The organism is Polyangium mundeleinium (assembly GCF_028369105.1).
Taxonomy (GTDB): Bacteria; Myxococcota_A; Polyangia; order Polyangiales; family Polyangiaceae; genus Polyangium; species Polyangium mundeleinium.
The window spans coordinates 6,405,515-6,463,185 of the sequence record NZ_JAQNDO010000001.1 but is presented as its reverse complement, the minus strand read 5'-3'; the positions used below and the strand labels follow the sequence as shown (position 1 = coordinate 6,463,185).

Genomic DNA, 57,671 nt, shown 5'->3' with positions numbered 1-57,671 from the left:
GGACGTCGTGCGCGCGACGGACGGCATCCCGCTCGCGATCGAGCTCTGCGCAGCACGTGTGCGGCTGCTCGGCCTGGGGCAGATCCGGAGCCGCCTGGCCGAGCCGCTCGATTTCCTGGTCCGGCGCGAGGACCACGGGCGGCATTCGTCGATGCGGCGCACGATCCTGGACTCGCTCGTGCAGCTCGACGAGGCCGAGCGCGCGTGTTTCGCGGCGTCGTCGGTGTTTCGCGGGGGTTTTACCCTGGAGGCGGCGGAGAGCGTGCTCGCTCGGCCGGGCGCCGACGTGCTCGGGGTGCTGGAGGGGCTCGTCGCGCGCTCGCTCGTACGAATGCGCGCGGAGGGCGACGAGGCGCGTTTCTCGCTCTTCGAGGCGATCCGCGAGCTCGCCGCGGAGGAGCTGCAAAAGCGGCCGGGAGAGCTCGAACGCACGGCCGACCAGCACACGCGCTGGTTCGCGCAATTCGGCCGCGCGCTCGCCGAGGAGGCGGCCTTCGGCGGCGCCGCGCGGGAGAAGCTCGGTCGCGAGATGGACAACATGGTGGCGGCGCACGCGCGCGCGCTCGAAGATGCGGAGCACGCGCCCGAGGGAGACGGCGTCGCGCTCGCGCTCGGGCTCGCGCTCGCGCTCGAGCCAGTCGTCGTGCCACGAGGGTTGTTCGAGCTGCGGCTCGTCCTGCTCGACCGAGCGATCACGGCGGCGCAGGCGACCACGGCCGGGGCGCAGTCCCCGGATTTCGCGGCCGCCCTCGTCGCGCGAGGCGTCGCGCGGCGCGAGCTCGGCGATCCGAAGACCTCCGTCGACGATCTGGAAGCCGGCCTCGCGCTCGCCCGCGCGCGGGGAGATGCAGCGCTCGAGGCGCTCGCCTGCACGCACCTCGGGGAGAGCGTCGAGACGCTCGGCCGCACAGTCGAGGCGCGCGCGCATTTCGTGCGAGGTCTCGCATGCCTCGGGGGCGCAGCGGGGGGCCGGTCGCGGCGCGTGCGGGAGGCCGAGATCCGGGCATGTCTCGGGCACGCGCACCGCCGCGAGGGGGATCTCGCCGCAGCCGAGCGCGAGGCAAAACGAGCGCTCGCGCTCTACCGTGATGCCGATTGCGAGGATCGGCTGCCGAGGGTGCTGTACGAGACGGCGGTCATCGCCCTCTTTCGCGAGAGCTACGCGGAGGCGGGCGCGCATCTCGACGAGGGGCTCGTGATCGTGCGGCAGAGCGGCGACAAACACGCCGAAGGCGCGCTCCTGAGCGCGCAGGGCATCCTGTTTCAGGAGCGCGGGAAGCTCGACGCGGCGCTCGCATGCCACGCGCACGCCGTGCGTTTGTTCCACGAGATCGGGAGCCGTCACCGCGAGGGGAGCGCGCTCTATTATCTCGGGACGACGTTTCTCGAACGAGGCTCGCCAGGCGAAGCGACGAAGATGCTGATGCGTTCGTTCGACCTGATGGGCGCAGCGGGGTTTCACCGGTACGAGGCGCTGATCGCCGGGTGTCTCGCGTCGGTGTGGTCCGAAGAAGGGGATCCCGAGGCCTCCGCGCAGTGGCTCGCGAAAGCACAACGCGCAGCCGCCGCATGCAAGAGCGAACCAGCCTTGCAAGCGACCGTCGCAATTCACGAAGCCCACGTCGCGCTGGCAAAGGCGAGCGAGCCCGATCGAGCGCGGCTGCTGGAGGAGGCGCGCGCACTCGCGCGCGGGCGTTCGAACGACGACGTGCGGTTCGCACTCCGGATCCTGCTCGCAGCCGGCCAGCACGGGCTCGCGGCGCCCACGGAGGCGCTGGTCGTCTCCGACGAGGGGGCACGGCTGCGGCTGCCAGGGGCACGCGCATCCGTAGACCTGTCGAGCCGCGCGCCGCTGCGCCGCATCCTGCTCGCCCTCGCAAAGCTACGAGCCTCCGCGCCTGGACAAACGCTACCGCTCGACGAGATCATCCGCGCCGGCTGGCCCGGGGAGCGCATCGGCGCAGATGCCGCAGCAAACCGCGTGCGCGTGGCACTCGCGACGCTCCGCAAGCTCGGGCTCCGCGATGTCCTGATGACAGGCCAGGGCGGATATCTCCTCGATCCGGCGACGGCCGTTTACATTGCGCCGCAGGGGCTTTGAGGGGGGCAGCCGACGAAGGGCTGCGATTCGCATGCGGGATCAGCCGGGCGCCACGGGCGCGTCGTGCTCGGCGACGTGCCGTTCGCGCAGGCGCCCCAGGTAGCCAAGAATGAGGTCGGTGATGTCCGTGGTGAGGCGGAGATCACGCAGCTCGTCCGGCCGCTGGGTCAGCCACGGCTGCGCCAACGCAAATGGAGCGCAGACGCCTGCGCGCTCGTCCTTGCACCGACGCGAAGGCGCCCGTGACACGTGCACAGTGTGGGATGCACGGGAGCCACCGCGGCTGTGACGGCAGGTCGTTTGGGGCGCCTTGCACGCGTGCAACACCCACCGAGCGACGGCGATCGGGCGATTTGCGCGCGTGCAAGGCACGTCGCGCCCTCGGCGGATGCGTTGCCGCCTCCGCCTCCGCTTCGGATTCCGGCACCCCTGACCCGGCGTAACCCGCTGGATCCGCGTCCTGCTGATGACGGATCGACCCCGTTGGCGCGCGTTGGTGCCACTCCGCTTTCGGATACCGACGAAAGCACGACCGCTGCGCGGGCTGCGCACCATGCCGTCGGCAAGTTGCTTCGCGCCATGAAGCGGCGGTGATCCTGGCGGGCCCTCCGAAGCGGGGGGCCCCGTGCGAGGAGGCTCCGGAAATTCCGTTCAAGGCGCGGCCGGCATCCCTTACGCCCGATACCATCGGCAGCGCCGACCGTGTCACCGCCCCAGAGCGGTCTCGCAAGGTCAGGATCGCGTGGGGATCGTCCTCATCGGGCACCACGTCGAGGTCGACCTGCATCCGCGCCCCATTGTCCACGGGCCCACCAGAGCGGGCTCGCTTTCGCCGTCGCGGGTCATCTCCACGACCCAGCCGACAACAGATATACGTCTCAGGCCCTCTCACGGCTTCCTGGCTGGCCACTTCCTTGCCGCTCTATTCTCGGCGAGAACCAGCAGATGCCTGCTCATCGCTATGTGTACGTGGTTGACGTGGTGGGCGTCGAACCCGCCCGACTTCTTCTGATTCTTGACAAAGAATCCCTTGTCGGTAGAGAACGGCGTCGAATGCAGCATCTCGACGGTGAGGTCCCCGAAGTTATCGAACCACCACTTCGCGAAGTCCCGCATCTTCGTGCTCGCTGCGGGGCCGGGGAAGGACCCCGTCCGCTGGGCGAAGTCCACGGCCGCTGTCGGGCTGTTCTTGTACACCTGACCGTTGTGGTGTGACCACGTCCCGCCCTTGTCTTCCCGGTCCCGCTGGGCCGAGGTGATTCTCAGCTCCGCAGCCTTCGGGTAGTATCGCTCGACGAACCGTTGCAGAATCGCTGCCACGGCCTGGGTCTTCTGTGCCCGAGTGGTGGGCTTCGGCCACGCCTTCGCGTTGCCCCCGGGGATCGGGACCGGCTTGAACTTCGCCTTCGCCGCCGCACGCTTGGCCGGGGGGACGCGCTTCGCCGCAAGCCTCGCGTCGCTCTCGGGAATCGGGGCCGGCGCGAGCTTCGCCTCCGCCGTCGCACGCTTGGGCGGGGCGACGCGTTTCCCCGGAGGCTTCCCGCGAGCCTGGAGCGCCTTCTCCTTCGCACGCCAGCTCGCCACGCTCTCGCCTCGGAGGATGCTCATGACCGCACGGAACGCCTTGGGGTCGTTGAGGTACTTCCGGAGGAAGGAGAGGTGTATGTGCCAGAGATGAGTGGTGTCAGAGGTTGACGCGGTGACGGACTGGAAGTCCCAGCCCACGACGCTTCGGCCGTTGATGGTGCCGTAGAACTCCCGGAGGTAGTTGCCTCGCTCGTCTTTCATGTCCTTGCCGGACTTCAGCAGCCGGCTGGAGTAGACCTTCATCTTCGCAGGTGGAAGGGAGAGGTCGATGGCAGCGGCATGGTTCGGGCCGGTCTTGTCGGCAGCCAACCGGACGGAGTAGTCACTTTTGGGGAGGTTGGAGCGCTTGTTGTGGTACCCGGGCTTGTTGGCGTAGATCCCGCCCATCCTTACGGAGGGCTCCAGGGCCTTGAACGCAAGCCAGAAGTTCCACATTGGATTGGTGATCGCGGAAGGGTTCGGGCTAGGCATCGGGGTTCTCCTTCATTCGCTTCCAAGCTGGCATCGCAGCTCTCCTTCGCCTTCTCCGTGCCAATGGACGAGTGAGCTGGTGGCGGCGCGTCGAACAGCCCGCCACCGGTTCCCGCTCGGGTCGACGTCCGCCTCGACCTCGGCTCCTCTGTCAATATGGCGTCTGGGTTTCACGTGGCAACGGATCGGTGCACGAACACGATCGCCACGCGTTAGGTTCTTGCGGCGTCGGGCAGGCTCTCCAATGAAATGAGAAGAGCATTTCGCGGCGGCGATACGAACGCCCGATGTGCATCACGTGGAGGTATGACCATGGGCCGTAAAACACGCGAGGACGTGGGCGGGACCGAGGCGCGCCCCGCCCTTTCCGCCGAGGCGCCGTTCATGCTCACGTTGCTCGACGTAGGGGAACAACCCTACGGCGATGCAGTGCTCTGCCGCTTCGGCGACATCTCCATCATGATCGACGGGGCCCACCCCGCCAATCACCGGCGGAAAGACGGACACCTCTCGATTCAGGAGCAGATCAAGCCGCTCCTGCCGCAGCGAGGTCGCGCATCCGTGGTGACCCTCCTCATCGTCTCTCATGCGCATCAGGATCACATCGGGTGCCTGCCGCGGCTCGTGCGCGACGGGCACCTCGTCGCCGAGTGGGCGCTCGTGGCGCATCCGGAGCTCGGCTGGGGCAAAGTGGGCAGGGAACGCGCGGCGCCGGAGGTATCGCCCTCCGCGCTCCGGATCGCGGCGGCCCTGCGCGAGGAGCCGCAAGAGTTCGACGACGCCGGCGAGGAGAGCGCGTTCCTCGAAGCGGCACAGCGCATGGATGACGAGTACCGCGAGATGCTGAATACGCTGGCCCGCAAAGGAACGCGGGTCATTCCGTTTTTGGGGAGCGACGACCCTGCGGTCCGGCCGCTCGTGGAGGCGCTCGCGCGCCGCGGGGTTTCCCTGAAGCTCCTCGGCCCGACCCGAAAACACGTCGCCGCCTGCGCGGAGGGCATCTCCGGGGGTCTGGAGACGATGAGCGTCGAAATCGAGAAAGTGCTCGCGGCCGAGAGCACCGAGAGCCCCGACGAGGAGGCTGACGAGGCCAAAGAGGCGCGTGAGCTCGAGGTTTACCGTAGGTTCGCCTCGCGTTTCGCCTCCGCGGACGAGGAGGCCGGGGGGGGCGAGGAGGCGGGAATTCCCCGCGTATCGAAGTTCGTGAACCTCCAGAGCTCGGTGCTGGTCTTCGCATATCAAGGCAAGAAGTTCCTGTTCACCGGGGATATGCAGCTCGCGGATCCGCAAACCACGGACCCCACGGTGCTCGCTGGGATGAAGAAGATCCTCGGGGCCATCCGGAAGGACGCGCCCTACGACTTCGTGAAGCTGTCGCATCACGGGAGCGACAACGGAATCAGCGCAGAGCTCCTCGAGCTCATGGGGAATCCCCGATTGCTCGGCATATGCGCCGGCGAAAAGAGCAGCCGGCACCCGAACGCGAGGACGATCGATCTCATGAAGAGGACACGCGCCAAGCGCGACCTGCGCTGGGCGCGGACCGACAAGAACGGGCTCACGACGATCCGCTTCGACAAGGGCGAGCCGGCCGTGAACGTGTCCTGCGGTCACATCAACGACGCGAGCCCGCCGAGAGGCTCGAGGCGATCGGAAACGGCGGACATGGACGAGGCGGACATGGACGAGGCGGACATGGACGAGGCGGATATGGACGAGGTGGATATGGACGAGGTGGACATGGAGGAGACAGAATCGCGCGCACGTGGAAAGCCGGTCGCTTCCGGGCCGTGCGTCGGGTCTGCCCCGGAGCACGGGGACGAGACCAACGTCGGGTTTGCCGGGGAGCGGGGGGAGGAGACCAACGTCGCTCCCTTGGAGGGAGTCCTGGAGTTCGTACCTGGGTATCGGCGCGCCGGCGGGGTCGCCGCCGAGCTCGAGCACGGGCTCGAAACGGGCGCTGCGCCCTCCGACCCTGTCCTGCGCCCCGCCCGCCCCGCCAAGCCCACGGGGGAGGAAGCCACGCTCGCGATCGAGGCCGCGGCCGAGCCGGAGACCCTGTTCGACCCAGCCTACCTGGCCCCCATCACGGCGACCGAGAGCATCGTCGGCGGCGTCGACGATCGGCGGCTCATCACCCCGACGACGGCGCTGCCCTGGCGCGCGATATGCTCGTTGCGCATGACCAGCGCCGATGGAAAGCGGTTCATTGGCACGGGCTGCCTCATCAATCCGCGCACCGTCCTCACGGCGGGGCATTGCGTCTATTCCCACGCCTTCGGAGGCTTCATGAAATCCGTGGAGGTCACCCCGGCGCTTGATTCCGACGCGAGGCCGTTCGGCTCGGTGGTGGGGAAGAAGTTCCACGCCGCGGAGGAGTGGATCAAGGACAAGTCGTCGGAGTACGATTACGGCGTCATCCTGCTCGACGAGCCCATCAGGCTCGAAAGTGGCTTCTTCGTGCCCATGCCGGCCTCGAACGCGGAGCTCGAGGGCGTCCTCGCGAACATCGCGGGGTACCCTTCGGATCGAGAGCTCGGCCGGCGCCTCTTCTTCCACGCGCGAAAGCTCCAGAACATCGGGACGCGGCGGGTCCAGTACGACATCGATACGTTCGGCGGTCAGAGCGGCAGCCCGGTGTGGGTCACGCTCCCGAATGGGAAGCGCATCGTGACGGCGATCCACACGAACGGCACCACGCCCAGCGTGAAGTTCAACTCGGGGACGCGGATCACCGCCGAGGTGCTCCGCAACCTGACGAAATGGGCGGCGGAGGCGGAGGCGCCGAATCCGCGGAGGCGACGCGCGCCGCGCAGAGAAGAGGCGCCCGCGACGGAGAGCGCAGGGGAACGGCCGCGGGAGCGTACGGCGACGATGCTCAGGGGCCGGGTCATCGACCGTGTACGACGCCCCATCGCCGGCGCCACCGTCGCGATCAGCGCAGGCGACGCGCCTTATCCCGAGGTCGCAGCGATCTCGGCGGAGGACGGCTCCTTCACGCTGCCGATCACGAGGTCGGGGCGTTACGGGGTGGAGGCATTTTCGGCGGGAGGCAGAGGCGCCACCACGACCACCGTCGCGGGGGACGAGACGAGCGACGCGACCATCATGCTCGATTCGGAGAGAGAGGACATGACGAACGAAACGGTGGCGGCGCCGTCGAAACCTCCGCTGCGTGGGATGCCACTCCCGGGGACAGGCATGAAACGCTGCGTCAAGAGTGAGGCCGTGACGCAGCTCCAGAATGCGCTGGTGAGGCTCGGTCACATGACGAAGGCCCAGGTGAACGCGGACCGGGGCACGTTCGGCGAGCAAACCGAGGCGGCGCTGAAGAAGTTCCAGGCCAAACACGGCGTGCCGGTCACGGGCACCTACGGCCCGAAGACGCGCGCGGCCTTCGCGAAGCTCGGCGCGAAGGTGGCCAAAGCGCCGAAGCCCCGCCGCACGACGCGCGGCGGCGTATAACTCGCGCAGCTCCAGGCCATCATGCCCCACCTTTGTCCATGCGTAGCGCCCTGAACGCGCCACCGCGCGACGTATCCGGGCCGGCTGTGCCGAGCGCAGCCGGCCCGGATACGTCCATTGCTGCCTGAACCGAGGAATTCACCGATGGACCTGGTCTGCCCTCCCTGGCGCGGAGAATGCGTTAGGTGCGACGGCGGTCGGTCAGCATTTCACGATCGCCTCGCGCACACGAAGGCGCGCCCTCCGCGGGTACGGGGGGCGCGCCTTCGTGTGCACGGAACGGCGCATTCTCGTCGATGCGCCAGCTACAGGCTCAGCGGATCTGCCTGGCGAAGGCCCAGCCGAGCGCCACAACCAAGGAGGTCCACCCCACGAACGGGAGGGCCTTCGAGGCGACCTTGGCCACCATCTTGGCGGCAGCCTTGGCGCCGACCCGCTTCGCGAGCGCGTTCCGGAACTTGCTCGAGCGCATCGCGTTCAGCACCTTCTTCAAGGGCTTCTTCGCTTTCGAGAAGCGCCTCCCCTTGAGGTGATCGATCAGCGCCTGCCAGCTCTTCTTGTCCGCCACCTGCACCGCAAAGATGATTGCGGTGACCATGCCCGGTTCAATGCCGATCGCGGAGACGAGCTTCGCGGCCACGGTTGTCACCAGGCTCTTGGGCGGGGCCCCAGCCTCGGACGTTGCGCCCTCCTGGGCAGCCTCGGTGGCGGCGGCCTCGTTCGCGAGGAAAGCCTCGAAGGTGGGGAAAGAAAAGTCAGGGGCCACCTCATCTTCGTCCTCGCCGGCCTCCGCGGCAGCCAAGTGGCTCCCGGCGCGGGCGGCGGCCTCCTTGGCCAGCTGGTTGATCTCCGCGCAATGCGCGAAGATCGCCTTGACCAACGTCTCGCTCGGCACCGCTTTGCCAGGCATGAGCTTCTCGAGGTCGGAGACCTGCGTTTTCAGCACGAGTTCGAGGCCCTCCACCTCGCTCCGCTCGAGCACCTCGGTCACGAACTCCTGCGCCGGTTCCGCCATGGATTCGTATTTTTTCGAATGCTTTGTTGCCATGACCTGCCCTCCTGCGTGGTTCGCGCGCAGTCGTGTCCCTTCCCGCGGACCCATCAGGGTTCGCAGTCTTCGGAGCCGACAGACTCGCGTCATGCATTTCATTGGGTTTCCGGTTTCCGCCGTCAATCAGTGCGTGGCCCCCCCGCAGGCAACGTCTCACGCCTGCACCTCCGCGACCGGAGATGTCTTCTCTCAGAGTTTGTCTCCCATCCCCGGCTGGATGATTGCCATGTGAACCATGGGCACAACATTGAACCCAGAGGAGGTGTCGTATGGCCCGGACCAAGCAAAATGGAAAATCTGCGGCTGGGGTCATTAAAAAAGCGGCTGGCGAGAACGTCGACGAAATCCTGGAGGTCGGCGAGGGGGTCGAGCCCGTCGCGCTCCAGGTGGTCGACGATTCCGAGGGGGTTTTGCCGCTCAAGGACTGGCACGAGCATGTCGAGGGCGACCGGGAGGACGTCCTCGAAGACGTGGAGGTCGGCGGACATGAAACCGAAGCCGTGGCGCGGGAGAAGAAGGAGACGCCGTCGATCAATGGCTTCACCGTGGGAACCCGGAAAGGCATCGGGATCAAGACGTATCGTGTCCCGGGCACGACCGTAGCCCTGCCGGTCCGCGCGATCATCGCGCCGCTGCTCATCGGCTTCGCAAGGGAGTTCCACCAGAAGGTGGAGCGGCTGCGCAAGGGGTGGTGCTGGGGGTACGCGGCCCGCAGCGTCCGCGGCTCCAAGCGGCCCTCGTTCCACTGGGCCGGCATCGCCATCGATCTGAACGCGCCGAAGCACCCGCTCGGGCGCGCCGGGACGTTCAACGCGGCCCAGCGCAAGACCATCAACGAGCTCATCAAGAAGTACGGCCTGCGCTGGGGAGGGAATTATCGCCGCCGCAAGGACGACATGCACTTCGAGGTGATCCTGCCCCGCGCGGAGGCGGTGGCGCTCGCGAAACGCATCCAGAAAGGCGGAGCCAAATAAACCGAGCGCGTCGGCGCCTCCGTGGTGACCCTCCTCATTTTTCACGCGGACCAGGATCACACGAGGCGGGGGGATGCCCGGGTATCGAATTCCAGGAAGGGGGATTCTCATGAACAGGAATCGTCGTCGAGTCGTGGCCACCGAGGGAAGCCACGTGACCGGCGGTGACGAGGTTTACCGGAGCGAGGACGGGCCCAGGCCGTGTGGCCCTGCGACCGAGGCGGGCACCATGAAGCCCACGAGCCTGATCGAGTACGTGCCAGGGTACCAGCGGCCAAGGCCGGAGGCCGCCGCGCCCATGTCAGGCCCGCCCGGGAGGCGCGTGGAGGAGACGCCTGACAGGTTCCTCGTGCCCAAGCGGTTCGCACGGGAGGGGGCCATGCTTTTGCAGAAGCCGACGGTCGCGCCGGCGCGGACGTTCACGATGGAGCCGGAGAATGGGGGCGCCGAGGCCGCCATCCGCGTAATGCCGGTCGCCCTATTCGGCGACGATGATCGGGTCCTGGTCTCCCCGACCGACGTGGAACCGTTTCGAGCCATCTGCGCGCTGCGGCTCATCGGCACCAATGGCGCCCCAAACGCCGGTACGGGGTGGCTCATCGATTCGCGCACCGTCATCACGGCGGGGCATTGCGTGTACGACTGCCAGAAGATGGGCGGATGGGCGGTCTCCGTGGAGGTGATCCCGGCGCTCGATGCGACGCGGCGGCCCTTCGGCTCCGTCAGAGCGACCCGGTTCCGAACGGTGTCGGCGTGGCTCATGCGCCGCTCCCGGGAGTACGATTACGGCGCGATCCTCCTCGACGAGCCCGTCCAGCTCGAAGAAGGTTTCTTCGTGCCCGAGGCGCTCTCGGATGCGGCGCTCGCGGGCATCCTCGCCAATATCGCGGGATATCCGGGGGATCGCGAGAATGCCAGCCGCCTTTTCTTCCACGCGCGGGAGCTGCGGGACACCGCCGCCCGTCTCGTCCAGTACGACATCGACACGTTTAAAGGGCAGAGCGGCGCCCCGATATGGGTTACGCGGCCGGACGGGAGGCGCATCGTGGTCGGGATCCACACGAGCGGACCCAAAGAGCCCATCCGCTGGAACTCCGGGCTGCGCATCACGGCCGACGTGCTCGAGAACCTGCGGCGGTGGTCGGAGGAGGCGGCGACGCACCGGCGGGGCAGGTTACCGGCCCCCACCCGGGGAGCCTCGGCTCCCGCGAGCTCGGCGGAGAGCGCGACGCTCGAGGCCGGGACGACGGCCAGGGAGATCACGGGCAAGGTGGTCGACGCGGCAATGCGCCCGCTCGCCGACGTCACGGTCACGATCTCCAGCCAGGGCGCTCCCACGATTGCCACGACCTCGACGGAAGACGGCTCGTTTTCGTTGCCGATGGCAAAGCCCGGGCGTCATGCGCTGAAAGCGTTCTCCAGCCGGGGGGCGACCACCAAGACGACCGTGACGAGCGAGCAGCAGGGCCCTGTCACGCTGGTGATCGAATCGCAGCCCGAGGCCCCGACGGGCGGCACCGAGGCGGGCGTGGTGAAGCCCGCCGCCGCGCCCACGAAAAAGCCCGCGAAAAAGCCCGCGAAGAAGCCTGCGAAGAAGCCTGCGGCGCGGGCCGGGGTCACGCTGGCCGAGCTCAGGGCCATCATGCCTCGACTCCCGGTCGGGCGGGCCCGCGCGTGCTTGCCACACCTCAACAAGGCCATGAAGGAGGCGGCCATCACCACGAAGAAGCGGATCGCCGCGTTCCTCGCGCAACTGGCGCACGAGAGTGGGGAGCTCCGCCATTTCGAGGAGCTCGGCACCGGCAAGTCTTACGAGGGGCGCAAGGATCTCGGAAACGTCCGCCCCGGCGACGGCCCCCGCTTCAAGGGCCGTGGCCCGATCCAGATCACGGGCCGCAGCAATTACCGCACCGCGGGCAAGGCGCTCGGCATCGACCTGGAGAAAAACCCGAAACGCGCAGCCCGCCTCGACGTGGGATTCCGCATTGCAGGGTGGTTCTGGAAGAGCCGCAAGCTGAACGCGCTCGCGGACCGGGGCGACTTCAAGAAGATCACGTACCGGATCAACGGCGGATACAGGGGGCTCGCGCGCCGAAGGGCATACTACCAGCGCGCCCTGCGCGTCCTCCGCTGATCGGGGTCGGACCGCAAGCGGGGGCAGACTGCCACACGCTGAATCGCCGGAGCGCGGCCTGTACTGCGGCGGGCTCGCGCGGCTTCGGACGCGTGGGCCTCATCGGACAGCGCCTTTGGCCATCGAGATCAAGATGCGGACCGCTGCCTCGATCACCGCGTGGACGAGCGCCTGCGAGCGTCGCTGTTGCGGGACCTTCCTCGGCGAAATGGTCGATCGACTCGGCATCGGACGGCGAAACGCTACCGCGCGCGGTGCAATGCGTGAAGTTCATGCATTGGGGCCTCACGGCGACTGCCCGATGGGCACCACCACCACGCCGTTCGGCGCCGGCAGCTCGAAGTTCACGGTCACCTCATACGAGGGGGCTCCCGTCTGCGCCGCGTCGTCGGAGGTATACACCGGCACCCGGATTTGATATCGCCCCGCCCGCGCCACGTGGGATTCGTGGCAGTTGCACCCCTCGGCGGTCATTCCGAACGTATATCGCATCCCCGCCCAGGTATCCGTGGTCTGCGCGCCGACATCGACCGGCACGCCGCCCACCGGCGGACAGGCTCCGCAGGTGAGGCAGCCGTCCACGGTGCTGTCGCACGCCTGGCTGCACGAGGCGCGGATGGCGAGCGACGCAGAATAGCCGTCCTCGCACGACGAGATCGTGTATTCGACGGCGCAATCCTCCCGCAGGAAGGCCGGGAATGCCCCGTTGTTCTCGAACTGGAACGTCACCCCGTACGGCCCGGTCTCCGAGGTCTCGACCACGCATTCCGGCGGGAGCACGCCCCCCTCGCCTCCGGTCCCGCCTGCGCCGCCGGTCCCACCGGCGCCGCCGGATCCATCCTGGTTCACCGTGCTCCCGCAGGCCGTCGCCAGCACGAGCGTCGCCGCCATTGCACCACGCATCCACCACGATATCACGCTACGCCTCCTTGGATGCACGGGCCGAGCACGGGCTCGCCCTCTCCGGCAGCCTGCATGGCAATGCCGGCGCCAGCGCGAAACTCCGAGGATCCCCACGCTCCGGCGCCGGCCTCCAGGTCAAAAGGAGCCGGGAATGTGCCAGCTTGCGCCTCGTCAACCAGGACGCGCCTGCTCTTCTTGCGGGCGACCTTCGAGCGGGAGCGCGACCGCGAACGTCGAGCCCCGCCCGACCTCGCTCTCCGTCCAGATGCGCCCGCCGTGCCGCTCGACGATGTCGCGGCAGATGTAGAGGCCGAGCCCGAGCCCGCCGTACGATGTAATGGGCGCGTTCCGCGCGCGGAAATAACGCTCGAAGAGCATCCCCTGTTGCTCTTTCGGGATCCCGATGCCGGGATCGGTGACGGACAGGACGGCTTCGCCGTCGTGTTTCGACAGCGCGACGTGAATCGTGCCGCCGGAGGGCGAGTATTTGACCGCGTTGTCGAGGAGGTTGGCGAGGACCTGCGCGAGACGGCTGCGATCGGCCACCACGACGAGGTCCTCGAAGGGCTCGACGATCTCGATCGTGTGCTTCTGCAAGCCCATGGCCGCATTCGCCACCGCCTCGCGGGCGAGGTCGGCGAGCGCGACTTGCTCCGCGCGGATCGTGAGCCGGCCGGCCGCGATGCGCGAGACGTCGAGCAGGTCGTTCGTCAGCGCCGTCAACCGGCCGACCTGCGCGAGCGCGCGGACGAGCGGCTCCTTGTCCACGGGCTGTCCATCGCGGAGGCGGCGGGATATCTGCTCGAGGCGCAACGTCAGCGTGGCGAGCGGCGTCTTGAGCTCGTGGGACGCGATGGAGAGGAAATCGTCCCGCACGCGGATCGCCTCCTGCGCCTCCTGGTAGAGCTTCGCGCGCACCTCCTCGGCGCACTTCTGATCGGTCAGATCCACGACGACGACGCCCACGCCGAGCAGATCGCCCCGCCCGGTCCGGACCGGATAATAACTCGCGAGCCAGTGCCGGTCGTGGTCGGGATCTGCCGGGATCCGGGCCGATATCTCCACGCCGACGAGCGGCTTTCCCGTCTCGAGGACGTGGCGAATGTAAGACTCGACGCGCGCGGCGAGCTCCGGAATCGCCTGGCGGGGCGTCATTCCGATTTCCTCGTCCGGCGAACGTCGATGAATGCCCACCGCGAGGGCCCGGTTGCTCCGGACATACCGCATGTCCCTGTCGAGGAAGGCGAGCCCCACGGGGGCGCTCGTGAACAACGTGTCGAGCAGCGCCAGCGACTCTTCCTTGCGGCGCAGGGCTTCCTGCACTTCGCCATAAAGTCGCATGTTCTCGAGCGCCGTGGAGCACCGCCGGCCGAGCTCCTCGACGAGGGCTTGATCCTCCGGCGAGAAGTTGGTGCCGAGGGTCTTCGCGCCCATCGCGAGCACGCCCATCGCGCGCCCCTGGATCATCAGAGGCACGAGCATTCGCGGCGTGGCGCCGAGGGCGCGCAAGAGCGCGAGGTGCGCCTCGTCACGCGCGACGGTCCGAAGCGCCTCGTCGGAGACGGTCGACACGAGGAGGGGCTCGCCCGAGCAAAGCACCTGCGTGAAGCCCATCGGATCGTCGGCGCCCGGCAGATAACGCCGGAGCAGCGGACACAGGCGATCGTCGATCGTCGGACTCTCGTGCGTCGCCGCCGTCGTGGGGCGGCCGCGCGCGCCGATGCCTTCGGGCAGGACAATCGCGCACCACCGGGCCAGCGCCGGGACCACGTGCTCGACGACCGCCGCGAGCGTCCGCTCCATGTCGAGCGGCGCGGCGGCGAGCTTGCGGCTCGCCTCGGCGAGGAAGGCCATTCGACCGTGCGCGCGCTCCGCGTCGGCCCGCAAGCGGCGCTCCTCGACCAGCAGCCGGTCGCGCTCCGCCTCGGCGCGAAAACGCCGCGAGACGTCGCGGAAGCTCCAAACCCTGCCGATGACGTCCCGCCCGAGCCGCTGCGGGCGCGAATAACGCTCGAAGAGGCGACCGTCCTTGAACGCTACGATATCGTAGCTCTCCTCCTCCGGGGACTGGTAGAGCCACCGCACCTTGGCGTGGAACGAGGCCGGATCGGCGATTTGATCGAGGACGGAGGCCAAGGCCTGCTCGTCGCTCCCTTGCTCGAGGATGGACAGCGGCAGCCGCCACATCTCCACGAACTGCTGGTTGTAGGCATTGATGGTCGATCCGTCCGACGCCGTGACGAGGATCCCATCCGCGGTCGAATCGAGGGTCGTGCGCAGGAGCGAGACCGTTTTTTCGAGCTCCCCCTGCACGCCCTTCCACTCGGTGATGTCGACCATCACCCCGCGCAGCCTGGCAGGCCGGCCCTGGTCGAGCACCACGCGGACATAGTCCCGCAGCCATACCACCCGGCCGTCCGCGGCGATCATCCTGTATTCGAATCGATGGGGCTCCCCTCGGGCCGTCGCCTCTTTGCAGAGCGCCACGCACCAATGGCGGTCGTCCGGGTGGATGTGGTCCACCCAGAACGTCGGCTCCTCGATCCACTGCGCGACGGGGTATCCGAGGATCTGTTCGGCGTGTGCACTCACGTAGGTGAAACAGAACGTGTCCGCCTCGACCTCCCACACGATGCCGTCGATGTTGTCGATGATGTCCTCGATGCGACTCAACCGAGCCGTGCGCCGGACGCTGAGAGGCCCGCCGGCCGTATGCACGGACCGCTTGCCGTCCTCGGCGTGGCTCCCGTGCTCGTGGGCCTCGTCCGCCACGCCGTACGGCCTTGGCGCCGGCGCTTGTCCGGGAGCGACGAGCCCCACGAAGGCGAGCGCCAGGAGCGCGTCGCCGCTCTCCGCTTGCACGGCGTGCACGTGGCCCGACAGGGGGACGAGCTGCCCGCCGTCGGCAACGATGCGGTAATCGACCGAGCGACTCGTGCCGGTCGTGGCGACCGCGTGGCAGACGTCGCGGAGGCGCGCCCGATCGTCGCGATGAACCCGGCAGAGGACGCACGAAGGGGACGGCACATCGCTCCCCGTGAGGCCGAGCAGCGCGCTGGCCTGGCGATTCAGGAAGGACAACGACAGCTCCGTCGCGTCGGCGAGCCAGACGATCGCCCCGAGGCTGTCCAGGAGCGAAAGGCCGCTCCCATTTTGCCCGAGCATCTCGCGCAACGTGCTCCCCGCCACCTGCGCGTTCAAGTCGCTCGTTCCATCGTGCACGTCGCCAACCTTTCCCGCAGAGCGGTCCCACGGATCTTCTACATACCTGACGGGTGAAGCTCTTGCAGCCCTGCGAAGGGCTCTCCCGCGCCGGTCCGTCTGCTGGGGTCGGGTCTTGGTTTGGCGCCTCTCCTTCGTCGCAACCGGATCCCCTTGCACATCGCGGGAGAGGCCGGTCGTCCGCAGGAATCAGGTTTCGAGGGCGTAGCTCGGGGTCCTCGATCTTTGCGGCGCGCGAGAGCAAGGAAGAACCCAGGCCCGCTTTGGGGGGCGAGCAGGGAGCGTCGCTTTTTTCAGTTCGCAGGGACCGACCGCACGCGCCCCTCGTACCGGAACCGCCCGCCCTCGATGCGGGCGATGAACACGTCCTTCTCGGGGTTACGGTCCTCTCGCATCGTGATCGTCCCCGTGACGCCGACGAAACCGCGGGTATGGGCGAGCGCGTCGCGCACCGCCTCGCGGGTATCGGCGGAGGCGCGCTTCATGGCGTCGAGGAGCAGCGCCGCCGCGTCGTAGCCCAGCGCCGAGATGCTCGAGGGGTCCCGGTGGTATCGAGCGCGGTAGGCGTCCACGAAGGCACGATTTTCCGCCGAGGGGATGTCGAGCATCCAGTGCGTCGTGAACGCGGCGCCCGTGGCGCCTGCGCCCTTCCGCAGTGTGTCGCTGTCCCAGCCGTCTCCGCCGAAGAAGTCACGCCCGGAGAACCCGAGGGCGCCCGCCTCCCGGAAGACGTCCTGCATGACATTGTAATACAGGGGCGCGTACACGACGTCGGGGCGTTGCGTTTGGAGGTCGCCGAGCGGGGCTGTGAAATTCGTCGCGGTCGTGAGGATCCTACGCTCGAAGACCGTGGCGCCGAGCCGCTCTGCCTGCTCGCGGAACGTGCGTGCGAGCAAGGCGCTATAAAGATCATCGGAAGCCAACAAAACGCCGATTTTCTTGTGACGGCGCTCTTGAATCAGGTACCGCGCGGCCGCCCTGCCCTGCGCCTCGTCGTCGAAACATGCACGAAACACGAACGGACCGACCCGGGTGACGTCGGGGTTCGTGGATGCAGGGGTCAGCATGGGGACGTGGTTCTTGTCCGCGACGATCCCGCCGACTTTGCTGCGCGACGAGGCGACCTCGCCGAGAACGGCGACGAGGGTGGGATCCTTGGAAAAGTCGAGAACGGCCTTGGAGGCATCCCGTGGCAGGCTGTGGTCGTCCGCGTACACGAGCTCGATCGAGCGGCCGCGAATGCCGCCGGAATCGATCACGCGTTCCACGGCGAGATCGATGCCTTCTCTCGTCTCCGTTCCGAAGGTCGCCTCCGCGCCGCTGAGAGGGAGATAGACGCCAATGCGCAAAGGCGCCAGGTCCGTCGGTGCGCTCGGCTCTTCCCCGCGAGGCGGCGCCATCGTGACGACGGGAGGAGGCGGGGCGGGCGTAGACGCGCAGGCCAGGACGAGGGCGCCCATGGCCCCGAGGGTGGCTCCTGCAAAGGTGCGGTGTTGCGCGACGAACGGCATCGCGGCACGATATCATGCTTCGGGCTACATCCCGAGCTTCTTCATCTTGCTTTGCAGCGTGCTCGGCTTGAGCCCGAGCAACCTGGCCGCGCCGCCGGGCCCATACAGCTTGCCGCCGCACGCCGCGAGCGCCGCCGCGATGCAGCGCCGGGAGGCCTCCTCGTACGTCTCCACGCGGCCCGGCTCGGGCGAGACCTCGGGGCCCCTTTTTCCAGCGCCGAGCGTCGCGGGGAGCGCCAGCGTGTCCCCAGGTGATAACAAAAGGGCTCGTTCCAGTACGTTTTCCAGCTCGCGCACATTGCCCGGCCAGGCATGGGCGCGGAGACGCGCGAGCGCCTCCGACGTGACCCGCGGCGGGATACGGCCGACGCGCAGCGCGAGGCGGCTCAGGATGACCGGCACCAAGGCCTCGATGTCCTCGGGACGCTCGCGGAGCGGCGGAACGACGAGGGGAAACACGTCGAGGCGATAATAAAGATCCGCCCGAAAGCGCCCGTCGGCGACCATGGCTTCCAGGTTGCGGTGCGTCGCCGCGAGGACGCGCACGTCGACGCGCAGGGGCGTTTGGCCGCCGACGCGCTCGATTTCACCTTCCTGCAGGACGCGCAGGAGTTTTACCTGGGCGGCGAGCGGGAGATCGCCGACCTCGTCGAGAAGCAGCGTGCCGCCGTGGGCTCGTTCGAAATACCCCTCGTGCCGCTGCGTCGCGCCGGTGAAGGCGCCGCGCTCGTGGCCGAAGAGCGTGCTCTCGACGAGCTGTTCTGGCAATGCGCCGCAATTGACCTTCAAAAAGGGGCGATGGGCGCGCAGGGAGAGGGCGTGGATCCTCCCCGCGACGACCTCCTTGCCAGTGCCGGATTCGCCGCGAATCAGGACGGTCGTGTCCTGGCGGGCGAGGAGCGGCACCACGTCGCGAAAAAGGGTCTGCATGGCGGGGCTCCGGGCGATGACGTCCGGCGGGAGCACAGCGCGCTGGAGCTCGTCCCGAAGCTTGCGGCTGTCGGCGTGGGCGCGGCGGGAGAGCGTGGCCACGCGGTGGAGGACGGACGCGTGGTGCAGCGCGACCGAGAGCAAGCGCCCGAGGGCGCCGAGCAGGGGCGGCGTGAGTGCGGGGAATGCTGGGGTCAATGGGCCGAGGGCGAGGAGGGCGTACGCCGGGCCGTCTGCGGCGTGGAGGGGCAAGGCCACGAGCGTGACGGCCCCGTGCGCGCGGGCGCGGGAGAGGTCGTCGGGGAGGCGCTCCGCCGCGGGAACGGGGACGAGGCGCGGCGCGCCGTCGGCGAGGGCGCTCTGCGCGAGCGATCCGGGCAAGGTGCGGTGCACGCGCGCGGGCGCTGCGGCGTCGGGCCCTTGGAACAGGGCGTCGGCGGTGGACAGGGTGGGATCGCAGTGACCGAACTCGAAAAAGCGGAGCGGGAGGTGGCTCGCGAGCACGCCCGCCGCGGCGGTCACGATCGTCGGAAGCGTGTGGGCATGGACCGAGACCTCCGCGAGCGCGGCGAGCAGCTCGAGGGTCGGATCTCCAGGGGTCGCAGCGGACATCGGGACCATCCTAGCTCACATGTACCGAAATATCGGTGGTTCGGTACTGGGATTTCGGTGGTGGCGCCGGGATGGGGCCTCGGCGGGCCGGTGAACCGAGGCCTTTTGCGCGGGGCGGCAGCGGGCACGGCTCCTGCGATGGGCCTGGGGAGCGCCGGTGCCCCGGCGGACCGATGGAGGAGGTTCCATGGCGTATGTGATTGCCGAGCCGTGCGTCGCGACGTGTGATACGGCGTGCGTGAAGGTTTGTCCGGTCGATTGCATTCACGGGCCGATGAAGCCCGAGGAGATCGAGTTCATCCCGCCCGAGGAGCGCCCGGCGAAGCTGCGCGGGCTGCAGCTCTACATCGACCCCGAGGCGTGCATCTGCTGCGCGGCTTGTGAACGAGAATGCCCCGTGGAGGCGATCTTCGACGAGGACGATCTCCCGCCGGCGTGGGAGCATTACAAGGAGATCAACGCGCGGTTTTTCCAGCGGTGAGGCGGCTCCGGATCTCGTCGAGCACGGCGTCGATCGCCGCGCGCCGATCGGGCCGCAGGTGGCCGCGGGCGCCGAGCAGCGGCGGCACGGCCGCTTCCCCGAGCGCGAGCAGCCCTGCGCGGGCCGCGCGCGAGACGCCGGCGTGCAGATGAAACAAGCGAGCCGCGATTTCGGCGGCGGAGTCTGCATGACCGCCGAATGCGAGGACGCGGATCGCAAGCCGGACGGTCGTGGGATCAGAGTCGTCGAGCAACGCGCGGGTGGCGCGGAGATAACGTTCGCGCGGAGCCAGCGTGCGAAGCAGGCGGTGGGCGTGGAGGCTCACGCGGCGCTCGGAGGAGCGTACGTGCCGTTCCAGCAAGGTGAGGACACGCTCGCGCTCGGAGGGACGATCGGCGCGGCCAGCAAAATAGGTGAGCAAGCGGCGCGCGGTCTCCGGACCGGCCGTGTCGAGCGCCGTGTCGAGCGCGCGCTCCACGGCGGCGCGTAATGCGGGGGCGAGGAGGTCGAGCAGGCCGGGCGATCGCGCCTCGGCCTCGGCGAGGAGCTGCAGGGCCAATGTGTCGGTGGGACGAACGATGCCCGAGAGCACGCGCGAGACGAGCTCGGGAGGTTGCTCGCGGAGCGCTTCGAGAAGGGCGCCGAGCACGGCGTCGCGATGCGCGCCGGAGAGCGCAGGATCGAGGGCGCGGCAAAGCGCCCGGGCGTGGCGTTCGTCGTACCAATCGGCGAGGCGCGCGAGGAGCGAGAGCGCCGCGGGAGACGGGGACGCCGAGGCCCACGCCGCGATCGCGGATCCGAGGCCGGCCGCATAAAGAACGCCGCCGCCCGCTGCGCGCAGGCAAAAGCGAATCCACGCCGCGGGGTCGTCCGACGTGCGCGCGAGGTCCGCGAGGAGCCTGGGGACGGCGCCCGCTGCGCCGATGATGTCGAGCAGGGAAAGATCCCCGGCGCGGAGACGCGCTTCGACATGCGGGAGGACGTGTGCTGCCGGGAGCGAACGCAACGAATCGCGGGCCGCCCCGGAGACGCGCGGATGCGGGGACGAATGGAGCGCGAACAGCAGCGGAATGCGGGACGCCGGGGGCAATGCGGCCACGGGGCCCAAGACGCGGAGCTGCTCGGCCTCGGTCGTCGCGTCGGCGACGGCCTTTGCAACGGCGGGCGTGTCCTGCTCGCCCAGCGTCATGGAGAACGATCCACGGATTGCGCCCCCGAGCCATGTGCCGAGCACGTAGGCGCGATCGTCGTGATCTCCCGCGTGGATCAGCGCTTCCGCCGCGGCTTCGCGGACACCGGGGTGCGCATCGGCGAGCAAGGGCCGGAGGAATGCGCGATCTGCACGGCGTGCGCGAGACAGCTCCGTGATTGCGCGTTGTCGGACCTCGCCGCGCGTTTCGCCCTGCGCGATCTCGCGAAGCGCGGAGCCTGCGATCTCGCCGAGGAACGCGAGATCGACGAGGGCCGGCGCTCGCTCCGCGGGACGTGCTGCCGCCCATCGTTGCGCGAGCGCCCACGCCGCGGCGGCGCCGGAGCGATCGGCGACGAGTTTTGCGACATGCACGAGCGGCGGCGCGTCCCGGCCCTCCAGCGCCGCGAGGAGGTCGTTTTCGCGCCCCGCGTCAATCCAGGCTTGAAGCAATGAGGCACGCTCGCTCGGGGGCGTGAATGCGAGTGTTCCCTCCCCTGCGAGCCGGAGCACGAGCGCCGCCTGGGCGCGCACGGCGGGGCGCGGATCCGCGCTTCGGGAACGCGCGGCCTCGGCGCCGCTTCGGCGGAGCACGGCGGGAAGCAGTGGCGCGTGGCGCGGGTCGATTTCCTCTTCGATATCGACGAAGGGGATCACGCGGCTGGAAACGAAGGGATCCGTCGTCGTGGCGAGCAGGGCGAGGGCGTCCTTGCGCGTCGCAGGGTCGAGCTGCGAGAGCAGCGCAGAAAGGACGCGCTGCTCGGGGACGGCGAGCCGCGCGCCCATCGAGCCCGCCCGCTCGGCCGCCGCTCGAAGGCTCGTGACGAGATCGGGGGAAGGTTTGTCGAGGAAGGGCGCCTCGTGGATTCTCCTTCGCAGCTCCGTGATGCATCGCTCCGCATCGGCACCCGCGAGGCCGGCCCGCAGCGGGCTCTCCGGCGCGACATCGGTTTCGCGCGGAATGCGAAGGCGAGCACCCTGGCGCAGAAGCGCGGCATCCAGATCGGCGGAGCTGCCCGCATTCGCGGCATAGGCGTGCAGAAGGAGGACCTTTGGGAGATCCGGCCGGCGCGCGACGAGCGCGGCGAGCTCCTCCGGGGAGAAATCACGCGCGATCGTGGACGCGAGCAAATCTTCGCGGCGTGGCTCCTTGGTCGCGGCGATCCTCTCGACGATCAGCGAGCGGAAAAAGGGACCCGCGATGGCCCGGAGCGCCTGCTCCGCGAGCTCCCGGAGCCCCGGCTGATCGTGAAACGCGAGCACGTCGACGAGCGCCGGGATCACATCGGAATCGCGGCTCCGGGCGAGCGCCTCGGCGGCCGCTTTTTTCAAATTCATGTTGGGATGGGAGAGCCACGCGGCGATCGTCCCGCCGAGACCGGGCACGGCCGCATTCCCGAGGGCGAGCAAGGCCTGACGCGCGACCGGGAGGGGTACGTCCCTGCTCAGAGAAGGGAGAAGCCAGGCCGCGCAAGCAGGCCCCGCGGCCGAAAGGCAGGCGATCGCGCGTTTGCGTATTTCGGGGTTTTCCCGGCGCAGAAGCGGACGTACCACACGAACGAGGTGCGGATGATCGCACCCGAGGACCGCGTCGAGCAGGAGCGTCGTTTCGGCGACGGATTCGGACCGCAGACGCAACCTCCGTAGAGCGGCCTCCGCCACGAGCGCGGCGCCCGGATCCGTCGCCCCTTCGAGGCACGCGAGCGGCGGATCCGGAATGGCGAGGCGCTGTCCCAGCGTGCGCAGCGCGGCCTTGCAGAGCTCGCGGATCTCTTCGTCGCCGTCCGTCAACAGCGCGGCGAGCGGGTCGATCGCGAGTGGCCCGCCCGTGCGACCGAGCGCGCTGATCGCCGAGGCGCGAAAGGGATGCCCGGGGGCTTTTGCAAGGGCGGCGAGCGCGTCGATTTGCTCGGCGCTCCCGTGGGCCTGCAATGCATCGAGTGTCTCGGCGGAGATCGCGCCGTGCTCGGCCGCCGCGGCGAGGACGGTGGGGGACGGATCCAGCCGAAAAAGCACACGCAGCCCAGCCGAGAGCCAGGGAGGTGGCGTGCCCTCGAGGAGGCTTCGCAATCGCTGCGCCGTGGTAGCGCCGCCAAGCCGCCCGAGGGCAAACAGGCACGCTTCGGGTTCTGCGTCGAGCTTCGCCAGGATCACGGGCTCGGCCGAGCGTTCCTCCAGCCGGCCGAGTTCGCGGATCGCGCACCGTGACAGAATTGGATCCGCGGATTGTTCCGCCATTTCGAGGAGGCGCGCGAGGGTCCGCCGCGTCCCGAAGGCGGCCAGCAAACGCGCGGCTCTCGCCTTGGACGCGCCGCGGGAGATGCATTCGTCGATTGTTGCGACGAGCGCGTCGGCCCGGCTGCTCGTGCTTTCCACGAGCGCCTCGATCGGCAAAGCATCGTAGTGGAGCGCGAGCTCGATCGCGCGGCGCGCCTGGTCTTCATCCGGCGAGATTCCGCGCCGCTTGAGGCAACACATCGCCTCGATCGCCTCGGGCCCCGCGCCGGCCGGATCTTCCTCGGCCAGCACGAGGAGCAGCTCGACATCCTCGACCTCGCCGAGCGCGCCGAGCGCCACGAGCGCCGCGCGCCGAACGCTGCGGGCCACGTCCTCGCACGTCGCGAATCGCCGCACCCACGCCGTATCCCTTCGCGAAGCCGCGAGGCGCAGCGCCGCGAGCGCGACCTCCTCTCCGTGCAACCATGCAGCGAGCGGCGGACAGGACAATCCTTGCGCCCAGGGCTCGGCGAGGAGCCCCAGCGCGCGTGAGGCCACGGCATCCGACGAGCGGCGCGCGATATCGAGGAGGACCTCCGCCGCTTCGACCGGCGAGAGGATCGCACATACAAGCCCGGCGCGCGCGAAGGTGATGGCGCGATCGTGCATCGCAGGCCGTGCATGGGCAGCCGCGCGGAGCCAGAGGCCCGACGTCAAGGCCCGTTCGACGGGCGCATCCGCGACGGCGCGTAGATCCAGCGGCGAGGCCTCGTCGAGCGGCAGGCGCTCGGGGGAAGCGAGCAGCGTCGCGCATCGAAAACGGCACGCGAGCTCGGGCGGAAGGTTTGCGGGGAGCTTGGGGATCACAATGGGCAAGCCCGTGACCGCGAGCTCGGCGACGACAGCCTGCGCATCGTGTGTCAACGCGAGGAGGTCTGCCGGCACGCACGCCGCGAGTGCTTTTGGATCGTCCTCCCCTTCCCTCGCGTGCTTCGCGAGCGCTTTTGCGGCCGCGAGCGCCTCGGCTGGATCCGTCGAGGCCAGGCGCTCCGCGAGAACGGCGAGCGGGGGCCGATACGTTTCGAGCATCCAGACGGAGGCTTCGGCGCGCATCACATCGCTGATCACGAGGCCTCGTACCCCAGCTCGATGCCGAGCACCAGCGCCTTCGCGGGCTTGTCGCGACGTCCCTTTCGCGCCATGCGCTGGCGCATGGCCGGCATGCGCACACGGACCTCGCGCGGCGGACCGAGGGGTCCAATGATACGCAGGACCTCCACGAACCAAGGAGTCGTCCCCATGAAGGCCGTCGGCACCCACCAACCTCTCCCCATTACCGCAGACCATGCCCTCGTCGACGTCGAGCTCCCCGAGCCGAAAGCCACCGGGCGCGACCTCCTCGTCCGTGTCCACGCGGTCTCCGTGAACCCCGTCGACGTGAAAATTCGCGCGAGCTTCAAGTCCGAGGACGGAAACCCCCGTGTGCTCGGCTGGGACGCGTCGGGCGTCGTCGAAGCGGTCGGGCCGGACGTGACGTTGTTCCGCCCGGGAGACGAGGTCTTTTATGCAGGCGCAATCGGCCGGCCCGGCACGAATGCCGAAAAACATCTCGTCGACGAACGGATCGTGGGTCGCAAACCGAAGTCCCTCGATTTCGCCGAAGCCGCGGCGCTGCCGCTGACCGCGATCACCGCGTGGGAGCTGCTTTTTGATCGGCTCGGCGTTCCGTATGGTCGCAAGGCGCAGGCGGGATCACTCCTCGTCATCAACGGCGCGGGCGGCGTGGGTTCGATCCTCATTCAGATCGCGCGGCGCCTGACGGGGCTCACGGTCATCGCGACGGCCTCACGGCCGGAGACGAAAAAGTGGGTCCTCGACATGGGCGCCCATCACGCGATCGATCACACGCAGCCGCTCGATGCAGGATTGGCCGCGCTTGGAATTCCAAACGTGGAGTACGTGGCAGGGCTGACCGCGAGCGACCGGCATCAGGAGGCGATCGCCAAGGCCGTCGCGCCGCAGGGACGCGTGGTGCTTATCGACGATCCGAAATCCTTCGACATCGTACCCTTCAAGCGGAAGAGCGTGACGGTCGGCTGGGAGCTCATGTTCACGCGGTCGATCTTCCAGACGAACGACATGCTCGAGCAGCATCGTCTGCTCGAAGAAGTCTCGGCGCTCGTCGACGCAGGCGTGCTCCGCACGACGCTGACCGAGCGGGCCGGCCGTATCGATGCGGCGACGCTGAAGAAGGTTCACGCCACGATCGAGAGTGGCAAGGCGATCGGCAAGAGCGTGCTCGTCGGCTTCTGACGTCAGAGCGTCTTCGGCACGGAGGCGTGCACGTGGTCGGCGAGCGCGCGAAGGCGCGGGAGGCCCTTGAGGTCGCGATGGTAGCCGAGCCAGATGGTACGGCCGGGCGGCTCTTCTCCGACGTCGAGGCGCACGAGCGGGAGCGCATCTCCGATCACCCTCGGCAAGACGGCGAGGCCGGCGCCGTGTACGCACGCGGCGGCCTGCACGTCGCGGCTGTTGCTCCGCACGGTGGCGTGCGCGCCAGGGAACCGCGCGCGGAGCCATGCGACGTCGGCGAGCGCGTCGAATGCGCGATCCATCGTGACGATCGCGTGGCCCTCGCCGCCGTGCGCGTCGGGAGCGCCGCGCGCATCGAGATACGTCTGCGCGGCGTAGAGGCCATACCGGATTTGCGTGAGCCGACGCTGCACGATGTCGGCGCGGTCGAACGCGATGAAACGAAAGACCAGGTCGGCCTCTTGCCGATCGAGGTCGAGGAGGCGTGATTCGGCCACGACTTCGACGGTCACGCGCGGATGCTCGCGGGTGAACGCGGCGAGCACCGGGCCGAGGACGTGCCGCGCGAACCACTCGCTCGTCGAGATGCGGAGCACGCCGCCCGTTTCGCGCGTCTCGCCGAAGAGACGTCGCTCGAGGGCCACGGCTTCGTGCTCCATGCGCTCGGCGTGACGGAACATCGCCTCCCCTGCTTCCGTGAGGCGAAATCCGCGCGGCGTGCGCTGGAAGAGCGTGACGCCGACGGACTGCTCCAGCGCGCGGAGCCGCCGGCCCGCCGTGGGCTGCGTGAGGCCGAGCCGCGGCCCGGCGGCGCTCAGCGTGCCGGCGCGCGCCACGGCGAGGAACAAGTGAACGTCGTCCCAGGCGACCCGCGGGTCTTTCACGGGGCGCCTTCGATACGGGAGAGGATCATGCGCATGAAAACGAGTGCGATGGGTGCGATTTTAACCGGGATCATGATGACGGCGTGCGGCAGCGCCACGATCGCGCCTGCCACGCCCGCGAGCAAGACCGAAGATGCGATCGAGGTGGTGGCGAGCTCCGACGGGATGATCTGGAACGCCGTCGCCGTTCACGCGGGTCGCGTTTTCGTGGCCGGACCCCGCTGGACCGGCTCACGTGGGCCGGCCGTGGGCGCGCTCGACGCGAAGGGGCGCGTCGCTCCGTTTCCGGATGCGGCGTGGAATGGCTTTCATCCCGGCGAGGATCCCTCGCGCGCGTTCGTGAGCGTGAACGCCCTGCACCTCGACGGCGCGGGCGCGCTATGGGTCGTGGACACGGGCGCACCCACGTTTGGCGGCGATCCGATTCCCGGCGGCGCGAAGCTCATCCGGATCGGGCTGCCGGGGGGGGCCGTGGAGCAGATCGTGCCGCTCGACGGCGTGACGAAGCGCGGGAGCTACATCGACGACGTGCGTTTCGGCAAGCGAAGCGTGTACCTCACGGATGCGGGCGCGCCGGCGCTCGTGGTCGTGGACCTCGCGAGCGGCAAGGGTCGCCGCGTCCTCGATGGGCATGCCTCCGTCACGGCCCGCGCGGATCGCGATATCGTGGTCGGCGGCGCGGTCGTGAAAAACCCCTCGGGCGAGCCGCTCCGCGTGCATGCCGATCCGCTCGAGGTGAGCTCCGATGGAGAATGGCTCTTCTATGGGCCGCTCGGCGGTCCGTGGTCGCGCGTGCCCACGAGCGCGCTCGACGACGCATCGCTCTCGCCGGAAGCGCTCGCGAGCAAGGTCGAGCCGTGGGCGGATTTGCCTCCCGTGGGCGGCACGGCCCTCGGGCCGGGGGGCGAGCTTTACTTCACGGAGCTCGCGACGAACTCCGTGAAAAAGCGCATGCCGGATGGCTCGTTGACGACGCTCGTGACGGATCCGCGCCTGCACTGGGCCGACGCGCCGTTTCTCGACGGCGACGGCGCGCTCTGGCTGCCGGTGCCGCAGATGGATCGCGTGGCGCTCTTCCATAACGGTGCGTCGAAGGTCGCATGGCCGATTCAACTGCTCCGATGGCAGACGCGGCCACGCGCGGCGCGGGTCGTCGATATCGGGAAGATGCCGCGATAATTCAGCGAAACGGCTTCCAGATGAGACCCATGCTCAGGTCCCGGGCCGGCGACCGGTGTTCCCGCGGGCGGCGAAGAAGTAGAGACGTGCGTCTCGAATGAAGGGTTACAGCGTCTTCATCTGCCCGGCCGGGTCGATCGTGCCGATCGTGGTGCCGAGCACGTACATCTGACGAATCCCCTTCGCCGTGAGCTCGGCGAGCACGTTCGCGGGCAAACCCTCTTCGAGGGCCGGCTCGAAGAGGAAATCCTCGCTGAAGTTGTGGTGCTGCGGCCGGTACGTCTGCGAGAAATACCCCTTGAGCACGATGGGCGCCGTCGTGAGGCCCTCGATCCGCGTCTCCTCCCAGCGCAGGAGCGGCGCGGTGTAGCCGGCGACGACGCCGGTGGGCGGCGCTGGCCAGTAATACTTCGTCACGATTTTCACGCCGCCCGCCTCGATCGTCCTTGTCTGCATCGACGCGCCCGACGGGAGGGGTCCCTCGTCCATGCACGTGGTGAGGCGAATGGCATCGTCCCGCGTGCGTTTCGCCGGCGTGCCATCCCAGTCGAGATACGGGACCGGCGTCGTATACTCCGCCGCGAGCTGAATCTCCATGTCGCGAAGGGCGAGGATCGGGCCGTCGGACGGCGGGAGCAGCGTGGGCACGGAGCTCGTCGAGAGCTCGAGGGTCCGCGCGTCCGCGCCGCTGCCCGACGTGAAGAGATCGAGCGTCTGATCGCTCATGAAGCTGTGCGCGGCGGAGGGCCACGTCCCCGGATTGCCCGTGAGGGTCGAAACGCCATTCGCGGAGACGTAGGTGAACGACACGTCGCCATACAACGTCTCGGCCGCGAGGCTCGCCGCGTCGACGAACCCCGTACGCGCCCGGAGCGACGCGCGCATTTTCAGCCGATGGAGGGCAAAGACGTCGCTTTGCTCGCCCTGGAGCGTGCAGAGCACGCGTGGCCCGGGGACGAGGAAGGGCGTGAGCGTGGCTTTGTCGTCCGGCAGCGGCAGCTCGCGCACCTGCTTGATGAGCAGCGCCCCGTCGGGTTTCATCTTCTTGTACTCGTAATCGAGCGCGAACGTCGGTTTGCCGGGATGGGCCTCGGCGAACCGATCCGCCACCTTGCCGAGCAGCCCGCCGAGCTTCACGTAATCGCTGTCCCACTCCATGACGTGGCCGCCGAGCGGCACGAGGCTCGATCCGGCGATGGTAGCGAACGAGTTGCCCCACTGGGAATGGAAGCCGTGGACGACCTCGGGGAGCGCGCCGCCCTCGGGGTTCGTCACGCTGAGCGCGCCGACCTGCGAGACGATTTTCATGTCGTCGATCGGGTCGGTGCGGCGCACGTTCGTCGCCACTCCATTCGCGAGCTCGTCCTCGTCCGGGTAGGAGTAATGGACGAGCACGCCCATGCCGACGTCGCTCTCGTTCACGCCGTAGAGCAGGCGCGCGATGAAGGCGTTGTCGTTGTAGAAGCTCGCGTACACCTTCTGGAGCGCGCGGAACACGCCGCGCTCGCTGCTTTGTGACGCGTCGCAATGGCTCGGGCCCGTGGTGTCCGCGTCGGTGTCGTCGGCGAGGCAGCCGCTCGCGCTGTCGTAGAGCCCTGCGCCCGTGAATGCGTCGCTGTCCTCGACGTTGGTCGAGCTGCGGAAGCGGATCTTGCGCGCCGGATCGAACGAGGCGAGCGCGGCGAGGACCGCTTGCCGCTGGGCGTCCGAGAAGGTCGCGTCGCCCTCGATTCGTGCGCGAATGGCGGCGAGATCGACCTTGAGGGCGGCGAGGTTCGGCGGGTACTGGTAGCTCGCGAGCCGCTCGCCGATTTCCTGCCGCAGCGTTTTGCCGCCCGGCATGGTTTGATCGAGGAAGCCGTCCCATAGGTCGAACGAGAGGGCGAGGGCTTCCTGGGAATCGTCGGGGATCGCGTCGCGGAGCAGGCCGTAATTGGCCGCCTTGCCGCCGAAATGAACGATGTCGGCCGGGCCGAGATCGTCGGTGTTCCGGACGATGGCGCCGAGCGTCTGCTTGGGCGAAAAGGAGAGAGGTGCCGGCTTTTTCTGCGCGAGCAGCGCGTCGCGATCGGCGGCCGTGAGCGCGCCGTTCATGTCGAAGAGTGCGGCGTCGCAACGGCCGTACTGGTTTTTCGCGCGCAGGATGATCTCCTTGCCGTCGAGGGCCTTGGCTTGCTCGCGTTCCGCCTCGCTCGCGAGGTACACGAACGGGATGCCGAACGAGGTCGCGAGGATGGCGGTGTGCGCATTCGGCGTCGACGGTGAGAGGGAGACGATCCCCGCGAGATAAGGCAATTCCGCGGGGATCGCATCGGTGAGGAGGATGTCCTCTGATTTCAACGTCCCATTCGTGTACGCGTCCTCGATCTGATCGGTAGGCACGTAGCGGAGCTTGCCGAGCGCCCAGCCCATCGCATAACATTGGTTGCCCCCGATCCACCGATCGACGCTGCTCACGGGGAAGCCTGCATTGGCGTAGAAGCTCTGGTTCTCCTGCGCCGATGCGTTTTGCTCGTACGTGGGGAAATAAAACGGCGTCACCGGCGTCTCCGCCACGACGTTCTTTTTCACGAGATCGAGGACGACGCGCGCCATCTCGGGGTCGTATGCGTCCTGCCGGACGAGCTGGATGCCGTACTCCGGGAAGCTCAGCGGATCGGGCGGGATGAGCACGGCGCCGAGGATGGCCTTCTGGCCTTCCGCGTGCAGCGAGACGTCGTTGTATTCGGCGATCGACATGCCGAAGAACGGATCGAGGCGCTCGACGGCGAAGGGCGCGTGGAAGGGGTACGGGTAGCTGTCCTGGAAATACACCTTCGTCGGGTCGTGCATCAGGACGGTGAATTTGATCCACCGGACGCCGCCATCCAGGCTGTTGCCATTGGGCTCCGAGACGAAGGGGTCGTAGGGGTACGAGATCTGGTTTTTCCAGGTGTCGGACGGCGTGATCGAGATGGGATAGGTATCGACGGGCCAGTCGAACCCGCCCGTCCCGCCCTGTCCGCCGCCGCCTTGGTCTCCACCGCCGGGGCCACCGCCGCCCTGTCCACCGCCGCCCTGGTCTCCGCCGCCGGAGCCGGGGTTTGGATTGCCGCCACCATCGCCACAAGCCCAGAGTGCCGAGGCGCTCGAGAGCGCGAGGAGCAAGAAAGCGGCGCGCCGCAGAATGCTACGTTTCATGCCGGGCGGACGAGCAACGGTCGTGCCCCGGGGAATCTCCGACGAGCAGGGGCGGCGCGCCTCGGGGGGCGCGGCACGGGTGCCAGGCGTGGCACAGGTTGGAACAGCGTGGAAATCTTGCTCGGACGCCGCAGCCCGCCGGCCTTGACCGTGCCTCGCCGCAGCCGTATCTCGATATCGATCGAATTCGCGACACACGAAAGCAGGAGGTGTCGGTCATGGAGCGTGGAAATCGCCTGCGCCGGACGTTTCTTCGATCCGCCGGAGCTGCGGGCGCGGGCCTGCTCGTCGGGGGCTGCGCCGGTACGTCCGCCTCGATCGCGTCTCCGCGCGCCCAGGGGCGGAAGGAGGCCCAAGAAGAGCCGGACGTGTCCCCGGCGGAGGACCTGATGCGCGAGCACGGCGTCCTGAACCGCGTCCTGCTCGTGTACGACGAATCCGCGCGCCGCCTCGCATCGAAGGAGGAGATGCCCATGGACGTCCTCGCGAGCGCGACCGGGCTCCTGCGGCGCTTCATCGAGGAGTATCACGAGAAGCTCGAAGAGGAGCACCTCTTTCCCCGGTTCGTGCAGGCGGGAAAGCTCGTTGATCTGGTGAGCGTGCTCCGGAGCCAGCACGAGGCGGGGCGCCGCCTGACGGACGAGGTCCGGCGGCTCGCCGCGTCGAAAGAGGCCAATCGCGGGAGGCTCGTGACGGTGCTCCGGCAATTCGTCAGGATGTACCGCCCGCACGAGGCGCGCGAGGACACCGTGCTGTTTCCCGCATTCCGGTCGATCGTCTCGAAGGACGCGTACGAGGCGCTCGGCGAGGCATTCGAGGACCGCGAGCACGAGCTCTTCGGCGAACATGGCTTCGAGGACGCCGTCGCAGACGTGGCCAGGATGGAGCAAGCCCTCGGCATCGACGATTTGGCCATCTTCACGCCGCGTTGAGCTCTCGCCGTGGAGCCTGTCAGCCGCTGAAGCTGCGCCCCGTATGCGGCACGTGCATGAGCCTGCCCTCGCGCCCAGCCACGTGGCTTTCATGGGCCGGCGCCGTGGGCCGGACTTCCTGCGCCGGGAACGCGTCGGGGGCCGCGAGGTCGTTCAGGAACGCGTCGATGCGCTCGCGCGTGACGTGCTCCATCACGTAAATGTGGTGGTATTGCCGTTTTTCTCCATCCACGTAGAGCGTCTCGCACGCCAGTGTGTACTTGAACGCGAGCGCGGGGCTCACGGCCCGGAAGCGAATGGTGAGCGAAAGCGGGGCGCGCTCGACCCAAAGAGCTTGCCCGAGCCGCTGGCCGAGCTCGCGTAGTCTCCGCTCCGCGTAGGCCGAGAGATCCTCCGTGTAGAGCGCTTTCCGGATCTGATCCTCGTACGAGCGCCTGGCGAGGTGATCCCAGAGGACGAGGGCGGACAGGCCATTGCGGGATCCGGCGAACGTGGTGTCGGGCGAGCCGATGTACTCGGGCCGGCTGGGCGGCCGGAGCATGAGCTTCGTCCGGGTCATGTACACGCCGCAAGGAAACGGCGCGCCGATCCATTTGTGCCCGCTCATCACGAGGGAGCACACGTACGGGAGACGGAAATCGAAGTTCGGCCCGCGCGTCGTGATCCGCCCCGCCGCGTGGGCCATCTCCAGGAAGGGCATGTACGCGGCGCCGAGCGCGCCGTCGACGTGGAACCAGTACCCCGTGCGGACGTCGTACTTCCGGCAATCCCTGGGATCATAATGAACCTCGCGCTCGTCGAGGCCGTACCGGCGCAGGATGGGCAGGAGCGCGGCCCCGGCCGCCTCCACGTCGTCGTAGGCGCCTTTGAAGGTCGTTCCGTAGTTGAAATTGACGAGGATCGGGTGGCCCCGCGAGGCGAAAAACGCGACGAGCGTGGTCAGCGCGTCGATGTCGATGACCCCGACGCCGTTCGTCCCGCCGACCGACGGCACCTCGTGCGGCCACGGCTTGCCGGGCGCGAGCGGGTTGTCGCGGGGGTAGCGCTCGGTGCCGACCTCGTAGAACGTGCGGATGTCGAGCACCCGCATCGCCTTGATGATGGAGTAATGCGTATCTTGCGAATAAAATGCGATCGGGACGCGCGCGTTCGGCTGGCTTTCGGGCGCGGGCGCCTGCTGATAGACGAGGCGCGGAGGCACGACGCGCGCGCCTCCGTTCGAGGCCGCCGCCCGCGCCTCGTCCGCCGACTCGGGGTCGATGAGCAGGAACTTCCCGGCGAGGTAATCCCGGGCGTTCCAGAGCCCGTAGAGGTTGCCCTCGGTCGAGCCCATCGTGAGCAGGTAGCCCCAGTACGACGCGCCGTCGTCGGGATCGTGCGGGGTCTTCGCGCGCCAGAGCGCGGCAAAATAATCGAGCACGGCGCGCTCGAGCCATTTCGTGTTGAAGCTGGCCGACCCGCTCTGGAACGGGTCGCCGACGTTGTTGAGGTGCCGATCGAGATATCGCGAGAGGGTCTCCGCGCAATCGATCCGCTCGTTGCACTGGTATCCGAGCAAGAGATCCGTCTGTCGGGATTCGTAACGAAAGAGCGCGTCGAGGGCCGCCGCGCGCTCGGCGGGCGAGAGCCCCTCGGCCCGCAGGCGAAAGAGCTCGTCGTCGAGGCCGGAGGCACGGTCGAACACCAAGCAAGGGTCCTCTGCCCCCTCGGGCGCTCGGCTCATCGGTCGTTCGTTCGCGTCCACGCCTCGTCCCTCCCCCGGCCGTGTTCGTAAAGACCCTTGGGCCCCCGGCATGCCGGTCAAGCCGCTTCCTTTCACGCCGGCCCGCGTTACGTGCCCCTTCGAACCGTTCGGAGGGCATGCCGGTGGAAATCCCCGATACATCCGTTTTCCGCGACGATCTCGTCGCCCTCCGGCGCGGCTTGCATCGCATCCCCGAGCTCGCCTTCGTGGAGGAGGAGACGGCCCATTTCATCCTAGAGGAGCTCTCCCGCCTGGGGATCCCCGCGACGTACGGCGGGCGCGGCACGGGCGTGGTCGGCCGGATCCAAGGACGGGATCCGGCGGCCCCCGCCATTGCGCTGCGCGCCGAGATGGATGCATTGCCCGGCGACGAGTCCACGGGGCTGCCGTTCGCGTCGAAGCGCCCGGGGCGCGTGCACGCCTGCGGCCACGACGCGCACATGGCCATGGTGCTCGGGGCCGCGCGGCTGCTCTCGCGAGGCGATCCGCCCGCGGGAGACGTGGTGCTCATCTTTCAGCCCGCCGAGGAGCACGGCGGTGGGGCGCGCGTCATGATGCGGTCCGGCGCGCTCGCCGGGGTCTCCGCCATTTTCGGCGGACACGTGACCCACCATTACCACACGGGGCAAATCATGGTCACCGAGGGCGTGGTCACGGCGCAGTCGGACCGGTTCGTCCTGCGGGTCCATGGCAAGGGCGGGCACGGCGCGCGCCCGCACGAGGCCGTCGACGCGGTGATCGTCGCGGCTTTCTTGATTTCGGTGCTGCAAACCCTGGTCTCGCGCGAGTCGGATCCGCTCCACCCCACGGTGATCACCGTGGGCCGCGTGCAGGCCGGGACGGCCGCGAACGTCATCGCCGAGGAAGCGGTGCTCGAAGGGAGCATTCGCACGACCGTCGAGGCCGCCCGTCTCCGCGTGATGCGCGGCATCCGCCGCATGGCCGACGCCGTCGGCTCCTTGCACGGCGCTGTGGTCGGCGTCGAGCTCGTCGAGGGATACCCGCCCGTCGTCAACACGGCGCGTGAGGCCTCGATCTGCCGCCGCGCCGCGGCGCGTATCTTCAGCGCGAACGACGTGCTTCCACAGGAGCACCCCAGCATGGGCTCGGAGGATTTTGCGTATTATCTGCACGAGACGCCCGGCTGTTTCGTCCGCTTCGGCGCGCGCAGGGATGGCTGGGATTACGTCCCCCTGCATAGCCCCGCCTTCACGGTGGACGAGGACGTCTTGCCGCTCGGCGCGGCCTTCTTCGCCGAGGTCGCGCGCGAGGCGCAGCGCTGTTTGGCGAGACGACCATGATGCCCCGTGATTTCCACCCGAGCCCGCCCACGGTCGGCCTCGAGCTCGAATGGCAGCTCGTCCACCACGAGACGCTCGATCTCCACGAGGGAATCGCGCCGCTGCTCGCGCTCCTCCCGCCGGATCCGTGCATCAAACCCGAAGTGATCGAGCCCTGCGTGGAGGTCGTCACGGCTCCGATGGCGTCGACGGCGCTGCTCCGCGGGGCGCTCCTCGAACGGGTCTCGCGCGTATCGGAGGCGGCGGCGCGGCTCGGCATGGTCCTCGTCGGCGCCGGGACGCACCCCTTCTGCGAGCGGATCGTCCCCGTCACGCCGCTGCCGCGGTACCTCGAAATGCAGCGGAGGAGCGGGTATCTCGCGAACACGCAGATCGTGTATGCGCTGCACGTGCACGTGGGCATGCCTTCCGGGGAGGTCGCGATCCGTGTCATGGCCCAGATCCGCGCCGTCTTGCCCGTCCTGCTCGCGCTCTCGGCGTCGTCGCCCGCGTATTGCGGCAGGGAGACTTCGTTCGCCTCGTTCCGGCGCTGCCTGCTCGCCCCCACGCGCAGCGCGGGAATCGCCCCGGCGTTCGACGACTGGGCAGCTTTTTTGCATTTCGTGGACGTGGTCGAGCGGGCCGCGATGTTCGCGTCGTACCGGGACATGCACTGGGATCTGCGTCCGCGCCCCGACCTCGGCACGCTCGAGGTGCGGATCATGGATGCACAGCCCACCAACGCGGACGCTCTCGCGCTCGGCGCGCTCGTGCATTCACTGCTCGCGGTCGTGATGGACGACGCCACGACGGATCCGCGGCTCCCTCGGGCGATCCCGTGGTGGATCGAAAAGGAAAACGGTCACCGCGCTGCCCGGGATGGGCTCGACGCCGAGCTCGTCGTCGACGCCGAGGGGCATTCGCGAGCCCTTCGGAGAATGGCCGAGGACCTGTTCGACATCACCCGGCCGAAGGCGCGCGCCCTCGGCGAGGAGGCGGATCTCGCGCGCGCCGAGGGCCTGCTCTCGCGGGGCAACTCGAGCATGCGGCAGATGGATGTGCTGAGGCGAACCGGTTCGATGAAGGCCGTCGCGCGCGCGCTTGCGGACGAGCTCCGCGCCGAGATCGATCTCTGCGGGAGGTACGGCGCCCCGGCGGCGACGGCGTAACGCCTCCACGAAGGTCGACACGAGCCTCGAACGAGGTTCACTCGAACATGCTGCACGCTGAGCCGTGGTTCAACCTGACGTCTGCTCGACCTCGGCCGGCGCAGCTTTCGGGCGCAGCTTCTCCTTGATGTCATCGGCGACCCGGTAGAACGCCGGCACCACGAGCAGGCTGAGCAGCGTCGACACCGTGAGCCCGCCGAGCACCACGACGGCCATGGGGCTGCGCGTCTCCGTGCCCGGGCCGATGCCGAGCACGGCCGGCACGGCCGCCATCATCGTCGCGATCGTGGTCATCAGGATCGGCCGCAGCCGCAGCGGCCCCGCCTTGCGCATGGCCTCGTGCGCGGACAACCCCTCGTGCTCGCGCACTTGATTCGCGTACTCCACGAGCAGAATGGAGTTTTTCTTGACGATGCCCATGAGCAAGAGCACGCCGATCATGCTGAAGATGTTCAGCGTCTTGCCCGTGACGAACAAGCCGATCGCCGCCCCCGAGAGCGCCAGGGGCAAAATCGTCAGCACGGTGACGGGGTGCAGGAACGAATTGAACTGGCTTGCGAGCACCATGTACGCGACGAGGATCCCGATCACGAGCGCGAAGACGAGGCCCCCCGTGGTTTCGTCGAACTGCGAGGCCTGGCCGCCGGCCACGGCCCGGTAGCCGAGCGGCAGCGCCTTCGAAAGATCCTTCACCGTGTTCATCGCCTCGATCTGCGAATGCCCCGGCGCCACGTTCCCCGAGATCCGGATCGCCCGCTCCCGATCGACGCGGTTGATCGATTGCAGCACCGCCGTCTCGTTCTGCGAGACGACGAGCGAGAGCGGAATCGTGGTCCCATTTTGCGCCCGCACGCGGATCTCGCCGAGGTCCTCGGGGCGAGAGCGTTGCGTGGCGAGGAGGCGCACGCGGATGTCGACGCGGCGGCCCCCGGTGGAGAACTTGCCGACGATGTTGCCGCCGACGAGCGCGCTCACCGTGTTCGCGAGATCGCTCACCGGGACGCCGAGATCCGTGGCGCGGCGGCGATCCGGGACGATCTGCACCTCGGGCGCGCCGATCTGGTAGTCGGTCGTCACGTCCGTCACGGTGCCGCTCTTTTCGAGGTCGGTCTTGAGCTGCATCGCCGCCGTGACGAGCGTGTCCCAGTCCGCGCCGCGCACCGTGAAGTCGACGGGATACCCGCGCTGCGCGCCGAAGCTCTGCTGCGAGGGATCCTGCACCGACGCGCGGATGCCAGCGATCGACTGCAATTCGCGGCGGATCTGGGCGGCGAGCTCCTGCGCCGAGAGCTTGCGTTCGTTCGGCGGGACCAGGGTCAAGCTCATCACGCCGCGCGAGGCCGAGAGCGTGGTGAGGACCCGCGTGACCTCGGGCCGCGCCGCGAGCTTCTGCTCGGCCCGCTGCAAGAGCGGCGCGGCGGCCTGCACGCTGGTCCCGGTCTCCGTCTGGATGCGGACGTCGAGGCGGCTCTGGTCTTGCGCGGGGACGAACTCGGTGCCGAGCCGCGGGACGATGAACGCGGTGGCGCCGAGGAGGAGCGTCGCGCCGAGGAGGACCTTCCAGGGGTGCGCGAGCGCCTTGCCGAGCACGCGTCCATAACCGCGTTCGAGCGCGGAGAAGCCGCGATCCATGGCCTTGCCGACGGCGCTCCGCCCCTCGCGCGAGGTGTCGAGGATCTGCGCGCAGCGGGCGGGCGCGAGCGTGATCGCCTCGAAGTACGAGAGCATCACGGCCACCGAGAGCGTCACGCCGAACTGGAAGAAGAAGCGGCCGATGACGCCGCCCATGAACACGACGGGGAGGAAGATCGCGATGACGGCGACCGTGGCCGCGAGCGCGGCGAACGTGATCTCCTTGGTGCCGTCGGCCGCGGCCTTGGCGCGCGCCTTCCCCATCTCGGCGTGCCGGTAGATGTTCTCCATGACCATCACGGCGTCGTCGACGACGAGCCCGACGGCGAGCGAGAGGCCGAGCAGGGTAAATGTGTTCAGCGTGAAGCCGAGGAAGTAGACGACCGCCACGGTGCCGAGCAGCGACATCGGGATCGCCAGGATCACGTTGACCGTGCTGGAGAGCGAGCCGAGGAAGAGCCAGCAGACGAGCGCCGTGAGGATGAGCGCGAGACCGAGCTCGATCTCGATTTCGTGGACGGACTCTTCGATGAAGGTCGTGGTGTCGAAGAGGACCTCGACCTTCATCCCCTCGGGCAGGCTGCGCTGGATCTCCGTGACCTTCTCGCGCACCGCGCTCGCCACGGCGACGGCGTTCGTCCCGCGTTGCTTGAGCACGCCGAGCGCCTGCAAGGGGATGCCGTCGAGCCGCGCGACGGAGTTCACGTCCTCGAAGCCGTCCTCCACGACGGCGACGTCTTCGAGGTAGACGGGCGTGTTGTTCACGTGCCGCACCACGAGCTTGCGCAGCGCCTCGACGTCGAGCGCCTCGCCGAGGAGGCGGACGTTGAGCTGCCTACCGCCCGCTTCGAGCTGGCCGCCCGGGACCTCGACGTGCTCGCGGCGGATCCCGTCGATGACGTCGCTCGCGACGACGCCTTTTTCCGCGAGGCGGCTCGTGTCGAGCCAGATGCGGATGTTGCGATCGAGGTAGCCGTTCAGCGTGATTTGACCGACGCCCGGCACGGTCTGGAGCTTTTCCTGGACCTGGTAGCGGGCGACGTCGGCGAGGAGCTGGCGCGAAAACGGGCCGGAGACGCCGACGGTGACGATGGGCGTGTCGTCGGGGTTCGACTTGGAGACGGTGGCTGCTGGCACGTCGCGCGGGAGCTGCCGCTGGGCCTGCGCGACCTTGGCCTGGACGTCCTGGAGGGCGAGGTCGACGTTGCGCGAGATGTCGAAGCTCGCCGTGATCCGCGCCGATCCCTGCCGCGCCTGCGACGAGATCTCCTTGACGCCCTCGACCTGCGCGAGGGCCTGTTCGAGCGGCTCGACGATCTCGCGCTCGACGGCCGAGGGCGACGCGCCGGGCCAGGAGAGGTTGACGCTGATGTTGGGGTAGTCGACGTCCGGGTACTGGCTGATGCCGATGCGCGTGGCCGCGACGATGCCGAAGAGGATCGTGCACGCCATGAGCATCCAGGCGAAGACCGGGTTCTTGATGGAGATGTCGGTGAGGTTCACGGCCGCACCCCCGCGCTGGCCGATGCGCTCGGCGTCGGGGGGGCGCCGGGCGCAGGCTCGCCCGAGGCAGGATCGGCCGGAGGCGGCGCGCTCGAAGCCTGTGGGCGGGCGCTCGGGGCGGTGGCCGTGAGGAGCGCTTCGGGCGTGATGGTCGTCGGGCGGACCTTGGCGCCGTCGGTCAGCGCCTCGGCGCCACGCACGACGAGCACGTCGCCCGCGGCGAGGCCGGAGCGGACCTCGACCCAGCCGTCCTGCGTGCTCATCCCGAGCGCGAGCACGCGCTCCTTGGCGACGCCGTTCTCCACGACGTAGGCGACGTAGCCGTGGTCGGTGGCGCGCGCCGCGAGCCGCGGGATCGTCACCGCCTCGCGCTGGGCGCCGATGTCGACGCTGACGTCGCAGAACGAGCCGGGGCGCAGCCAGTACTTGTGGCCTTCGTCGTTCACCTCGCCCGTGACCGCGACCATGTGCGTCGTCGGGTCGGCGGCCGCCGCGATGAGCGTGATCTTCGCGGTGAACTTCCGCAGCGTCTCGCGCATCGTGAACGTGGCCGTCATCCCGACCTTGAGGCGCGGCGCTTCGAGCGGCTCGACCTGGAAGCGCAGGAGGAGCGGATCGCTCTGGAGGAGCGTGGCCATCACGTACCCCGCTTGCACGTATTGCCCCGTCTCGACGGTGCGCGTCTGGATCGCGCCGACCATGGGCGCGCGCACGGACGAGTCGCGCAGGTTGAGCTGCGCGCTGCGGAGCGACTGGAAGGCGATGTCGCGATCGGCCTTGGCGGTGAGGACCTTGCTCTTGTAGCTCTCGAGCTCCTCGCCCGGGATGAGGCCGGGGTTCATGCCGCTCGCGCCCTCGCGCCGCGCGACCATCGCCTCCATGTCCCGGACCGCGGCCTCCGTCTTGGCGAGCGCCGCCTTGGCGCCGTTCACCGCGAGCAGGTACCGCTCCGAGTCGATGACCACGAGGACGTCGCCCTTCTTGACCTCCTGGCCCTCCGTGAAGGCCACGCGGTCGACGACGCCGGCCACGCGGGCCGTGACCTGGACCCGCTCGAAGGCCTCGATCGTGCCCGGCGCGTTCACCGTGTAGGTGACCTTCTTGGCCTCCACGGGCATGACGTCGGCGGCGAACGAGAGGCCGCCTCCGTCGCGGCCGGGCTTGCCTCCGCCGGAGGCGCCGCCTTCGGTCGGCTTGCCTTTGCAGGCGACGGCGAGGGGCAAGCAAAGCAAAAGGAGCACACGCGCGAGCTTCATTGCGCACCTCCATCCGCCTGGGCGGGGCGTTCGGTGTCGTCGTCGGTGGGGCCTTGGCCGAGCGCGAAGCGCAGCTCCAGGTAGGCCTGCTCCATCGCGAGCTTGGCGGTGGCGAGGGCGACCTCGGCCTCGTAGCGGCGCGCGTTCGCGTCGACGAGCTCGATCGCCCGCGCGAGCCCTTGCTGGTAGAGGATCTCCGTCTCGGCCGTGTTCTTCTTCGCCGCCGCAACCGCCTCCTCGGCGATGCGGTAGCTCTCGCGCGCGGCCTTCAGCGTGACCCGCGCGATGCCGATGTCGGTCGCCACGGACCGCCGGATCTGCCGCTCGTCGAGGGCCTGGCTCTCGGCTTGCGCGACACGCGTCTTGCGATCGCCGTAGCGCGCGCCGGCGTCGAAGAGCGGCCAGGTGAGGTTCAGTTGCAACGTCTCGTCGTGGGTCGTGTCGGGCGGGGCGGGCGCGGGGTTGAAGCGCACCTGCGCCGAGAGCGTGAGCGTGGGCGCGAGTCGGTACAGGGGCTCCTGGGCCGATGCGCGGAGGGCCGCGGTGCGCTCCTCGGCGGCGCGGAGATCCGGCCTGCGCGCCTCGGCTTGCCGGACCTCGTCTTCGGCCCGGACGCCCCCGCTCTCCGCGGCGCGCGTCGTGCGATCCGGCGCCGAGAGTGGCCCCGTGACCGGGCTCCCCACGAGGAACCCGAGCTCCAGGTAGGCCGTGCTGACGTTGCCCTCGGCCTGCGCCACTTCCCGCGCGGCCGCCGTGGTCTCGAGCAGCGCGCGCGTCACGTCGTTCGTGCTCGCGAGGCCCGCCTGTGCACGTGCGTCGGCGTTCTGCTGGTTGGCGCGGGCCCGTTCGAGCCTGCGTGTCGCCGCTTCGTGCACGCGCTCGCGCGTGAGCACCACGAGGAACGCGCGCGCCGTGTCGAAGGCGAGGCTGCGCCGATCCTCGACCGCGCCCCAGCGCTCGGCCGCGAGCTGGCGCCTGGCCTGCGTGTACTGCGGGATCGCCGACGGGTTCAAGAGGGGCTGCGTGAGCGTGATCGTGCCCGTGCCGAAGAGCTGGCGGCCGATCCGATCCTCGGTGCCGCGGAGCGTGGCGTTCGCGCCCGCGACCAGGCTCGGCAGGAACGACGAGCGCGCGCGGTCGAGCTGACCTTCGGCGGCCTTCACGCGGAGCGGCGCCTTGCCGGCGCGCTCGTGGTTCCCGAGCGCTTGCCGCACGGCTTGCTCGAGCGTGAGCGAGCCGGCGTGCGCGCCGCGGGGAAAGATCAAAAGAAGCGAGACGAGTAGCGTGGGGAAAAACGACCTTCGGACCGTCATCGAGCGTTTCCTCGCCCTTCCCCTCTACCGCCTCCCTGCGGGCCGAGGCTCGGCCCGATCGAGGCCGTCCCCTGCTTCGTCACGGGCCATGACACCTGTCAGGATTCGGGACATCATTCGTCCGCCCTGATGAGGCTCCCGCGTGTGTCGTTGAGGTGGCTGCTCGGAGCCGTGACGATCCTGGCCTCGCTCGTGTTCGGGGTCTCGGTCGTGTCGGTGAACCGCGTCATCCGCATGTCGAGCGAGCAACGCCTGGAGCGCGGCCGCGACCTCGTGCAACGCGAGCTCGCCCGCTGGGCCGAGCAGCCCGACGCGGACGGCGGCGCCGCGCGGTTCACCGTGCTCGGGCTGCGTGGCGGCACCGCCCAGGATCCGGCCGTCCCCGGAGGGCCGATCCCGATCCGCTCGGGCATCTCCAGCGAGGCCGATCGCGCGCTCTCCACGCTCGCGGCCGTAGCAAAGCGGGATCGCGCCGAGGTCGGGGCGCTCGACGTCGGCGAAGGCACGCTCTTCCTCGGCGCGCGGCGGAGCGCCGACGGCCGCTTGCTCTGGGTCGCCTACACCGTGTCGATGTCCAAGCTCGTCGGCACCTGGCGCCTCATCGCAGGCCTGCTCACGTCGGCGACCGTGCTCCTCGGCGTGATCGCGCTCGGCACCGTGATCGCCGCCACGCGCGGGGCGCGCGGGCTCAAGCGGTCGCTCGCGGCGCTGGAGGAGGATCTCACGTCCGAAGTCCCGCGCCCCGCGCTCGCCGAGCTTTCGAGCGTGGCCGAGGGCGTCGCGAGCCTGGCGGCGAGCCTCGCGGCGGCCGAGCATGAGCGGGAGCGGCTCGCCGAGGAGCTCGGCCGCAAAGAGCGCCTGGCCGCGCTCGGCCGGGTCGTCGCCGGCGTCGCGCACGAGGTCCGCAACCCGCTCGCGTCGATCAAGCTGCGCGTCGACATGGCGCGCACCTCCGAGGGCGTCCCGGCCGAGGTCGCGCAGGAGCTCGACGCGGTGGACGAGGAGATCACGCGGCTCGATCGCCTCCTCACGGATTTCCTGGTCGTCAGCGGCCGCCGGATCGGCCGACGCGTGGACACGGAGCTCCGCGACGTGGTCGATCGGCGGCTCGGCTTGCTCTCGACCTGGGCGAAGGAGCGAGGCGTCTCCCTGGCCGTGAGCGGCCGCGCGCGCGCCGTCGTCGACCCCGACGCTTGCGCCCGCGCCGTGGACAACCTCGTCAAGAACGGCGTCGAGGCGTCGCCGTCGGGGGCCGAGGTGCGCGTGCAGATCGAGCGGCACGGGGGCTTGTCGGTGCTGACGGTCGAGGACGACGGCGACGGCGTCCCCGAGGATCGCGTCTCCGAGCTCTTCGAGCCATTTTTCACGACGAAACCCGAGGGCACGGGGCTCGGCCTCGCGGTGTCGCGGGCCATCGCGGTGGCGAGCGGCGGGCGGCTCACCTACCAGCGCGAGGGCGGCGTCACGCGGTTCGAGCTCTCCGTTCCGGCCGAAGGAGGCGCGGCATGAGCACGGTGCTCATCGTGGACGACGAAAAAGGCATCCGGCTCGGGCTCGCGACAGCCCTGGCGCGCGTGGGGCACACGACCGTGGCCGCCGCGAGCCTGGCCGAGGCGCGGACGCGGCTCGCCGAGCCGAACACGTTCGACTGCGCCCTGGTCGACATCCGTCTCAAGGACGGCAGCGGCCTCGAGCTCTTGCGCGAGCTCCGGACGGGCCAACACCGCGATCTGCCCGTGATCGTGGCCACCGCGTACGACGACGGCGAGCGCACCATCGAGGCGATGCGCGACGGGGCCTTCGATTATCTGACAAAACCCTTCGATTTGCAGCGCCTCGTCGCCACCGTCGCGCGCGCGGTCAAGCAGCGGCGCGCGCCTCCGGCGGCCGTGGAGGCACTCGCGGAGAGCACGCCGCTCGTAGGGCGGAGCGCGGCCATGCACGCAGTCTGGAAGCTCATCGGCCGCGCCGCCGGATCGCAGGCCCCCGTGCTCGTCAAGGGCGAGGCCGGCGCCGGCAAGGAGCTCGTGGCCCGCGCGATCCACGAGTATTCGAGCCGCGCCAGCGAGCCGCTCGTCGTCGTGCGCGTCGATCCGTCGACGGACGCCGCCGAGCTTCGGGGGATGCTCGCAGGCGCGCGCGCGGGCGGAACCCTCCTCGTCGACGGCGCGGGGGATCTGACGCCGGCGGCGCAAGGCGCGTTCGCCGCTTGGCTCTCCGAATCACCGCCGGTCCGCGTCGTCACGCTGGCGCGGCTCGCGCCCGGCTCACTGGAGGTCCCTCTGATCGCGGAGCTTTATTATCAGCTCGCGGTCCTCGAAATCGCCGTTCCACCGCTGCGCGAGCGCCGGAGCGACGTGGCGCTGCTCGTCTCGCGGGCGATCGTGGGAACACGCGCGCGCGCGATCTCCGAGGAGGCGATGGCCGCGCTCGTGCGCCACGACTGGCCGGGCAACGTCCGCGAGCTGTTCCTCGTGGTCCGCCGCGCGGCCGAAATGTGCCACGGCGAGGTCATCGACGCCGACGCGCTCCCGCCCGAGCTCGCGACCCCCGCGTCCCCGACCGAGCCCACGAACCGCTACCTCGGCCTTCCACTGCGCGAGGCCGTGGCCCGGCTGGAGCGGGATCTGCTCGCGTCCGCGCTCCAGCGCGCCGACGGCAACCGCACCCTGGCGGCCAAGCTCCTCGGCATTCCGCGCCCGCAGCTCTACGCGAAGCTCGAAGAACACGGCTTTTCCGAGAAACGATCGGGGACGCCGTCGAGCAAATAGGCTGCTCTACGGGCTGAGCATGGGTCTCCTCTGGGAAGCGCCGCGCCGGGGCGCCGCCCCGGTCCCCGCGGGGGGCTGTCCGCCCCCTCGACCCCGGACCAGCCAGGGGCTGGACCCAGGGTTGAAAAACTGCGCTCCGCGCAGTTTTTCAAACGGGCCGACGAAGGAGCCGGGGGGCCAGCAGAAGCCGCAGCGCGGCTGTGTTGGTGGGGAACGCCTCCGCCGGTCAAGACCAGGGATGAGCCTGCCTACCAAAGGCCGCAGCGCTGACAGGTCGGCGGCCAACGTCTCGTCGCATGACGTCATGGCGTGACGCGGTGGCCTCACGTTCCAAACGGCACGGCTCCGTCCCTCCACGCAATGGGGCCGTAGGTCTTCGGCGATGAGCCCATGGTCTCCCTACATCGTGCCCATCTCTCGACGCCACGGGCCCGCCGCGCCTACCATCGCCCCCGTTCCTCCAAGGCACGGCCTCGTCCCTCCAAGGCACGGCCTCGTACCTCCAAGGCACGGCCTCGTACCTCCGGAGGCTCGACCGCACGCCCCAGAGACACGTTCCCGTCCCTCCAAGGCACGACCCCGTCCCTCCAAGGCACGGCCTCGTACCTCCGGAGGCTCGACCGCACGCCCCAGAGACACGTTCCCGTCCCTCCAAGGCACGGCCTCGTACCTCCGGAGGCTCGACGTCGTCTCTTCAGACCATGCCCCCCCATCTCTCGCACACACGTCCCCGTCGCCTTTTGGCTCGGCCCCCAAGCTTGACGACACGGCCTCATCGAGGAACTGCGCATCGCGCAGCTCCTCGAACCGACGCCAGCGACCCCCCATGGTCTTACCACCGACCCGCTGGAAGGCCGCGTGCCTGTCTCGGTTGGCAACGCCGCTACCGGTCTTGACCCGGGCCTGTTCGATGAACTGCGCATCGCGCAGTTCATCGACCCTGGGTCCAGCCCCTGGCTGGTCCGGGGTGGAGGGGGCGGACAGCCCCCTCCTGGGGCCTGGGGCAACGCCCCAGCTCTGCGGCTTCACGATGAGACCAGTGGATCGGGGCGCTTCGTCCCGAGCGTCGCGACCAGCGCGCCCGCGACGATCAGCCCGCAGGAGACGGCGAGCGTGAAGCTCGGCTCCGCATGGCCGGCGAGGACGAGGATCGAGGTCGATAACACCGGCGCGGCATACGACGCCACGCCGAGCAGCCGGATGTCCCCGCGCTTCACGCCGATGTCCCACACATAAAACGCGATCCCGACCGGGCCGACGCCGAGCGCGAGGAGCGCGAGCCATTGGGTCGTGTTTTCAGGCCAAACGGTCGTTTCGAATACGAGATGCCCGAGGAAGCTCAGGGCGGAGGTCGCCAGGCAGAAGCCGGCCACGGCATCGGTCGGGACCTCGCCGAAGCGCCGCGAGAGAACGGAATACCCCGCCCATACGAAGGCTGCCGCGAACGCGCAGGCATACCCCGGCAGGTGCTCGGCGCGGGCGTCCAGGGCGCCGCGGCCGAGGAAAAGCACGAGGATCCCCCCGAAGCCGAGGAGCGCCCCGCCGACATGGGCCGCGCGCAATCGCTCGCCGGGCAAAAACGACGAGAAGAGCACGATGAGCAGGGGCCAGAGGTAATTGACGAGGCCGGACTCGGCGGGCGGCGCCCAGCGCAAAGCCGCGAAATAGAGGGCGTGATACCCGAAGAGACCGCCCGTGCCGAGGGCCCAGACGATGGGCCGTTGCCTCAGCGATCGAATGGCGTGTGGCCGCGGGATCCAGGTGGCGACGCCCGCGAGGCCGCCCACGAGAAACGTCATGGCGGCGAGCTGGAACGGCGGGACTTTGCCCGACGCCGTGGTGAAGAGAGCGAGCAGGGACCAGAGGAGGATGGCCGAGAAGCCGGTCGCGGTGGAGGTGCGGGGGGACATCGTCACAGGTCGCGGCCCGCGGCGCAGATGGTTGGTGCTGCAAAGGATCGGCGTCGCGGGGCGGGAGGCATCAGCGCCGGCACGGTACCACGCGCGCGGCGGGTCGGCAGGCCGCCCGCTGGCCTCTTCCACGCGGCTCGGGTAGGCTCCTCGCGGCGATGCGCTACGAAGGCAAGCTCTACCGTCCGCCCAGCGAGGCGCACTCGTACATCCTGCAGGCCACGATCGGCTGCTCCTGGAACAAGTGCACGTACTGCGACATGTACCGGGACAAAACCTTTCGCATCCGCGACCTCGCCGAGACCCTGCAAGACATCACGTCCGCGGGCGCGGCCTTCGGCGACCACGTGGAAAAGGTCTTCGTCGCCGACGGGGATGCCCTCGTTTTGCCCCTCGATCATTGGCTCGCCCTCCTCGACGCCTGCCGCCGCGCCTTCCCGAACCTCCGGCAGGTGAGCTGTTACGCGATGGCGACCAATTTGCTGGAGAAAACCAGCGACGAGCTCCGCACCTTGCGCGAGCGTGGCCTCGCGCTTCTTTACATCGGCCCCGAATCCGGCGACGACCTCGTGCTCAAGCGGATTGCCAAGGGCTCCTCGTTCGACGATCACGTCGAGGCCGCGCGCCGCGCCCGGGACGCGGGCCTGAAGACCTCGGCGATTTTCCTCCTCGGCGCGGGCGGCACCGAGCGCACGGACGAACATGCGCGCGCCTCGGCTCGCCTCGCGACTGCGATGGATCCCGATTACCTCGCGGCGCTCACGTTGACCGTCGTCCCCGACACCCCCCTCGCCACGCTGGAGCGACGCGGCCGCTTCGTTTTGCCCGACGTCCACGGCCTGCTCCGCGAGCTGCGTGTCTTCGTCGCCGAGGCCACGCCCACGGAGGCGCTTTTTCGGACGAACCACGCGTCGAATTACCTGCCCATCGGGGGACGTCTCCCGCACGATCGCGCGCGGATCCTCGACGTCATCGACGCCGCGCTCTCCGGCCGGATCCGGCTCCGGCCCGAGCACACGCGAGGGCTTTGACGTTTCATCGGCGACGCTCGAGCCGCCGCAGCACGACGGCTTGCCACGCCACGATCGCGAGCAGCGCGACCGTCACCACGGGCCAGAGCACGAAGAACAGGAACGCATTCGCATCGCGGTACGTCGCCCCCGCGAGCGCGGCCACGCGAACCATGAAGTCCACGCACGCGGCGTAAAGGGTGAACCCGAACTGCGTCACGACGCACCTCGCCGGAGCGCGCGGATCTTGCGCCTTTGCGAGAGGGCCACGAGGTAGAGCGCGTACATGATCCCCGGCCACGCCACACAGAATACCGCGAGGTTCACCACGCCGTAGCCCACGTGGGGCTTATCGGGCACGACGGCCCTCCCCGCGGCCTTCAGGCCTGCGATCGTCGCGCCGTACAGACCCTCGTCGCCCGCGAGCGCGCGCGGGAGATGCGGCGTGTGGGAACAGCCGTGGTTGTGGCAATGCCACGTGCAGTGACCTCGCGCGCGGGCCTCGATTGGAATCGTGGTGCGGAGAACGGGCGATCCCGTGGCGAGGACCGCGGTGAACGCCGCGGGGACCGCGACGAGGGGAGCCATTGCCAGGAGAAACCATGCGAGGCGCTTCATCGTGGTCACACCCGAGGGCCGGAGGGTGGCACAGGTCGAGCGGCAGGTCGAACACGTGAGGGCCGAGCCACAACCCCTTCCCGGGGGCGCGTTTCCTGGGGCGGGCGCTCGGCTGACCGAGGCCTTGTCCGGAATCGTGTCCTGGTCGCTGCGGCCGAAGGTCTCTACGGTTGCCCTCGATGACGACGACCTTTTCGGCCACGACCTACAACGTGCTCGCCCAGTGCTACGTGCGGCCCGATCGCTACCGGGGCTCGCCGGCGGATGCCCTCGATCCCGCGACCCGCCGCGCCCGCCTGCTCGCGCGCATCGATGCCCTCGGATCCGACCTTCTGTGCCTGCAGGAGGTCGAGCCCGACCTGTACGAGGCGCTCTGCGCCCGCCTCGACGCGACCCACGCGAGCGCCTACGCGCAGCGGACGGGCCGCCGCGAGGGCTCGGCCCTGTTTGCGCGTCGCGCGCTCTTCACGTGGCACGGCCACGACGTGCTGCATTTCGCGGCACACCGGCCCGGCGACGACGACCTCGCGCTGATCGCGCGCCTCACCGTCGATACCCGACCCCTCCACGTCGCGACGACCCACCTGACGTGGCAGCCCGACAGCACGCCGACCGACGAGCACCTCGGACACCGCCAGATGCTCGAGCTCCTCGCCTCCCGCGACGCCGCTCCCGCCGACGTCACCTGGCTCGTCGCGGGCGATTTCAACGCGACCTCGCAGAGCGTGGTGCTCGCCGCGGCCTACGAGCGCGGCCTCGCCGAGAGCTGCCGCGCGCAGCGACCGTGGGACACGACCGCGATCAACGGCCGCCCGCGCAAAATCGATTACCTGCTCTCTTCCGAGGGCCGGCTCGACCCACGTCCCGGCGTCCTCCCGCGTCTCAGCCGCGACACCGTGATGCCGTCCGCGAGCGAGCCGTCGGACCATTTGCCATTGACGGTCACGTTCGCGCTCGTTTCTTAGCCCTCCCTACCGCGCAGCCTCGCGAGGGGCGGCGGCCGGCGCGGGGTACCGGAGCGCCTCGATCAACGCCCGCAGGGCCGGCGTGAGCTGACGGCGGCTCGGATAATAAAGGAAGCTCCCTGGGAATGGTGGACACCAATCCTCGAGCGCCCGGACCAGCGCGCCCGAACGCAGGTGCGGGAGCACGACCGACTCCATCACATAGGCGAGGCCCATCCCTGCGAGCGCCGCCGCGAGCAGCGAATCGCTGTCGTTCGTGATGAAGACCGGCGGCGCCGCGACGCGCACGGATCGCCCCCGTTTTTCGAGCTCCCACCGATAGAGGGGCCCCCCGGGCGAAAGCCGCGCGCAGAGGCAACGATGCTTGGCGATGTCCTGGGGCTTCTTCGGCGGAGGAAACCGCTCGAAATAAGCCGGCGAAGCGACCACGAGGCCGCGCTCGTCCGGGCCGATGCGCACGGAGATCATGTCCTTGTCGACGAGCTCTCCGTAACGAACGCCGGCGTCGAAGCGGTTCGCGACGATATCGGTCCTCTCGTTGTCGACCGTGATGTCCACGACGACGTCGGGAAAGGCGCGGGCAAACGCGGGCAAGCGCGGCGTGATCGACCGCATGGCCAGCGAATGCACCGTCAGGCGCACGTGCCCCGCTGGCTTATCACGCAGCGTCCCGAGCGACTCCACCGCCGACGCGACGTCGTCCATGGCCGGCTTCAACGTCGCGAGCAGCCGCTCGCCCGCGTCCGTCGGGGCGACGCTGCGGGTGGTGCGGGTCAAGAGGAGCACGCCGAGGCGCTCTTCGAGGGCGCGCATGGCGTGGCTCAACGCCGACGTGGAGACGCCGAGGCGCGCCGCGGCCCGCGTAAAACTCTGCTCTTCGGCGATGGCCGCGAAGGCCACGAGATCGGGCCAGTCTTCTCGTCTCATCGTTGAACCTGGCTCAAGAGCCCTTTTCGATCGTGGAGTCTACTCGAAAGGTAGGCCGAGGGCTATACCCTGCCTCGGAGGTCGCGATTCATGCGCTACAACAAGCTTGGGAGCACCGGTCTTTACGTTTCGGAGCTTTGCTTCGGCACCATGACGTTCGGCGGACAGGGGCCCTTTGGTTTCCTCGGCCAGGTCCAGCAAGCGGAGGCGGATGCGCTCGTGGCAAAGGCGATCGAGGCCGGCGTCAACTTCCTCGACACGGCAGACACCTATTCGGAAGGTCATTCCGAACGCATCACGGGCCAGGCGCTCAAGAACCTCGGCATCCGGCGCAGCGAGATCGTCGTCGCCACGAAGGTCTTCGGCCCGGCGGGTCGGGGCCCGAACAGCCACGGCTCCTCGCGGGGTCATATCATGGACGCCGTCCGCGCGAGCCTCGAACGGCTTCAGCTCGATCACATCGATCTGTATCAGCTCCACGGCTTCGATCCGGCCACGCCCATCGAGGAGTCGCTCGAGGCCCTCTCGGATCTCGTGCGGCAAGGGCTCGTCCGTTACATCGGCGTATCGAACTGGGCGGCCTGGCAAATGGCCAAGGCGCTCGGCCTCTCGGCGCTGCATGGCGTCGCGAAGATCGCCTCGGTGCAGGCGTATTACACGATCGCGGGTCGTGAGCTGGAGCGCGAGATCGTGCCGATGCTGCAAAGCGAAGGCCTCGGCTTGCTCGTCTGGAGCCCGCTCGCCGGTGGTTTCCTGAGCGGCAAATACACCCGCGCGCAGCGGGAGATCGAGGGCAGCCGCCGCACGGCGTTTGCGTTTCCGCCCGTGGATCCCGAGCGCGGCTACGACATCGTCGACGTGCTCGCCGCCATGGCGGCGCGCAAAGGCGTCACCGTGGCGCAGCTCGCCATTGCGTGGCTCTTGCACCAGAAGTCCGTCACGAGCGTCATCCTCGGCGCCAAACGTACAGACCAGCTCAGCGATACACTCGCCTCCGTCGACGTGACCCTGGACGCCGAGGAGCTTTTGCAGCTCGACGAGGTGAGCAAGCTGCGCGCCGAATACCCGGGCTGGATGATGGACATCTGGAGCAGGGACCGCGCGACGCAATTCGCCGCGCAACGCCACCCGCGCTGACGGCTATCGTTTGCTCGGGCCGGGCAGCCACACGATATCGGTGTCGTGCGAGCGACCGAAGACCGCTTCTCCCTTCGGGACCTTGCTCGGAACAAAGCCCAAGGGGAACACGCGCCCGGTGCTCGCGTCGCCGAAGCGGGCATTGGGCAGGGATTTCGTCCCCGAGGCCGTGCGAAGCTTGATGGTCGTGCCGACGTCTTCGCGGAAGATCCCGACCAGCGTGCCCGACTGCGTGGGCAGGGTGCGCGGGGCGAGCGGGTCGAAAGGAAGCTCGTAGATCTGGCCTTCGCCGGCGCGAATCCCTGTGAGCTCGCGGTCGACGCGAAGGTTCGTCGGGTCGAACGTGCGCTCCACGAGGTGAAGGGCCGGCCCTTTGAGGGGATGGGTCACTTCTTCCCAGTGGGCCGTGGCCAGGTGGCACTCCTTGCCCACGCGAACGAGCGCCGTTTTCGCGGTGAACATGCCGCTGTCATAGCGCAGCATTTCCCGGCCGTCGCGAACGACGATGAGCGGGCGATACTCCTGGCCGAGCCCATTCGAGACCGTTTGCAGCACCGAGAGCATCACCTCGGGCGCGCCGTCGCCGTCGAGATCGGCGGACGCCACGTCCACGAAGCTCGATCCCCACGGATTGAAGGCGGAGACCTCCACGGGCAGGCGCAGGGTCTTGCCGTTCGTGGTGAGGACCATCGACGTATCGGCCTGATCGTCGCGGCACAGGCACGCTCGCGCGCCGCCGGGGCCGGTCCCGCAATAGGCGTCCATGCAGCCCTTCTCCTCGGCGGTCGCGACGAACTTCCACGGCGTGACCGGGCACGCCGCGCGTTGTCGTGCCGGCGTCCAAGGTACATAACGCGGGAGCTTTCGGGTCGAGGGTACGTCGGGCAAGACGAGCCCATACCGATTGAAGTTGTGCTTGTTCTTGATGCCGTTCAGCCGCGCGATCTCGTCGACCGAAAGACCGAATTTCGCGGCCACGTGGGAGAGCGTGCGCGGATTCGCGTAATACGCGAGCCCCGCGCGAGGCTCTTTCGGCGCGGCGTGGGCCGAGGCCAGAGGAGCGAGCGCGAGGGCGAGCATCGAGCCGAGAAACCGTCGCATGAGATGTCGTCCGTACCACGATGGGAGAGAGGTGCACAAAGATGTGAACGACTGACCAATTTCGGATAACGTCCGCGGTACGATGCGTCTTCCAGCGACCCGCCTCCCCGTTGGTCTCGCCGCCGCGGCCCTGCTCGCCACCCTCGGCCTCGGCTGCGAGAAGCCCAAGCCCGGTACGCCCGTCACGTTCGAAAACGTCTGCAGCGCCGAGTTCGACCCCACCATGGAGAAGGGCCTGAACGTCACGAAGCGCGTGGCGATCGAGGGCTACGTCGGACCGCTGCGAAGCTCGGTGAAAGTCTGCAGTGACACGTGCGACTTCAACCTCTTCGCCGAGCCTGACGGCAAGGGCAAACGCGTCAACGCCGACGTGCCGGTCGGCGACGGCAAGAATCAGATGGAGCGCCTGCCGAAGAGCTTCTCGGACAAGGACCTCAAGCTCCACACGAGCGACGGCAAGGTCGTGGGCGTGGGCGCGAAGGTCCGCATCACCGGCGGACGCTCGCCGGCCGGGGGCAAACGCGAGACCTGCTCGCTCTGGCAAGTGAGCCTCATCGAGGCGCTCTGACGTATTTCAGGTCGAGGCCACCCGCGCCGCGGCGACCACCTCGCTCCACGCCGTCCCATCGACCACGTGCTGCCGGTGCTGCCGGGTCTGCTTCACCATGTTCCACCCGAGCACCCCGGTGACCTTTCCGCGGCTCCCGTACAGCGCGACGAACTGCCGGAGCGCGGGATCCCCTTCCACGATCGCCACCTCGGCGTCGGCAGACACGAAGCCGTGCACCTGGATCTTGGCGTCGAATTGATCGGTCCAGAAATACGGCACCGGCGTGTACGGCCGGTCCTTGCCGAGGATGTTGGCCGCCACCACCATCGCCTGCTCGACGGCATTCGTCCGGTTCTCCAGCCGCATCCCCACGCCGAACCCCTCGTGATGCCAGAACGCCACGTCGCCGACGGCGTAAATGCCGGCCGCCGCCTGGCACCGTGAATCACACACGATTCCATCCGCCAGCGCGAGCCCGCTCCCCGCGAGCCATCCCGTCGCCGGGCGCGAGCCAATCGCCACCACCACCACGTCCGCGGGCAGCACCTCGCCGTTCGCCAGGCGCACCCCGGAGACCCGTCCCTCCGCGCCGCAGAGCTCCGTCACGCCGACCCCGAGCCGCAGCTCGACCCCCTGATCCACGTGCAGCTTCGCCAGATACCCGCCGACCTGCGATCCGAACTGACTCGCGAGCGGCGCCGATTGCGGGCCGACCATCGTCACCGCGAGCCCCATGCCGCGCGCGGTCGCGGCGATCTCCGTGCCGAGCACGCCGTCGCCCGCGACGACCACCCGTGGCCCCGCGAGCAGATCGGCCCGCAAGGCGAGCGTCTCGTCCACCGTGCGCAGCACGTGCACGCCGGCCCAGGCCTCCTGCCCCGGCAGCCGGCGCGGCTCGAGACCCGTGGCCAGCACGATCACGTCCGCCCGCAGGCAACGCCCCGACGCGGTCGTCACCTCACGCGCGCCCACGTCGAGGCGAACGGCGGGGTCGCCGAGGACGAATTCTACTTCGAGCTTCGCGAGCGCGCTCTCGGGCCGGAGCTGCGTCTGCTCGGGTTTCCAGGCGCCGCCCAGCACCTTTTTCGAGAGCGGCGGCCGGTCGTAGGGCAGGTGCCGCTCCGCGCCGAGGAGCGTCAGGCTGCCCGTGAACCCCTCGCGCCGCAGCGCCTCCGCGACGGACAAGCCGCCTGCGGAGGCGCCCACGACGAGCACGCTCGTCGGCGTCGTCATTCGTGCTCTTCCAGCCTTATCGCGGCCGCGGGGCATACGGTCACCGCTTCGCGCACGACCGTGTGCAGCTCCTTCGCGGGCGATTCGTCGAGCAGGATCACGATGCCGTCGTCCCGCTGGTCGAACACCTTCGGCGCGAGCAGCACACACTGCCCTGCCCCGCAGCACTTTTCCTCGTCCACGATCACGCGCATGGTCGATTCTTCCTTCCTTCTTTTGTCGTGCCAGGTCGTACGATCATTTCGTCGGGGTGAACGGGGCCTGCCACAGCCCGACCAGGGCGTCCACGAGCCCCACCGCGGCGGCTTCCCACGTCGGGCGCGGCGTGGCCGTGCCCGCTTGCAGGGCGCGCTCGCGCTCGGCGCACATGTGCACGATCAGCTGCCGCCCCATGTCGGCGCGCTCCTCACGCACCTCCGCGGGCAGGACCGGCATGATCCGGTTCAGCCCCTGGATGATCTCCTGCATCGACGCCGAGGCGATCGCCTCGTCGATCACGAGCTGCCGCAGGGTGGGATCGGTCGTCACCTGGGCGATGAAACGGGCATACCAGGTGGGGCTGCCGAGCGCGGCGAGGTGCTCGGTGGTGGGCCGCACGAGGCAGGAGACCCAGTCGCGCAGCTCCGATGAACCCTTGATCGCCGCGATCATCCCCACGCGCCGCTGCTCGATCGAGGGCGCATGCCGGCGCACGATGGCCAGCACGAGGTCGGTCTTGGTGCCGAAGTGGTACCCGACGGCGAAGTTGTTCGCCTGCCCTGCCGCTTCGCTCACCTGCCGGTTCGAGACCGCCGCCACCCCGTGCTCGGCGAAGAGCCGCTCGGCGGCGGCGAGGATGACCTCGCGGGTCTCGTTTCCGTGCGTCTGCTTCCTCGGGCTGGCCATGATCCGATCCCCAACGTACCAGAACTTCCGCGAGGAGATTCAAGGCAACTGACTTATAAAGTCAAGCGACCTGAACCGTGGGGCCCGCGATGGCGATCAGCGGGACTCGACCCGCTCGGGATCCCGCACCTCGACCCCGCGCTCGTAAAAGCTCCGCATGTAGGGCTTGCCGCCGACGTAATCGGTCCACGTCCCCTGGTGCAGGCCGTCCTGGAACACGCCCTCCACGGAGAGCCTGCCCTCCTCGTCCCAGCGCCGGTAGGGGCCGACTTGCAGCCCGTGCGCATACGTGCCCTCCTCGTTCTTCTGGCCGTTCGCATGAAACCGCACGAAGGGGCCGTGCTCCCGGCCTTTTTCGAAGTGCCGGTCGAACGTCAAGCGCCCGCTCGGGTCGTATTCGCGCCAGATGCCGTCGAGGGTGTCGCGGGAGAAGCCGACCTCGTGGTCCTTGGAGCCGTCTTCCCGGAAAAACACGGTCGTCCCCTCGCGGAGCCCCTCCACGAGCGGCTGCTCGTACCGCGGTTTGCCGTTCTCGTAGAATTCCCGCAGCGTCCCCGTGCCTCGCTGGAATTGGCCCTCCGCAGCGCGCTTGCCCGAGGGATACAGCGCGGTCCAAGCGCCGTCGCGCAGGCCCTTCTGGTACGTGCCTTTTTCGTGGGGCTTGCCGTCCGGGTGCCAGGATTCGTAGGGGCCGTCGAGCTCGCCGCCGCGGAACGAGAAGACGGCCGCGCGCGCGCCGTTCGGGTGGAACCGCGTGAACGTGCCGTCCGGTTTGTCCCCTCGATACTGGCCGACCATGGCGCGCGCGCCGTTCGGGTGGAACGTCTCGACGGCGCCTTCGCGGAGGCCGGCTTTGTAGTGCGCCACGCGCGTCTTCGTCCCCGTCTCCTCGTCATGGTCGACGACGGTCCCTTGCCGGAGGCCCCGGGCCCAGGTCTCTTCCCGCGCGATCTTCGCCCCCTCGGGCGTGTACGTCGTGGAGCGCCCGGAGCGCTCGCCCCGTTCGTGCGCGACGACGGACGCGCGCCGGCCCAGCGTGTCGAAATGCGTCCACGTACCGGCCGGCGCGCCGCCGGCGAACGCACCCTCGGCGAGGCGCTCGCCGCTGTCGTAAAACACCGAAAATGCCCCGTCGAGGACGCCGTCCCGGTATTCGAGGCGTATCCACGGCGGACCCTGATCGTGGTGGTACGTCCACGTCCCGTGCCGTTTCCCCTTCCGCAGCGCGCCCTCGGCGAAGATGTGGCCGCTCGGGTAGCGGCTCTGCACCTGGGCCCCGGCCTTGGGGATCGGCGGCAGGTCACGCACGCACAGGGCCCGGAAGCGCGCGTGCTCCTCGCCCTCGCTCGCGAGCACGGGTGGCCCGACCGTCGGCTCGGACCAGTACTGCGGCGAGCAGAGGTTTCGCACCTGGAACGCGTGGCTCTTGTCCGCGGGGTTGAGCGTCGATGTCCAGAGGCCATCCTCCCCCTCTGGTTCGTCCTTCCAGAGCACCTCGCAATCGTTCGCTTCGGACAAGCTGACGAGCTCGCGCACCGTGGGCAGCCGGAAATCGTCGTGGCCGGCCTCGACCTTCGCAGCGCAGAACGTGTTCGCCTCCGCCCAGCGCATGGGCGCCGCGATCGCCGCCGAAAAGCCGAGCCGCTGGAGCGCGTCCTCGACGAGCCCCCCCGCGCGCCGGTACCGCGCGAAGGGGAGCGCGGCGCGCAGCGAGGGGCCTTCCTCGGAGCGCACGCAGCGGACGTTGTATTTTCCGTACGGGCTCGGCTCGTCGTAATGGGTCGACTGAAGATTGCCATCCGCGACGTCGAGGACCCAGGGAGCGCCCGCGTCCTCGGTGCCGGCCCAGAGCAAGCCTTCGGGCGGGCCCCGGAACACCGAGGGATCGAGCGCTGGGCTGCCGCGGCCGTGGTCGACGATGGAGACGAGCTCGAAGTAACGAGGCAAGCGCCAATCGTCGTGGCCCCCGAGCACGAGGTTCTCGCAATGGCGCGTCGCGGCGACGATCTTGAGCTCGGTTTTCGCGACGTCCCGCTGCCACGCGAGGCCCGTCGCGGCGTCGGTCGCGACGTCGCCCTGGACCCGAAAGGACGGTTTTCCCGCGAGGGGCGCGAGCTGCGCGTCGGTGACGAGGGGACCGCGCTGGCGCACGATCGCGGGGATCTCGTCCACGTCCGCGACGCCGAGGAGGTCGTCGCCGTAGAGGGAAGGATCATGGAGGCCTTGCGCATCCCAGCGCGACGCGGGGGGCGCAGGAGCACGCTCCACCACGCGGCGAAAGCCCACGAAAAAGACGAGGCGTTGCCCGACGACGAAGCGCGACAGCGCGGGGGCGCCGCGATACCCGAGCGGGTTGCGCTCGCACCCCTTCTCGTCCGCGGCGCGGGGGAACGAAACGAGGAGCGGACGTTGCTCGTTTCCCTGGAACCTGTCGCCGAGGAGCCGCATTTCCGGGCGCACGTCGAGGACGAGGTCGACCGCGCAGGGGCGCGTGAACGCGTGGATGTCGGAGATCGTGCCGACGACGATGCTGTGGCTCGCCCGGAGGACGTTCGCGAGCGAAGCGGACGGGCCCGCGGCGGGCGGGAGGTCGAACGTCGGCCGCGGCAGGAGCGAAGGCGCCGGCAGATCCCCGGGCGTGGCCTGCGGGAAGGCGGATGCGGATCCGCCGGAAGGAGCCGAAAGCGAGGCCGGCGCGCCGCCGCACGCCGCGACGAGCGCGAAAAACCAGAACGGAGCACGTTTCATCGGACGAACCTATCCAATCCTACCATACGGCTCGCCATTCTCGTCCACACCCGTCCCGAGCCCCGCGTCCGGGTCGCTCGACCCGCCGAACGGGCTCGCGCTCGGGAGGTTCGACGAGGACCACGGCGTGACGAACGGGCGTACGGCGCGTTTTTGGGTGACCGCCGCCGTGAGCCCGTCCTCGGGCGCGGGGAGCGTGTTGTTTTCGAGAAAGATCCCCGTGGCGAGCAGGAGCACCACGCCCGCGGCGACGGCGATCGCATCGTACGCCCAGTCCACGAGCGGCAGTTGCAGCAGGATCTGCGTGAGCGCGCCGAGCGCCGCGACAACCCAGCATCCGATGCCCAGATCGCGCCGGCGCCGTCGTTCGGCGGCGCCGGGGATCGGCTGCCGGAAAGGCTGCCGCATAATCAGCATGGGTTTTCCTTCTGGCGGACCGAGGACCCACATCGGCGGCGGCTCGACGGCGACCTCCTCCTCCCGCTCCCGCTCCCGCGGGGCCGCCGCGCGATACCCGCCGCCGCGCTGCCTCTCCGGCTCCGGCTCCGGCTCCGGCTCCGGCTCCGGCGGTCGGGGCCGCGGC

41 protein-coding genes (2 of these 41 running past the window's edge) are annotated in these 57,671 nt (G+C 69.1%); 16 read left to right on the top strand and 25 right to left on the bottom strand.

The window, feature by feature from the left end:
* Positions 1–2,101 carry the 3' portion of an ATP-binding protein gene (locus POL67_RS25690; RefSeq protein WP_271921610.1) on the top strand. Its footprint begins 635 nt before the window's first position, so the window shows 2,101 of its 2,736 coding nt (coding positions 636–2,736); its start codon lies off the left edge, out of view; the stop codon is at positions 2,099–2,101.
* Between the two features lie 39 nt (positions 2,102–2,140).
* On the opposite strand, the gene POL67_RS25685 is transcribed toward POL67_RS25690, so the two are convergent.
* Positions 2,141–2,287, bottom strand: a complete 147-nt coding sequence (locus tag POL67_RS25685; protein WP_271921608.1) for a hypothetical protein — start codon at positions 2,285–2,287, stop codon at positions 2,141–2,143.
* Positions 2,288–2,989: 702 nt separating this feature from the next.
* The gene (locus POL67_RS25680; protein WP_271921606.1) at positions 2,990–4,159 is read right to left on the bottom strand and encodes a hypothetical protein; all 1,170 of its coding nucleotides are present in this window, start codon (positions 4,157–4,159) and stop codon (positions 2,990–2,992) included.
* A gap of 312 nt (positions 4,160–4,471) precedes the next feature.
* Here POL67_RS25680 and POL67_RS25675 point away from each other — a divergent pair, with 312 nt between their 5' ends.
* A complete protein-coding gene (locus POL67_RS25675; protein WP_271921604.1) occupies positions 4,472–7,624 on the top strand; it encodes a peptidoglycan-binding protein in 3,153 nt (1,050 codons plus the stop codon).
* A 313-nt stretch (positions 7,625–7,937) separates the two neighbouring features.
* Here POL67_RS25675 and POL67_RS25670 read toward each other — a convergent pair whose 3' ends face one another.
* Positions 7,938–8,615: a hypothetical protein gene (locus tag POL67_RS25670; RefSeq protein WP_271921602.1), complete on the bottom strand. Its 678-nt coding sequence runs from the start codon at positions 8,613–8,615 to the stop codon at positions 7,938–7,940.
* Positions 8,616–8,944: 329 nt separating this feature from the next.
* Between POL67_RS25670 and POL67_RS25665 the strand changes: the two genes are divergently transcribed.
* A complete protein-coding gene (locus tag POL67_RS25665; RefSeq protein ID WP_271921601.1) occupies positions 8,945–9,649 on the top strand; it encodes a M15 family metallopeptidase in 705 nt (234 codons plus the stop codon).
* Positions 9,650–9,758: 109 nt separating this feature from the next.
* Positions 9,759–11,783, top strand: a complete 2,025-nt coding sequence (locus POL67_RS25660; protein WP_271921599.1) for a glycoside hydrolase family 19 protein — start codon at positions 9,759–9,761, stop codon at positions 11,781–11,783.
* Between the two features lie 285 nt (positions 11,784–12,068).
* On the opposite strand, the gene POL67_RS25655 is transcribed toward POL67_RS25660, so the two are convergent.
* From POL67_RS25655 to POL67_RS25640, 4 genes are all read right to left on the bottom strand, one after another.
* Positions 12,069–12,674, bottom strand: a complete 606-nt coding sequence (locus tag POL67_RS25655) for a hypothetical protein (protein ID WP_271921597.1) — start codon at positions 12,672–12,674, stop codon at positions 12,069–12,071.
* Positions 12,675–12,857: 183 nt separating this feature from the next.
* Positions 12,858–15,908 (bottom strand): ATP-binding protein, encoded by a 3,051-nt coding sequence (locus POL67_RS25650; protein WP_271921595.1) that lies wholly within the window; start codon positions 15,906–15,908, stop codon positions 12,858–12,860.
* Between the two features lie 293 nt (positions 15,909–16,201).
* Positions 16,202–17,419, bottom strand: a complete 1,218-nt coding sequence (locus POL67_RS25645) for an ABC transporter substrate-binding protein (RefSeq protein ID WP_271921594.1) — start codon at positions 17,417–17,419, stop codon at positions 16,202–16,204.
* A 24-nt stretch (positions 17,420–17,443) separates the two neighbouring features.
* Positions 17,444–18,961, bottom strand: coding sequence for a sigma-54 interaction domain-containing protein (locus POL67_RS25640; RefSeq protein WP_271921592.1), 1,518 nt, complete (start codon positions 18,959–18,961; stop codon positions 17,444–17,446).
* A 187-nt stretch (positions 18,962–19,148) separates the two neighbouring features.
* Here POL67_RS25640 and POL67_RS25635 point away from each other — a divergent pair, with 187 nt between their 5' ends.
* Positions 19,149–19,442, top strand: a complete 294-nt coding sequence (locus POL67_RS25635) for a 4Fe-4S dicluster domain-containing protein (protein ID WP_271921590.1) — start codon at positions 19,149–19,151, stop codon at positions 19,440–19,442.
* Here POL67_RS25635 and POL67_RS25630 read toward each other — a convergent pair.
* Both POL67_RS25630 and POL67_RS25625 read right to left on the bottom strand, forming a co-directional pair.
* On the bottom strand, positions 19,417–23,976 hold the full coding sequence (locus POL67_RS25630) for a HEAT repeat domain-containing protein (RefSeq protein WP_271921588.1): 4,560 nt from the start codon (positions 23,974–23,976) through the stop codon (positions 19,417–19,419). The two genes, POL67_RS25635 and POL67_RS25630, sit on opposite strands and share 26 nt — an antisense overlap.
* Positions 23,973–24,149 (bottom strand): hypothetical protein, encoded by a 177-nt coding sequence (locus tag POL67_RS25625; protein WP_271921586.1) that lies wholly within the window; start codon positions 24,147–24,149, stop codon positions 23,973–23,975. Before POL67_RS25625 ends, POL67_RS25630 begins: the two co-directional genes overlap by 4 nt.
* On the opposite strand from POL67_RS25625, the gene POL67_RS25620 reads away from it, so the two are divergent.
* On the top strand, positions 24,148–25,161 hold the full coding sequence (locus POL67_RS25620) for a zinc-binding alcohol dehydrogenase family protein (RefSeq protein WP_271921585.1): 1,014 nt from the start codon (positions 24,148–24,150) through the stop codon (positions 25,159–25,161). The genes POL67_RS25625 and POL67_RS25620 overlap by 2 nt on opposite strands.
* A 2-nt stretch (positions 25,162–25,163) precedes the next feature.
* Here the strand turns inward: POL67_RS25620 and POL67_RS25615 are convergent, their stop codons facing one another.
* The gene (locus tag POL67_RS25615) at positions 25,164–26,045 is read right to left on the bottom strand and encodes a LysR family transcriptional regulator (RefSeq protein WP_271921583.1); all 882 of its coding nucleotides are present in this window, start codon (positions 26,043–26,045) and stop codon (positions 25,164–25,166) included.
* Positions 26,046–26,078: 33 nt separating this feature from the next.
* On the opposite strand from POL67_RS25615, the gene POL67_RS25610 reads away from it, so the two are divergent.
* Positions 26,079–27,224: an L-dopachrome tautomerase-related protein gene (locus tag POL67_RS25610; RefSeq protein WP_271921581.1), complete on the top strand. Its 1,146-nt coding sequence runs from the start codon at positions 26,079–26,081 to the stop codon at positions 27,222–27,224.
* Between the two features lie 105 nt (positions 27,225–27,329).
* On the opposite strand, the gene POL67_RS25605 is transcribed toward POL67_RS25610, so the two are convergent.
* Entirely contained in the window at positions 27,330–30,404 is a 3,075-nt protein-coding gene (locus POL67_RS25605) for a PEP/pyruvate-binding domain-containing protein (protein WP_271921579.1), read from the bottom strand.
* A 218-nt stretch (positions 30,405–30,622) separates the two neighbouring features.
* Here POL67_RS25605 and POL67_RS25600 point away from each other — a divergent pair, with 218 nt between their 5' ends.
* Positions 30,623–31,336 carry a hemerythrin domain-containing protein gene (locus POL67_RS25600; RefSeq protein WP_271921577.1) on the top strand — a complete coding sequence of 238 codons (714 nt, stop codon included), beginning with the start codon at positions 30,623–30,625 and terminating at the stop codon, positions 31,334–31,336.
* Between the two features lie 19 nt (positions 31,337–31,355).
* Here the strand turns inward: POL67_RS25600 and POL67_RS25595 are convergent, their stop codons facing one another.
* The gene (locus POL67_RS25595) at positions 31,356–33,020 is read right to left on the bottom strand and encodes a pyridoxal-dependent decarboxylase (protein WP_271930892.1); all 1,665 of its coding nucleotides are present in this window, start codon (positions 33,018–33,020) and stop codon (positions 31,356–31,358) included.
* 182 nt (positions 33,021–33,202) lie between these two features.
* On the opposite strand from POL67_RS25595, the gene POL67_RS25590 reads away from it, so the two are divergent.
* On the top strand, positions 33,203–34,381 hold the full coding sequence (locus tag POL67_RS25590; protein ID WP_271921575.1) for a M20 metallopeptidase family protein: 1,179 nt from the start codon (positions 33,203–33,205) through the stop codon (positions 34,379–34,381).
* Positions 34,378–35,529, top strand: coding sequence for a carboxylate-amine ligase (locus POL67_RS25585; RefSeq protein ID WP_271921573.1), 1,152 nt, complete (start codon positions 34,378–34,380; stop codon positions 35,527–35,529). Before POL67_RS25590 ends, POL67_RS25585 begins: the two co-directional genes overlap by 4 nt.
* Before the next feature lie 69 nt (positions 35,530–35,598).
* Here POL67_RS25585 and POL67_RS25580 read toward each other — a convergent pair whose 3' ends face one another.
* Genes POL67_RS25580 through POL67_RS25570 form a run of 3 tightly spaced genes read right to left on the bottom strand, consistent with a single transcriptional unit; the run spans position 35,599 to position 41,233 of the window.
* Positions 35,599–38,664: an efflux RND transporter permease subunit gene (locus POL67_RS25580; RefSeq protein WP_271921571.1), complete on the bottom strand. Its 3,066-nt coding sequence runs from the start codon at positions 38,662–38,664 to the stop codon at positions 35,599–35,601.
* Positions 38,661–39,920 (bottom strand): efflux RND transporter periplasmic adaptor subunit, encoded by a 1,260-nt coding sequence (locus POL67_RS25575; RefSeq protein WP_271921569.1) that lies wholly within the window; start codon positions 39,918–39,920, stop codon positions 38,661–38,663. Before POL67_RS25575 ends, POL67_RS25580 begins: the two co-directional genes overlap by 4 nt.
* A complete protein-coding gene (locus POL67_RS25570; RefSeq protein WP_271921567.1) occupies positions 39,917–41,233 on the bottom strand; it encodes a TolC family protein in 1,317 nt (438 codons plus the stop codon). Before POL67_RS25570 ends, POL67_RS25575 begins: the two co-directional genes overlap by 4 nt.
* Positions 41,234–41,404: 171 nt before the next feature.
* On the opposite strand from POL67_RS25570, the gene POL67_RS25565 reads away from it, so the two are divergent.
* A complete protein-coding gene (locus POL67_RS25565; protein WP_271921565.1) occupies positions 41,405–42,742 on the top strand; it encodes a sensor histidine kinase in 1,338 nt (445 codons plus the stop codon).
* Positions 42,739–44,004, top strand: a complete 1,266-nt coding sequence (locus tag POL67_RS25560; RefSeq protein WP_271921563.1) for a sigma-54-dependent transcriptional regulator — start codon at positions 42,739–42,741, stop codon at positions 44,002–44,004. The genes POL67_RS25565 and POL67_RS25560 overlap by 4 nt, the downstream gene beginning before the upstream one ends.
* 1,025 nt (positions 44,005–45,029) lie before the next feature.
* Here the strand turns inward: POL67_RS25560 and yddG are convergent.
* A complete protein-coding gene (gene yddG / locus POL67_RS25555; RefSeq protein WP_271921561.1) occupies positions 45,030–45,914 on the bottom strand; it encodes an aromatic amino acid exporter YddG in 885 nt (294 codons plus the stop codon).
* A 158-nt stretch (positions 45,915–46,072) separates the two neighbouring features.
* Here yddG and POL67_RS25550 point away from each other — a divergent pair, with 158 nt between their 5' ends.
* Positions 46,073–46,945 carry a radical SAM protein gene (locus tag POL67_RS25550; RefSeq protein ID WP_271921559.1) on the top strand — a complete coding sequence of 291 codons (873 nt, stop codon included), beginning with the start codon at positions 46,073–46,075 and terminating at the stop codon, positions 46,943–46,945.
* A gap of 4 nt (positions 46,946–46,949) precedes the next feature.
* Here the strand turns inward: POL67_RS25550 and POL67_RS25545 are convergent, their stop codons facing one another.
* Together POL67_RS25545 and POL67_RS25540 are read right to left on the bottom strand one after the other, a co-directional pair.
* The gene (locus POL67_RS25545) at positions 46,950–47,144 is read right to left on the bottom strand and encodes a hypothetical protein (protein WP_271921557.1); all 195 of its coding nucleotides are present in this window, start codon (positions 47,142–47,144) and stop codon (positions 46,950–46,952) included.
* Positions 47,141–47,542: a hypothetical protein gene (locus POL67_RS25540; protein WP_271921555.1), complete on the bottom strand. Its 402-nt coding sequence runs from the start codon at positions 47,540–47,542 to the stop codon at positions 47,141–47,143. The genes POL67_RS25545 and POL67_RS25540 overlap by 4 nt, the downstream gene beginning before the upstream one ends.
* 179 nt (positions 47,543–47,721) lie before the next feature.
* Here POL67_RS25540 and POL67_RS25535 point away from each other — a divergent pair, with 179 nt between their 5' ends.
* Entirely contained in the window at positions 47,722–48,507 is a 786-nt protein-coding gene (locus POL67_RS25535) for an endonuclease/exonuclease/phosphatase family protein (protein WP_271921553.1), read from the top strand.
* A gap of 6 nt (positions 48,508–48,513) precedes the next feature.
* Here POL67_RS25535 and POL67_RS25530 read toward each other — a convergent pair whose 3' ends face one another.
* Positions 48,514–49,434, bottom strand: coding sequence for a LysR family transcriptional regulator (locus POL67_RS25530; RefSeq protein WP_271921551.1), 921 nt, complete (start codon positions 49,432–49,434; stop codon positions 48,514–48,516).
* Positions 49,435–49,524: 90 nt separating this feature from the next.
* Between POL67_RS25530 and POL67_RS25525 the strand changes: the two genes are divergently transcribed.
* On the top strand, positions 49,525–50,571 hold the full coding sequence (locus POL67_RS25525; RefSeq protein ID WP_271921549.1) for an aldo/keto reductase: 1,047 nt from the start codon (positions 49,525–49,527) through the stop codon (positions 50,569–50,571).
* A gap of 3 nt (positions 50,572–50,574) precedes the next feature.
* On the opposite strand, the gene POL67_RS25520 is transcribed toward POL67_RS25525, so the two are convergent.
* A complete protein-coding gene (locus POL67_RS25520; protein WP_271921547.1) occupies positions 50,575–51,672 on the bottom strand; it encodes a LysM peptidoglycan-binding domain-containing protein in 1,098 nt (365 codons plus the stop codon).
* Positions 51,673–51,754: 82 nt separating this feature from the next.
* Between POL67_RS25520 and POL67_RS25515 the strand changes: the two genes are divergently transcribed.
* Positions 51,755–52,240: a hypothetical protein gene (locus tag POL67_RS25515; RefSeq protein ID WP_271921545.1), complete on the top strand. Its 486-nt coding sequence runs from the start codon at positions 51,755–51,757 to the stop codon at positions 52,238–52,240.
* Between the two features lie 6 nt (positions 52,241–52,246).
* Here POL67_RS25515 and POL67_RS25510 read toward each other — a convergent pair whose 3' ends face one another.
* The 5 genes from POL67_RS25510 to POL67_RS25490 form a co-directional block, all read right to left on the bottom strand.
* Entirely contained in the window at positions 52,247–53,455 is a 1,209-nt protein-coding gene (locus POL67_RS25510) for an NAD(P)/FAD-dependent oxidoreductase (RefSeq protein WP_271921543.1), read from the bottom strand.
* Complete coding sequence (locus tag POL67_RS25505; RefSeq protein ID WP_271921541.1) at positions 53,452–53,649, bottom strand: ferredoxin; 198 nt, start codon at positions 53,647–53,649, stop codon at positions 53,452–53,454. The genes POL67_RS25510 and POL67_RS25505 overlap by 4 nt, the downstream gene beginning before the upstream one ends.
* A 43-nt stretch (positions 53,650–53,692) precedes the next feature.
* Positions 53,693–54,340: a TetR/AcrR family transcriptional regulator gene (locus tag POL67_RS25500; RefSeq protein WP_271921539.1), complete on the bottom strand. Its 648-nt coding sequence runs from the start codon at positions 54,338–54,340 to the stop codon at positions 53,693–53,695.
* 96 nt (positions 54,341–54,436) lie between these two features.
* Entirely contained in the window at positions 54,437–57,088 is a 2,652-nt protein-coding gene (locus tag POL67_RS25495; protein ID WP_271921537.1) for an Lcl domain-containing protein, read from the bottom strand.
* Positions 57,089–57,097: 9 nt separating this feature from the next.
* Positions 57,098–57,671 carry the 3' portion of a hypothetical protein gene (locus POL67_RS25490; RefSeq protein WP_271921535.1) on the bottom strand. It continues 512 nt past the right edge of the window, so the window shows 574 of its 1,086 coding nt (coding positions 513–1,086); its start codon lies off the right edge, out of view; its stop codon occupies positions 57,098–57,100.

Coding starts and splice junctions, on each gene's coding strand:
- POL67_RS25570 (WP_271921567.1), bottom strand. CDS start 41,233: ATGACGGTCCGAAGGTCGTTTTTCCCCACGCTACTCGTCTCGCTTCTT.
- POL67_RS25500 (WP_271921539.1), bottom strand. CDS start 54,340: ATGGCCAGCCCGAGGAAGCAGACGCACGGAAACGAGACCCGCGAGGTC.
- POL67_RS25665 (WP_271921601.1), top strand. CDS start 8,945: ATGGCCCGGACCAAGCAAAATGGAAAATCTGCGGCTGGGGTCATTAAA.
- POL67_RS25575 (WP_271921569.1), bottom strand. CDS start 39,920: ATGAAGCTCGCGCGTGTGCTCCTTTTGCTTTGCTTGCCCCTCGCCGTC.
- POL67_RS25495 (WP_271921537.1), bottom strand. CDS start 57,088: ATGAAACGTGCTCCGTTCTGGTTTTTCGCGCTCGTCGCGGCGTGCGGC.
- POL67_RS25655 (WP_271921597.1), bottom strand. CDS start 12,674: ATGGCGGCGACGCTCGTGCTGGCGACGGCCTGCGGGAGCACGGTGAAC.
- POL67_RS25540 (WP_271921555.1), bottom strand. CDS start 47,542: ATGAAGCGCCTCGCATGGTTTCTCCTGGCAATGGCTCCCCTCGTCGCG.
- POL67_RS25550 (WP_271921559.1), top strand. CDS start 46,073: ATGCGCTACGAAGGCAAGCTCTACCGTCCGCCCAGCGAGGCGCACTCG.
- POL67_RS25640 (WP_271921592.1), bottom strand. CDS start 18,961: ATGTCCGCTGCGACCCCTGGAGATCCGACCCTCGAGCTGCTCGCCGCG.
- POL67_RS25505 (WP_271921541.1), bottom strand. CDS start 53,649: ATGCGCGTGATCGTGGACGAGGAAAAGTGCTGCGGGGCAGGGCAGTGT.
- POL67_RS25600 (WP_271921577.1), top strand. CDS start 30,623: ATGGAGCGTGGAAATCGCCTGCGCCGGACGTTTCTTCGATCCGCCGGA.
- POL67_RS25520 (WP_271921547.1), bottom strand. CDS start 51,672: ATGCGACGGTTTCTCGGCTCGATGCTCGCCCTCGCGCTCGCTCCTCTG.
- POL67_RS25620 (WP_271921585.1), top strand. CDS start 24,148: ATGAAGGCCGTCGGCACCCACCAACCTCTCCCCATTACCGCAGACCAT.
- yddG (WP_271921561.1), bottom strand. CDS start 45,914: ATGTCCCCCCGCACCTCCACCGCGACCGGCTTCTCGGCCATCCTCCTC.
- POL67_RS25535 (WP_271921553.1), top strand. CDS start 47,722: ATGACGACGACCTTTTCGGCCACGACCTACAACGTGCTCGCCCAGTGC.
- POL67_RS25585 (WP_271921573.1), top strand. CDS start 34,378: ATGATGCCCCGTGATTTCCACCCGAGCCCGCCCACGGTCGGCCTCGAG.
- POL67_RS25680 (WP_271921606.1), bottom strand. CDS start 4,159: ATGCCTAGCCCGAACCCTTCCGCGATCACCAATCCAATGTGGAACTTC.
- POL67_RS25605 (WP_271921579.1), bottom strand. CDS start 30,404: ATGAAACGTAGCATTCTGCGGCGCGCCGCTTTCTTGCTCCTCGCGCTC.
- POL67_RS25645 (WP_271921594.1), bottom strand. CDS start 17,419: ATGCCGTTCGTCGCGCAACACCGCACCTTTGCAGGAGCCACCCTCGGG.
- POL67_RS25530 (WP_271921551.1), bottom strand. CDS start 49,434: ATGAGACGAGAAGACTGGCCCGATCTCGTGGCCTTCGCGGCCATCGCC.
- POL67_RS25625 (WP_271921586.1), bottom strand. CDS start 24,149: ATGGGGACGACTCCTTGGTTCGTGGAGGTCCTGCGTATCATTGGACCC.
- POL67_RS25510 (WP_271921543.1), bottom strand. CDS start 53,455: ATGACGACGCCGACGAGCGTGCTCGTCGTGGGCGCCTCCGCAGGCGGC.
- POL67_RS25660 (WP_271921599.1), top strand. CDS start 9,759: ATGAACAGGAATCGTCGTCGAGTCGTGGCCACCGAGGGAAGCCACGTG.
- POL67_RS25675 (WP_271921604.1), top strand. CDS start 4,472: ATGGGCCGTAAAACACGCGAGGACGTGGGCGGGACCGAGGCGCGCCCC.
- POL67_RS25560 (WP_271921563.1), top strand. CDS start 42,739: ATGAGCACGGTGCTCATCGTGGACGACGAAAAAGGCATCCGGCTCGGG.
- POL67_RS25610 (WP_271921581.1), top strand. CDS start 26,079: ATGAAAACGAGTGCGATGGGTGCGATTTTAACCGGGATCATGATGACG.
- POL67_RS25635 (WP_271921590.1), top strand. CDS start 19,149: ATGGCGTATGTGATTGCCGAGCCGTGCGTCGCGACGTGTGATACGGCG.
- POL67_RS25525 (WP_271921549.1), top strand. CDS start 49,525: ATGCGCTACAACAAGCTTGGGAGCACCGGTCTTTACGTTTCGGAGCTT.
- POL67_RS25515 (WP_271921545.1), top strand. CDS start 51,755: ATGCGTCTTCCAGCGACCCGCCTCCCCGTTGGTCTCGCCGCCGCGGCC.